We start from the raw sequence: 56,645 nt of genomic DNA on the forward strand, positions 1-56,645 counted from the left end.
CGACGTCGCCGAGAACGTCGTGGCGAGTGCGCGGGAGAGATCGACGACGGATCCGTCGTACGCCCGGCCCCACTGCTCACCCGCGGCGTCGCTTCCCGCCATCGCGGCCCACGCGCGCGACGCACCGTGGTGGACGTTCACCGCACTCGCCATGATCTCGTCCGCGCGATACACCGACCGAGCCGCCTCGGCGTAGACCTCGGGTGACACGTCGAGAACGACCGGGGGCGCCATCAGTCGCGCCCGAACATGCGGCTGTTCGACTGGAGGGCCGCGGTGTACGACGAGTGTGCGCGGCGCGCAGCGTCTCTCATGGTCTCGACACCGACCGCCATCTCGCGAGCCCCAGCCGACCATGCGCTCTGCGCGGCGCGATGAGCCTCTGCCGCCGTGCCCTCCCACGGCAGGGCGGACACCCGCACCGACACGTCGTCGAGCGCGACCCGCGTGGCCTCGGCCAACCGCGTCAGCCTCACGACCACGGCATCCAGTTCGGCCAGGTCCACTCGGTAGCCCGTCACACCGCACCCGCGATCGCGGCCGCGGCCGTGTCGTCCTGTCCCGCATAGGCAATGGCTGCGATCTCGAGTCGACCCGCTGAGTCCTCGAGCGCCGCGACCACCGATCGGGCGCCGTGATGAACGGTGCCCCACCCGTCGACGAACGCTGTCGCCGCCAGGCCCTGCCACGAGGCGGACACCGCGGCGACGACCGAGGCGGCCTCCGCGACCTCCCGCTCGAGATCCAGCGACACCCTGCCCAACGCCCTGGCCGCGTCCACCATGGTCGCCGCGTCGACAGCCGTGTGTTCCATGCCGTGCTCCCCCCGCCCGGCGCCGGCGACCGGTCGTCGGCGGCGTGTGCAGGCATGGACGGGCAGGACTCACGTTCGGTTCCCGCGGAACCGGTCAGCAGTGTCCGGACACACGAATGCGGCGCCTGCCCCGTGCAGACGCCGCATCCGGATGGTGGTCACTGTGCTCCGTGGTGACGGTGCACGGTGATCAGATCAACGCTGCCCCCTCGTTCGAACGAACAGTCCGCAGCATTGACCCGGATATCTCTCGGTGATCAGCGGTCGAGCTTGTGCTTCACCGTCTCGGCCAGATCCTGACCGAAGCTCTGCGCGACCGACAGTCGCTTCTGGGCGACCCGGCGCGGGGCGTTGCGCCGACGGCGCACCACGACGACGGCCACGATCGCACCGACGACGGCGGCGATGACGGGGGCGCTCACTGCGGAGGCCTTCTTCACGTCGGACGAGTTCGCGTCGAAGCTGCGCACCTGCTGGGCGACGTTGTCCGCGGCGTGCTTGGCACGATCGGCGACCTCGCCGGCCTTGTCCTGCGCCTTGGCAGCGACCTCGTTAGCCTTGTCGGCTGCCTTCTCCGCGACGCCCCCGGCCTTGTCGGCCACCTCGTTCGCCTTGCCGGCAGCCTTGTCCGCGACCTCGTCGGCCTTGTCGGAAGCCTTGTTCGCCGCGTTCTCCGCCTTGTCTGCGACGTCCCCGGCCTTGTCCTTCACTGCACCTGCGGCATCGTCGACAGCCTGACCGGCCTTGTCGGCGGCCTGCTTGCCGTCCGCCTTGGTCTGCTGGGCTGCACCCTCGGTACGCAGCGAATCGTCGCCCGTGACCTCTCCGGCCTTCTTCTTCGCGGCGCCTGCGGCCTCGTCGACCTTGTTCTGAGCCTTCTCGATGAAGTCGGCCATGATGCACTCCTTTCGACGCTGCCCCTACCGGGCGCGCTCGTGTTCGTATGAAGGTGAGTCGTACAGAGAACGGAGAAGCGCGCGCCGACGACACATGATCTGGGTCACAGCCCGTGTCGACCTGACGGGACGACCGGACCGGTGACCGCATTAAGGTCGGCGCATGGGATCCAACCGACCGGGCAACCGCGGGCAGAAGCGCGCCGCCAAGACCGCGGCGCGGCGACGCCGACAGACCTCGGGGCCGACGGCGTCCACGACAGAACGGGTGCTCGCTCGATTCGTGACGTGGATGGCCGCTCAGGAGGGCGCGGGAGACGTCGAGCCGACGCGTCGCGTCGTCGAGTCGCTCCTCGGTGAACTCACCCGGGTCCACGACGGATTCACCCCCACGGCCTGGACCCCGGACGACGCCCACCTCGTTCTCGACGCCGCCGAATCCGTCCTCGCGCAGAACACCGAGGCGAGCGAGGACGCCGCGCTCCACCTCGTGTTCAGCGCCCTGTCCTATCTGACGTTCCTCGACGACGAGGACATCTGGAGCGGCAGCGACGCCGACTACGAGCACTGCATGGAGGACCTCACCGATTTCGTCGACGGCGTCCCCGACACGCTGACGCCCGAGGACATCACCCTGCCCGAGGTGACTGCGGACGCGGAGTCGGCGGCACTGGCCGAGCTCGCGATCGTCCGCGACGTCGACGCCCTGCTCGCCTGGTCGAGCACCGGTCGGCCGATCGACGCGAAGGAGGTGGCCGCCGCGCTGGGGCTCACCGTGCCCGCGTCGACGTTCCAGATGCCCGCCGACGTGCCCGAACTCGCCCACGCCTGGACCACCGCCGTGTCGTCCGGCGTCGTGGAGATCTCGGACGCCGGCGCCGCTCCCGGACCACTCGCGGCGTACGTCCGGGCGCGCGAGGCGGACGCTCTGCGCACCGTCGTCGCGGCGCACGTCACGGCGCAGTTGTCCGCCGACGACGAGATCGACGTCTCCGCCTCGGTCGCCGACAGCTTCGTCGCCCAGGCGGTGCTGGCCGCCATGACGCCGGACCCGCCCGAGGGCAACCTGGACGAGAACTACGACGACCTCGAGGGCGAGGACAAGCGGACGGCGGAGTTGGTTACCGCGAAGCTCCGAGCGTTCATCGACCAGGGACTGCTCGTCGGCGGCGAGGTGTTGCTGGTGCCACCCGAGCTCCGGCACGCGGTACTCGACGGCGTGGGACGCGCGGACATCTTCGGCACCGTTGCCGCAGAGACCTCCGCCGAGGACTGACACCGCGGCGTAGCGTGCGCGGCGTGGCCCTGATTCATCGCGCGACCATCGTTCCCACCAAGATCGACCTGCTGCGGCAGTGGGTTCCGCTGCAGCCGTGGGCGGCAGGCATCGACGCCGGCACTCTCGAGGTCGTCGACGCCTACCGCTTCGACGATCCCGACGGCGAGGTGGGACTTGAGTCGCACCTGCTCCGCGCCGCCGACGGGACGATCCTGCACGTGCCTCTCACGTACCGATCGGCACCGCTACCCGGCGCCGAGACGACGCTGATCACCACCATGGAGCACAGCGTGCTCGGGACCCGCCACGTTCACGACGCGGCGCACGATCCGGTGTATCTGGCGACGCTGCTGCGGACCGTTCTCACGGGCGGAACTCAGGCGGCGTTCGAGTACGCCGAGCCCGGGCCCGAGCGCGAAGTCACCGCACTCGTCCACGGAACCGGACAGGCCGGCGCCGACGTTCCCGACGTCCACGCGCCGTCGGTCGACACCCGCGGCACCGACACCGTCGTCGACGTCGGCACCGCCGTGCTCACCCTGCATCGCGTCCCGCTGGACGACCCGGCCGATCGCGACGCCCTGGTCGGCACGTGGGCCGGACGGGCTCACCCTGCCGTTCTCGCGACGGCCGTCCTGCATGGAACAGCGCACGGCGGGTAGGCCACTGCCGACGAGCGGGGCCGCCCGGTCGGGAGAGGACCGCACATGCCGTACGAGGATCACGACCTGGAGCTCGACCTGCGCTGGTGGGCCGCGGCGAACTATCTGACCGTCGCGCAGATCTACCTGCAGGACAACACGTTGCTCCGGGAACCGCTACGGACGGAGCACATCAAGCCCCGGCTTCTCGGGCACTGGGGCACGAGCCCCGGCCTGTCGATGATCTACACGATTCTCAACCGGCACATCCGACGCACCGACACCGACTGGCTCTACGTCACCGGTCCCGGCCACGGCGGTCCCGCACTCGTCGCGTCGACATATCTGGAGGGCACGTACAGCGAGATCTATCCGAAGGTCTCCCGCGACGCAGAGGGACTGCGAGTGCTGTGCCGCCAGTTCTCCTCGCCCGGCGGCATTCCGAGCCATGTCAGCGTGCCCACACCCGGCAGCATCCACGAGGGCGGCGAACTGGGCTACGCACTCGTGCACGCCGCGGGTGCCGCCTTCGACCGCCCGGACCTCACCGTCGCCTGCGTCATCGGAGACGGTGAGGCGGAGACCGGGCCGCTGTCGGCGTCGTGGAAGCTTCCGGCCTTCCTGAACCCGCGCCGCGACGGCGCGGTGCTCCCGATCCTGCACCTCAACGGTGCGAAGATCGCGGGGCCGACGGTCCTCGGCCGGACCTCCGACGAGGATGTCGCACACCATCTCTCGGGGCAGGGCTGGGCGCCCGTCGTCGTCGAGGGCGACGATCCGCACCTGGTGTTCCGCGATCTGGAGCAGGCGATCAGGAACGCACACGAGACGATCCGCGAGGCACAGCGCGCCGCCCGCTCCGGGTCCGGTGATCGCGTGCGCTGGCCGGCGATCGTGCTGCGCACACCCAAGGGATGGACCGGTCCGCACGAGGTGGAGGGGGTTCTCGTGGAGGGAACGAACAGGGCGCACCAAGTTCCGCTGTCCGGAGTGCGCGACAATCCCGCGCACCTCCGACTCCTGCAGGACTGGTTGTCGTCCTATCGGCCCGAGACACTGTTCGACGAGAACGGCACCCTGGTCGAGGAGCTGGCCGACCTCGCTCCGTCGGGTGACAAGCGCATGGGATCGACGCCCTACGCCAACGGCGGACGACTCCTCACACCGTTGACCATTCCGACCCTCGACACGTACGCCCTGGACATACCCGCACCCGGCACCACGTTCCACGGGACGACGAAGGTGCTCGGCGAGCTGCTCCGAGACATCTACTCGCGCAACACCACCGAGGACGGCGGCGGATCCTTCCGGCTCTTCTGTCCCGACGAGACGGCCAGTAACCGTCTCGACGCCGTGTTCGACGTGACCGACCGCTGCTGGCAACTGCCCACCACCGAGTGGGACACGGCGCTGTCTGCGGACGGACGGGTGATGGAGGTGCTCAGCGAGCACCTGTGCCAAGGATGGCTCGAGGGGTACCTGCTCGCGGGCGGGCACGGACTGTTCGCGAGCTACGAGGCGTTCGCGATGGTCAGCGTCTCGATGATGATCCAGCACGTCAAGTGGCTCCAGCACGCCCGCGACCTGCGGTGGCGCGAACCCGTCGCGTCGCTCAACATCCTGTTGACCAGCACGTGCTGGCGCAACGACCACAACGGCTTCAGCCACCAGGGCCCCGGCATGATCGACGCCGCCATCCCGCTGTCCCCCGAGGTGGTGCGCGTGTGGCTGCCCCCGGACGCCAACACACTGCTGTCCATCTCCGACCACTGCCTGCGCAGCCGGGACCACGTGAACCTGATCGTCGTGGACAAGCAGGAGCACCTGCAGTACCTCACGCTAGACGAGGCACACGAACACTGCGCCCGGGGAGCGTCGATCTGGGAGTGGGCGGGCACCGAGGCGAGCACCGCCGACCGGCCCGAGGTCCCGGACAGTCCCGACATCGTGCTCGCGAGCGCCGGTGACGTTCCGACACAGGAGATCCTCGCCGCAGCCGAACTGCTCCGCGATTGGGTTCCGTATCTTCGGGTGCGGGTGGTGAACGTCGTCGATCTGATGGCGTTGATGCCGGTGCGCGACCACCCGCACGGCATGCCCGAGGAGACGTTCGTGGACCTCTTCACGGCGGACACCGACGTCGTCTTCGGCTTCCACGGCTACTCGCGCGCGGTGCACGAACTCCTGCACGGACGCGCCGGTGCCTCCCGATTCCACGTGCACGGCTTCCGCGAGCAGGGAACGACCACCACGCCGTTCGACATGGTGGTCGTCAACGAGATGAGCCGATACCACCTCGTCCTCGACGCGCTGCGACGTGCGCGACGCGTGCCCGAACACGGTGCCGATCTGGCCGATCACTGTCGGAACCAGTTGGAACGTCACCGGTCCTACGTCGTCGAGCATCTCGAGGACATGCCCGAGGTGAAGGACTGGACGTGGGGGTCGGCAGAGCGTCACTGACCCGCGGCGGGGGCGTGTCGACGCCCCCGCCACCGTCATCCCGCCGACCGGGTCATCCGGCCGGCTGGGTGTCGGGAATGCCGCTCTCCGGTGGGGTCGCCTCCTCACCGGTGTACTCCTCGACGGCCGAGTCGCCGATGTCCGTGACCAGCACCGGGGTCAGGTTCTCCGGCTTGCCGTTCGTGATCTTGTAGACGCTGGCACCGGAGATACCGAGATGACTGTCCTCGGAGTAGCGGAACGGGGCGAGCTGAGGGCCGGGCAGGTCCTTGCCCTGCGACTGCAGCGCCGCCACGATCGACTCCCTGGTCGGGTTCTCGCCCGCGGCCTGCAGCGCCTGCACGAAGGCGTAGGCGTGGCTCATGCCGTAGATGCGGTAGTTGGTCAGCTCCTCACCGGTTCCGTTGGCGGCCCACACCTTCTGCCACAACTGCGTCCACGGGTTGTCCGGCGAGTCGATGCCGGGGATGTACTCGAGGGAGATCATGTTCTCGAGCGACGAGGCGCCGTCGGTCACCGCGCCCTGGGAGAAGCGTCCGAGCAGCGACCCGACGAGGTCCACGTCGGAACCGATGGAGCTGTAGAACCATTCGGGCGTGTAGTTCAGTCGGCGGGAGACCAGTTGGCTCAGTGCGGTGTACGACGGGACGTTGAAGCCCAGGATCAGATCGGCACCCGCCGCCTGGAGGGACGCGATCTGCGGGGCGACGTCGGTGTTGCCGGACGTGTAGCGGGCGACGCCGACGATCTGATCCTCGAGGTACTGGCGCACCGCGGCCTCGCTGTCGCGGCCGAGGTCGTCGTCCTGCAGGAACAGGCCCACCTTGGCGTCCGGCCGGTTCTTCTGCACCCAGTCGCCGATGATCTTGCCCTCGACCTGGTAGTCGGGCTGCCACCCGAAGGTGTTGGGGTACTTGGCCGAATCGTTGCCCCACATGATCGCGCCCGAGGACACGAACAGATCGGGGACGCCCTCCTCGTTGAGGAAGTCGATGACCGCGCTGTGTGTCGCGGTGCCCAGACCGCCGACCATCGCGAACACCTCGTCCTGCAGGACCAGCTCGTTGACCACCTGCGTGGTGGTGGTCGGGTCGTACGCGTCGTCACGCACGAGGTACTCGATCTGCCGACCGTTCACCCCGCCGGCGGCGTTGACGTAGTCGAAGTAGGCCTTGGCGCCCGTGGGGATCTCGCTGTACCCGGGAGCGGCGACTCCCGTCAGGGGATAGTGCGCACCGATCTTCACCGAGGTGTCGGTGATCCCGACGGTCGAGCCCTCCGTGGACTCCTCCGCCTCCTCACGGCCACCCGCACCGCACGAGGCCACCAGTACGACGGCCGCAGCGAGAGCGGTGCCCCGCTGCGCCCATGTTCGGATCCTGTTCATCGAACTCCTTCTCTCTTCAAACGACGCTGTACGAGACGACCGCGGACCGTGCCGACCAGTCCGAGTGGCGCGAAGAGGATCACGACCACGGTGAAGATGCCGGTGACCAGAGGCGCGAGTTCCGCGGCCTGCAGGCTGCTCAATCCGGCGTCGAGGCCGAGGTTGGTCACCACCGGCGGGATGTAGGTGAGGAGCGCGGCACCGATGAGAGCGCCTGTCAGCGAACCGAGTCCGCCGATGACCACAGCGGAGAGCAGGGTCAGGGACAACACCAGCGTGAACCCGCTCGGCGCGGCGATGCGGGAGGCCATCGCCATGATCGCCCCGGCAGCACCGGCACACGCGGCACTGACCACGAAGGCCAGCACCCGTGCCCGCCCGAGGTCGATCCCCGCGATCTCGGCCGACACCTCGTCGTCACGCACGGCGCGCCAACGCCGTCCGACGCGACTCGACGACACGTTGGCCAGCAGGAAGAACACCAGCACGAGCAGGAACCACCCGACGTAGGCCACGAACTTCGTGGACGTCAGCTCGTTTCCGGTGACGAAGAAGGCGATGTCGTCGAGCGCGGACGGCACGTCGGGACTGGGCACGATGAGACCCTGCTCGCCCCCGAGATACTCCGAGAAGTACAGCGCGAGACCAGGGACGGCGACGGCGAGCGCCAACGTCGCGCCGGCCAGGTAGGGCCCGTGCAATCGCGCCGCGGCGACCCCGACGACGACCCCCACCAGACCGGCCACGACGGTGGCCGCGATCAGGACCAGGGGCACCGACCAGCCGGACTCGTTCGCCCGCAACATCAGTGCCGCGGTGTACGCGCCGACCGCCATGAATGCGCCGTGCCCGAGGGAGAGCTGACCGTTGAGTCCGGTGAGCACGGTCAGTCCGGCCGCGGCGATCGCGAGATACGCCACCGACGTCAGCTGGCTCTGCCGGAACGTGCTGACGCTCTCCAGCACGAGAATCACCACGACGAGGGCCAACAGAGCGCCGAGCAGGTGCCGCCGCACCAGAGTCGACACCACGCGGGCGACGCGCGAGCGTGCGGGTGAGGGGGTGGGCCTGTCGGTCGTCGTCACGGTCATGTCAGACCCTCCTCGCTGCCGCGGCAGCGAACAATCCGTTGGGACGCAACAACAACACCGCGATGAGGATGACCAGCGCCGCGAAGGACACGAGGTCCTGCCCGATGTAGCCACTGACCGCACTGAGCCCGACGCCCATCAGCAGTCCGCCCACCACGGCGCCCACCGGGCTGTCGAGACCGCCGAGCACGGCGGCCACAAATCCGAACACCACGACGGAGTCCATGTAGCCGGGGTGCACCAGCGACCCGCCGGCGATGAGCAGACCCGCGACCGACCCGACCACCGCGGCCAACGCCCATCCCAGCGTGAGCATGCGGCCCACGCGCACTCCCAGCAGGCGCGACACCTCCTGGCTGAAAGCACTGGCGCGCATCGTGAGTCCGAGATCGGTGAACCGGAACAGCGCGACCAGCGCGGCGAGCACCACCAGCACCGCGACTACCTTGTAGATGTCGTTGCCCGTCAGCGCCACGTCCACGGACCCGATGCGCCGACCGTCGAGACCGAACGGAGCGGGAAAGGACCGGAACTGGTTGCCGAACACCAGTGCCGCCACCGCGTGGATCACGATGAAGAGACCGAGAGTGAGGATCACCGGATTGATGTGCGACGCGCTGTCGACGTACCGGATGATCAGTCGCTCGATCAGCGCGCCGAGCACGAGGCCGGAGACGAGCGCGGCGGCGAAGCCGACCCAGTAGGAGTAGCCGGCATCGACCACGACGAGCGCCACGTAGGTGGTGATCATCGCCATCGGCGCCTGCGCGAAGTTCACGATGCGCGTCGAGCGCCAGATCAGCACGAGTGCCAGAGCGAATGCGGCATAGACCATCCCGTTGGTCACTCCGTTGATGACGATGGTGAGCAGTTGTTGCACTCTGTCGTCCTTTCGTGAGGGTGGTCAGAAGCCGAGGTAGGCGTGGCGGAGTTCCTCGTCGCCGACGAGGTCGGCCGCCGGACCCTCCCGCGCCACCGTCCCCAGGGACAGCACGACGGCGTGTTCGGCGATGGACAGCGCGCTGCGGGCGTTCTGCTCGACCAGCACGACGGTGAGGCCGTCCGAGTCGACCGAGTCACGCAGCGTCTGGAAGATCTGCGCCACCACGCGGGGAGCGAGCCCGAGCGACGGTTCGTCGAGCAGCAGGATCGTGGGGGTCGCCATGAGGGCGCGCCCGATCACCAGCATCTGTCGCTCACCGCCCGACAGCGTGTGCGCGGTCGACGCCCGACGGTCCGCGAGAGCCGGGAACATGGACAGCACGCGGTCGATCCCCACCGCGGCCGCGGACCTGTTGCGGCCCAACGCCCCCAGCCGCAGGTTCTCCTCCACGGTGAGTTCGACGATGACCCCGCGGCCCTCGGGCACGTGCGACAGTCCACGCCGTGACATCGACTCCGGGCTCGCTCCGACGAGGTCGACCTCGCCCATCCGGATGTGGCCGGCCACCGGCGGGTGCAGCGCCGAGATCGTCCGGAGCAGGGTCGTCTTGCCGGCACCGTTGGCCCCGAGCACCGCGGTGACCGCGCCGCGGGGCACCCGCAGCGACACGGAGTCGAGCGCGGTGACGGCGCCGTACCGCACCGTCAGATCGGACACGGTCAGGGCGTCGCGGGTCGCCTCGTCCCGCACGACGTCACGCATCACGGTCCACCTCGTCCCCCAGGTAGGCGGCGAGCACAGCGGGATCCTCGCGCACCGTGTCGGGTGTCCCGCGCGCGATGACCTTCCCGAAGTCCAGGACCACCAACCGATCACAGACACTCATGACCAGATCCATGTGGTGCTCGACCAGGAGGATCGACATCCTCGAGGTGAGTCCGCGGACCAGCTCACCCAGCTCGTCCATCTCTGCGTTCGACAGACCCGACGCCGGCTCGTCGAGAAGCAGCAACGTCGGCTCCCCCACCAGCGCCCGCGCGAGCGCGACGCGTTTGCGCACCGCGTACGGCAGGCTGGGCGGGTACCGGTCGGCGTACTCGTCGATGCGGAGTTCGGACAACGTGGCCAGAGCCCGGTCGCGGATCGCGGCGGTGTCGGCCCCGCTCCGAGCGAGTCCGAGCAGCCCGGCGACGATCGAGGTCCGGGCGAGATGGTCCGCACCGACCATGACGTTCTCCACCACGGTCATCCGGTCGAACAGCCCGAGGCCCTGCAGTGTGCGGCTCATACCGAGCGCCGCCAGCGCGGTCGGCTTCAGCCGGCGTACCACCCGGCCGTTCCGGGTCACGGTGCCCGACTGCGGCGCGACGAGGCCGCACGCCACGTTGAACAGTGTCGTCTTGCCCGCCCCGTTGGGTCCGATGACTCCGACGACCTCGCCTCGTCGGACATCGAGTCCCACGTCCGACAGGGCGACGATGCCGCCGAACGACACGGTGACGGACGACAGCTCGAACACGGACTCGGTCATGGTCTCGATCGTTGACACAGTGGCCCACCTCACATCTCGGTGGCACTCACTATGGTCACTCCGCACAGTCGGCGATATGGTCTCCGCGCACGAAAAGGGTCATGCCGCGGGCACCAATTTCGGTCAAACCGCTCGAACCGTCGGGCGCTGTGCGCAAAAATGCGCGCATGGCGTCGCCGTCGATCGGCCGTGGATCGGGGCTGCATCCTGTCCGCGGACGGCTGTCGGCGGAGGAACGAGCCGCGATCCAACGCGCGTGGGCGACGCTGATCCCGGAGGCGGACGCCATCGCCGACTCCATCACGTTGGCCCTGTTCGAGCAGGACCCCGACTATCTCCAGGCCGGCTCCGACATCACGGCCGTGGTCCGTCGCAGCACGCGGGAACACATCCGTCTGGGGCTGCGCAAGCTCAGCGGCACGCAGCACGGTAGCGAGGACAACACCGAGGTGTGGCGGCGCACGGGTCGCGAACGCGCGCGCCAGGGCATCCCCATGGAACTCGTGCTCAAGGCGTACACCCTCGGTAGTCGAACGTTGTGGGAGGAACTCGTCAACGCTCGCGGCGCGAATCCCGGGCTGCTCGAGCCGCGACTGCTTCTCGTCGCCGGCCAACGGTTGTGGCACGCACTCGATGCGCAGAACACGATTCTCGTCGACTCGTACCGGCGTGAGACCGCACGGATGCAGCAGCGCGACGTCACGAAGATCCTCGCCGTTCTCGACGGCTTGCGCGACGGGCGCGGAGCCGATCCCTCGTTCGTCGTCGATGCGCGGAACACACTGGGGCTCACCGCACAGCATCGGATCGCGTGCGTGGTGGGCCCGCTGTCCGAGCGAGGTGACCCACCCCTGACCTCACCGGAGGACGCCGTCGACGGCGTGACATCACTGTCGCACTGGCACATTCGCGACGGGGTTCAGTTCGGCGTCGTGTGCCCGGCCAAGGCGGACCTCGGCCCGGTGGCGGAGGCTCTCGCCGCACGCGCGGTCGGACCGGTGGGCATCGCCGCGTCGACGGACGGACTCGTGACCTTCGCCGCCGCGTACCGAGCTGCCGCGCGCACGGCGGCCACCATCGGCGCCGGCGACACTCCCGCCGCGGTGGCCACGGACCGACTGCCCCACATCGTCATGTCTGCCGACGACGAGATCTCGGATCTGGTCGTGTCCCACGCACTCGGGTCGCTGAACGGACACCCGCCCGCGCAGCGGGAGGTACTGCTCCGAACTCTGGCGCACGTCCTCGCCACCGACGGTTCACCCACCAACGCCGCCAAACTGCTGTACTGCCACCGGAACACGGTGATCTATCGGCTTCATCAGGTCGAGGAACTGACCGGCCGATCCATCACCGCGCCGGACGACCGGCTCCTCCTCACCCTTGCCCTGGTCCGCTCCGGGCACTGGGCGGACGCGGTGGCCGGCGTCGGCGCCGCCACGACTGTCACACCAGAGAGCTCGACCGCAACGTCAGCACGGTGATCTCGCTCGGTGCGAAGACACGGAACGGTGGACCCCAGAACCCCGTGCCCCGGCTCGTGTAGAGCTGCGTGCGGGCGCCGTGTCGGCTGAGGCCGTGGACGACCGGTTGATCGAGTCGGACGAGCAATCCGAACGGCCAGATCTGCCCGCCGTGTGTGTGCCCGGAGACCTGCAGATCCACTCCCGCCGCCACTGCCGCGTCGATCTGCTTCGGCTGATGCGCCAGCAGGAAGATCGGCAGCGACGGTTCCGCGTCCGCCAGCGCGGCGGTCAGATCCGCGCCGTGACCCACCTCGCCCGACCCGCGCGCGGTCCTGTCGTCCACCCCGGCGACGACGAGCCTGTCACCACCGCGCATGACGGTGATGTGCCTGTTGTGCAACGAGTCCCAACCCAGTGACATCATGTGGTCGAGCCACTCCTGGGCCTCGCCGAAGTACTCGTGGTTGCCCGTGACGTAGACGCGTGCCGACTTCGCGTGCACTCGTTCCAGGGGCGCCACCTGCTCGCGTCGACGCTCCACCGACCCGTCGGCGAGATCACCAACGTGACAGACGATGTCGGCGTCCTGGCGATTGATCTCCGCCACGACGTCGGAGGACCAGACGGACCGTTCGATCGGACCGTAGTGCGTGTCCGTCACCAGGACGACGCGGAGCCCGTCGAGTCCGGCGCCGAGTCGATCGAGCGTCACCGTCACGTGCTTCGTGCGCGGCAGCCGCATCGCCTCGCGTCGTCCCCACACCGCCAACGCGACGATGACGGCCAGCACGGCGCCGGCGACGATGCGCGATCGCAGCGGATCGTCGACCCCGACGACGCCGAGCCCGAGCCGTACGACGAGCCCGATGATCGACCACACGAACGCGATCCACACCAGTCCGAGCAGGGTGTCCCCGATGCGCGCCCACCGGTCGGAGTGTGCCCGCCCGTGCCCCTTCGCCATGCCGACCACGAGTGCGGCGGCAGCACCGACCGTGACCACCGTCGCGATGATCCTCGCGGCGATCGGCCAGTCCGCGCCGGTGAACGCGAGAGTCCACAGCGGCGTCCCGAACAGGATCGCGAGAACGACTGTCACGACGGCGAGCCGGCCCACGGGCGGCCCGCCGGACGGAGTGCTCTCGCGAACCTCGCCCGGCACTGAGTGGTCCGACATGGTGCACGTTCCTTCGGTGTCGGGAGCGTCGGCGATCTCTCGAGGAGCATCGCCGCGCGTGGGAGAGACGCGTCAACCGTACGCGGAACCGTGCGGCCGGTCCGCGCGTCGAATGTCACGGGGATCGTGGCACCGCGGTCGGGGAGGACACGAACATGGGGTTCGACATCACGGGGGTGATCGGTGCCGCGGGCGAGACGATCTCGGACGCGGCGTCGGAGGTGGCCGACTTCGCGACGGGACACGACAGCGACGCGGCGGAGTCCGCGGCACGACTGACGGCGGAGTTCCACGCCGACGACGCCGTCCGGGTCGCCCGCGAGGCCGTCGACAGGTCCAGGGTGGGCGACACGGCGAGTGGCGCGAGCGTCGTGGTCCCGGAGGCGTTCGACGGCATGTCGCACCCCGAGATGTTCGCGTACACCACCGAACTCACGCCGGAGCTGCTCGATTCCGGTGCCGCGATGTGGCGCGAGGCCCACACCCGGGCGACCGCACTGGTGTGGACCCTGTGGAACGACCTCGGCGCCGTGCTCGGGACCGACTGGCAGGGCGCCGCGGCCGACTCCGCGCTCGCCGCGATCACGACGTACCGCACCGAGTCGCTGCGCACCCTCGACCTCATGGACATCGTCGCGGGCAAGCTCGAGCAGTCCCGCGACGGGTTCGCGCTCACCCGCGCCACCATGCCCGCCCCACAGTCGTTCACACCGTCGGACTGGGCGCGCACCGCGATGACGGCCGCGTTCCTCGGACCCGTCGGCGCCGCCGGGTCGATCACCGCGATGATGGCCGAGGAGGAGGAGCGGCGCGCCGAGGCCGTGGCGGTCATGAACGGCACCTACGTCCCCACCGCCGTCCGAGCCGATCACGGCGTGCCGGTGCTCACGCCGCCGGGAGATCCGGCGAGCGGGTCCGCGTCGGGTTCCTCGTCCTCGGCGGCCGGTGGCATGCGCGGAGGTGTCGACGCCGCATCGCTCGGTTCGACGGCACTCTCGTCGCTCGCGGCGACTCCCGCACCGACCACGGCGGCGTCGGTCGGCGACTCGACGCCCGTCGCAGGGCCACAGCCTGCGGCCGCCGCCCAGAACTCCGCGGGAGCAGGCACGAGCAGCACCCCGAACGGCGCAGCTCCGCCGTCGGGTGTCGCACCCGTGAGCACGGCACCGGTCGGCCCGTCGGGATCCCGGCCTGCCCTGACTTCACCCGCGGGCTTCGGGCGCGGCTCGACCCCCGCCGGGTACGGGACGGCAGGGCAGCGGTCATCGGCGGGATCCGGTGGGTCGGGCGCGCGGACACTCGGTCCGGGATCCTCGTCCGGGCGCGGCCCCTCGGGCGGTACCACCGGCCCCGTCCTGCAGAGCGCGACCTCAGCCGGCGCGGGCGGTTCCGGCGCGGGCACCCGCGCGGCGGCCTACGGACCGGGCGCAATGATGCCGGGGAGCCGCGCCGGTGGAGACCAGGACGGCGACCACACCACGGCGGGGTACCTCGTCACGGCGGACAACGGCGACCGCCTGGTCGGGGAGCTCCCACTCGTCGCTCCCCCGGTGATCGGGTGATCGTTCGAGCGGCTCCCACGGGGGTCGCCTCGTGGCACCTCACGTCACTCGAGTTCGCCGTACTTCTCGACCGGATCGGCCGCGATCGAGTGCCGTTCCCCTTCTCCTGGACCACGCGCGCCCGCACAGCCGCGGATCTGCGTGCGGAACGCGAGGCCGCCCGCCGCCGCCTCGGTGACCGATCGCTGCTGGCCGCCGCGTCCCTGCTCGGCGGACCCGGACTCCAGGTCACCGCCTGCGGGGTGGAGTCGAGCGATCGACGCGTGCGCATCCGAGCCGCAACCTCGTACTCCGCGATCCCGCTCCATTCCGACCGGCCTCCGGCCTTCCCGCTCCATTCCGACCGGCCTCCGGCCTTCCCGCTCCATTCCGACCGGCCTCCGGCCTTCCCGCTCCATTCCGACCGGCCTCCGGCCTTCCCGCTCGCCGTCGTGGTGGTCCAGGACCCGGGACCGACCTCCGACACCGGCGGCACGGTCCACGTCCACGCCGTACCACCGGAGCGCATGACCCACACCCTCACGGCGGCGCTGCCCCACCGCCGCGCGGGACGGGTGACGCCGTCGTCCGTGTCCCGCGACGACGTGGTCCGCGCTCCGTCGTCCCACCTGCACGATTCGCGTGGCGACACCGACCGCGATCGCGTGATCCACATCCTCGACGGGCCACGGGAGGGGCTCGGTGAGATCGTCGTGGGACACGGCGGCGACGGCCCGCTCGAGGCGATCGCCGGCAGACGGTGGATCGACGCGCTCGGTGACGGGCGCTACCTGGTGCACGCGACCGACGTGGTGGCGGTGCTGCCCGCCACGGCCCAGACCATCGCGGCGGCGCTCGACGACGAGATCCGACGGGCCGGTGCGGTACCACCGGTGACGGGTACACGCAGCTAGGGTTGGGCCATTGAACGCTGCGGCGCTGACGCGTGCGCGGCCGATCGAGAGGACTGGGCAGATGAGCGATCGCTACCCGCGCGACTCCGACAACCGCGACGTCGGCAACTACGGCTACGACGACCGCACTCGGGCCTACGGTCGGCAGGAGCCCTACGCCGAGCCCGGTGGTCAGCGCTACGCGCCGCAGAAGCCCGCATCGTCCGGACTGAAGTTCGACGTCGGCCCGTTCATCGGCGGAGTCGTCGCCACCGCCATCACCACGTTCATCGCAGGATGGGTGGCCACGGCTATCGTCCAGGCCGTCTACAACCGAACCGGAACCAGCGTGTTCTGGATGTACGGACTGGAGGATCCCTGGATCGCCGGTGTGTACGGCGCCCTCGCCGCGATCCTCGCCGGAGCGTTCATGCTCCTGCTGTTCCAGGCGGTGCCGTCACCGAACACGTTCTTCAGCTGGATCGCCGGACTGGTGGTCGTCGCGATCATCGTGCTGCCGTTCCTCGCCGCGGGAGCGATCACCGCTGCGTTCGGCTCCGCGATCGTCAACGGCCTGATGGGGTTCGTCATCGTGGCCCTGCTGTCCACCACCGCGGCCAAGACGTATCACGGTCGTCCCTGACAGCCCCCGTCGTACGTGACGCTCAGGGAATCCAGTACCCCTGAGCTTTGACCGACCTGCGCGGAACGCGGTAGTCGGACTTCAGGATCGACGCGATCGAGCGCGTCGTGACCGTGTCGCACGCGACCCATGCGGCGTGGCGGGACGCGTCGAACGCTGCGGCCGAGACGGCCTCCACCATCGAGGCACCGCCGTCACGCCGTCGTACTCGATGTACCTGCGTGGCGCTCGTCGCCGCGAGCGGGAGCGCGTCGTCGCCGTCGTGCACGGTCTCGAGCCACAGGGTGACGGGAAGATCGTCGGGCAGAGCGGCCAGCAACGAGTTCACCGCGGGAAGTGCCGCGCTGTCTCCCGCGATGAGGTACCCGGCGGGAAGCGGGTCCGGTACCGCGTACTTCGAGCCCTGGAAGGTCGCCTCGAGGGTGTCGCCGGGGGCGGCGCGTCGTGCCCAGTGCGCGGCCGGACCGTCGTGCAGCGCGAACTCGAGGTCGAAGCGGTCGTTCTCGGGGTCCGGGTTCACGACCGTGTAGGCACGGTGGTGCAGCGAGGCACTGCCGTCGTCGGTGGGAAACCACAGGCGCAACCACATCGTGGGATGCACGGGCTTGCGCGTGAACAGTCCACCCGCGGAGACCGTCAACCGACGGTAGTGCGGGGTGACGTCCTCCGCCGCGAGAACGGTGAGCAGTACGTCCGAGCCGCCCATCAGCTTGAGGACCGTGCCCTGCCAGCCCTTGGTCTGCTCGCTGGTCGCTGCGTCGGTCATGCAGCTGAGGGTAGCCTAACCCTGACCGACGTGGGGGTGTGCCAACTCCTCGAGGTACTCCGCGATGCCGTCGTCGTCGTTGCTCGCGACCACCCGATCGACGAGAGCCTGCACCTCGGGGATGGCATTGGACGGACAGATCGCGGTGCCGGCCCACGCGAGCATCTCCAGATCGTTGCGTGCGTCGCCGGCGGCCGCGACCTCCCGCCGTGCGATTCCGCGGCGCTCGCACAGCGCCGCCAGAGCGGTCGCCTTGGACACTCCGCGCGCGGCGATCTCCACGTAGGGCGCGCCGGAATGGGTGACCGAGACATCGTCGACACCGCCGGCGAGCAACGCGCGGTAGAGATCGACGCTCGGCACGGTGGCGTGGCGGGCGACGATCTTCACCATGTCCTCCCGCAACCACGGGAAGGCCGGAGGCCGTTCGCTGTCGGACGGGAAATCACCACCCACGACAGTGTCCATGGTGGACGGGTCGCGGTGATGGTCGGAGAACACGCACAACGCGGCGTATCCCGTCTCCGCGACGAACGAGGTGGGTCCGACCGCGGCGACCACGGTTCCCGGTACGAGGGCGCGCACCCGGTCGACCGCGGCCTGACCGACGGCGACGTCCATCCCCACCGTCTGGGTGATCACGGGTGTCCCGTCGGCGAGATCGATGAGGACGGCGCCGTTGGCGTACACCGCAATTCCGCGGAAACCGCTCTGCTCGGCGAACTCGTGCACGGAGTGCCGAGCCCGGGCGGTGGCCCACACCACGTCGATCCCCGCGTCTCGCGCTGCCGCCATGGCGTCAGCGGTGCGCGCAGAGATGGTCCGGTCGGAGCGCAGCAGCGTCCCGTCGAGATCGGTGGCGAAGAGTCGAACGGTCACCGGGTCAGCCTCTCACCCGGTGACCGTTCCGACCGGGAGTCAGCTCAGCGCGTCGGCGATGGGCGTCTCGCCCTGGTCGAACTCGATCATGCGGCCGGCGGTGGACGGGGTGTCGAGCACGGTGGCGATCACCGCGGCCACGTCGTCGCGACTGACCGAGGCGCCCGTCGCTCCCTGCTCCTTGGTGGTGATGGAGCCGGTGCCGGCGTCGTCGGTGAGGCCGGACGGCGCGACGATGGTCCAGGACAGGTCGCTGTTCTTCAGGTGCTGATCGGCCTCGGCCTTCGCCTCGGCGTACGCGTAGAAGGAGTCGTCCGGGGAGACACCGTGATCCGGTCCGGCACCGAAGTACGACACCAGCACGAACCGCGGGACGCCCGATGCGGACGCCGCGTCGATGCAGCGGATGGCGGCGTCGCGGTCCACGGCGTACGTGCGGTCGGCATCGCCACCCCCGGCGCCGGCAGCGAAGACGACGGCGTCGTGGCCGGTCACGGTTCCGGCGATCTCCTGGGTGGTCTGCGCCTCGACGTCCGCGACGACGGCGGTGGCGCCGGTCTTCTCGATGTCGGCGGTCTGATCGGGATTGCGGATCAGCGAGGTGACCTGGTGCCCACTCTCGGTCAGAATCTTCGCGAGCTTCAGGGCGATCTTGCCGTGGCCGCCGACGACTGCGATGCGTGACATGAGTTCCGGGTGTCCCTTCTTCGAGCACGGGCGGCCGTACGACCGTCCACGGAGGGGGGTTCCCTGCTGTCGGCGCCCGACAAACATCGGACGCCGATCAGGGATACGGTCTGCCCGCCGCGGCGGGACCACGCACCTTCCCGACGAGCCCGGCGACCGCCAGGATGGTGACCACGTAGGGCAGCATCAACATGAACTCGCTGGGTACCGGCGAGCCGATGATGCCCAGCACGTTCTGCAGGTTGGACGCGAATCCGAACAGCAGGGCCGCCAACGTCGCACGGACGGGATCCCAGCGTCCGAAGATCACGGCGGCGAGGGCGATGTAGCCGGCACCCGCGGTCATCTCCTTGCCGAACGCACCGACCGACCCCAGGGTGAAGTACGCGCCGCCCATGCCGGCGATGGCGCCCGCGAGGCAGACGTTCCAGAAGCGGGTGCGTGCGACGTCGATACCCACGGAGTCCGCGGCGCGCGGATGCTCACCGACCGCGCGCAACCGCAGGCCCCACCGCGTGCGGAAGAGGCCGACGAACACGGCCGCCACAGCGATGTACATGACGTACTCGATGACCGTCTGCCGGAACAGCACCGGACCGATGATCGGGATCTGGGAGAGCAGCGGAATCTCGATGCGGGGGAAGCGCGGCGGCGTGTTCAGTGTCGCGGCGCTGGGGACCAGCACCTTGGAGTACAGGAAGCTGGTGAGCCCGACGACGAGCACGTTGAGCACCACGCCGACGATGACCTGGTTGACGAAGTACCGGATGGAGAACACCGCGAGGACGCTGCCCACCAAGGCTCCTGCCACGAGGGCCGCGGCGAGACCGACGTACGGCGACCCGGTGAGCGTCGCGACCACCGCGCTGACGAACGCGCCGCCGAGGAGCTGGCCCTCGATGGCGATGTTGATGATGCCGACGCGCTCGGAGACGACGCCGCCGAGCGCACCGAAGATCAGCGGCGTGCTGAGGGCGACGGTTCCGAGGAGCAGCCCCGGCACGGGAATGGTCTCGCCCACCGCGGACCACGTGAGGAACAGCAGGACGAACGCGACGGCGAACACCGCGGTGACCGCCACCGGTGTGCGCTGCCCCGCCCGGGTGCGAATCGCACTGACCAGCGTGAGGGCGGCGAGCAGGATCACGAGCGCGATGCACGTGGCGCGCGCGGGCAGCCCCACGTCCGGCAACCTGACGAAGTCGCTGTCACTGGCCAGGGAGAACGTGCTGGTGCCGCTGTCGCCCCGCAGTCCGAAGGCCAGCAGCGCGACGACGGTGACGACACCCAGGACGACGGGAAGCTTCCAGGAGGCGGCGGGACGGGACCCGGCGTCGGGAGGAGCCGTGGCGAGTGTGCTCATCAGCTCACCCCTTTCGCTCGAGGTTCGGGTAGTCGGAACACCGCTCGCACCAGGGGCGGCGCGGCGATGAACAGGACGATGACCGACTGGACGACGAGCACGATGTCGATGGGGATCGACTCCGCGGCCTGCATCGCGAAGCCGCCCGCCTTGAAGGCTCCGAACAGGATGCCGGCGGCGAACACACCCCACGGACGCGAGCGCCCCAGCAGTGCCACCGTGATGGCGTCGAATCCGATGCCGGCGTCGATGTCAGCGGAGAAACCCGTGGTGACGGTACCGAGCACCTGTGCGACACCGGCGAGCCCGACCAGAGCACCCGACAGGACCATCGCGTAGATGTACACGCGCTCGACCTTGATGCCGGCCACGCGGGCCGCGGAGGCGTTCTCCCCCACGACGCGGAACCGGAAGCCGACGCTCGACCTCTCGAGCAACCACCACACAGCTGCGGTCACGGCGATGACGAGGACGAAGCCCCAGTGCAGCGAGTACTTCGATCCGAACAGCGACGGCAGGATCGCGTCGTCCATCATCGCGGGCGTCTTGGGGTTGTTGGAGCCGGGTGCCTGCAGCGCGCCGGGAGTGCGCAGCAGGTACGAGATCAGGTAGAACGCGACGTAGTTGAGCATGATCGTCACGATCACCTCGTGCGTGCCGGTCCGCGCTCGCAGCAGTCCGGCGATGCCGCCCCACAGCGCGCCGCCGACGACACCAGCCAGGATCGCGACGATGAGGTGCACGTAGGGCGGCAGGTCGAAGGTGAACCCGACGTAGCCGGCACACGCGGCGGCGATCAGCATCTGGCCGCGGCCGCCGATGTTGAACATGCCGACCCGGAACGCCAGCGCGACACCGAGACCCGCGGCGATCAGCGGGGTGGCGAAGGTGAGGGTCTCGGTGAGCGGACGGATACCGTCCGCGAACCGAGGCCGTCGGAAGTTGTAGACACTGCCCTGGAAGAGCGCCGAGTAGGCGCCCCAGACCGAGTCCCAGATCGCGGAGAGCATGTCCGTGGGGCGTGAGAAGAAGTAGCCCGCCGTCTCACGCACCTGCGGATCGGTGACGGCGATGAGAATCGCGCCGACGACGAACGCCATCAGGACCGACAGCAGGGACAGCAGCACACTGCCACTGGCGATCTTGCGCAGCACCGACTCGGACGTGGACGGCGGCGTCGCGGTGTCCGTCGCGGTCACGCGGCTCCCTCGGTGTTCGCGTCGGTGGAGTGGCCTCCGGCCATGAGCAGTCCCAACTCTTCTCGTGAGGCGTCGCCGGACACGATGCCGACGATGGTGCCTCGGTACATCACCGCGATGCGGTCGGCCAGCGCCGACACCTCGTCCAGTTCGGACGAGATCACGATGACGGGGGTGCCCGCGTCCCGCGTCGCGACGATGCGCTTGTGCACGAATTCGATGGATCCCACGTCGATTCCGCGCGTGGGTTGCGACGCGATGAGCAGGCGCAGATCGCGCCCGAGTTCCCGTGCGAGCACGACCTTCTGCTGGTTACCGCCCGAGAGTCTGCCGACGGCCGTGTCGATGCTCGGCGTGCGGATGTCGAACTCCGACACCTTCTCCGACGCGAACGACCGGAGGAAGGACCGCACGATGCTGCCACGAGCGGAGAACGGCCCGCCGTGCGACCGGTCGAGCATGAGATTCTCGGCGATGGTGAACTCGCCGACGAGTCCGTCCTCGGTGCGGTCCTCGGGAACGAAACCCACACCGGCGTCGAGCACGGATTTCACGTCGCGACCGACCAGCGAGGCACCGTCGAGCGTGATCTGACCGGTCATCGCCGGATGCAGACCCAGCAGTGCTTCGGCGAGCTCCGTCTGACCGTTGCCCTGCACGCCCGCGATCGCCAGGATCTCGCCGGCGCGCACCTCGAAGGACACGTCGTTCACCACCGGGCCGGCAGCACCCGGAACCGTCAGGTTCGACACGACCAGCGCGGCATCCCCCAGCTGCGCCGGGTCCTTGGCGACGCGCAACTGCACGTCGCGACCGACCATGAGGGACGCCAGTTCGCCGTCGGTGGCGGTCGGCTCGGCCTGGCCGACGACCTTTCCGAGGCGGACGACGGTGATGCGATCGGCGACCACGCGCACCTCACGCAGCTTGTGCGTGATGAAGACGATGGCCGTTCCCGCCTCGGCGAGCTGACGCATGATCGTCATCAGCTCGTCGGTCTCCTGCGGGGTGAGGACCGCCGTCGGCTCGTCGAAGACCAGGATGTCGGCCTCGCGGGAGAGCGCCTTGATGATCTCGACGCGCTGCTGCACGCCGACCGGGAGATCGCCCACTGTCGCGTCCGGATCCACGTCGAATCCGAAGCGGGCCGACACCTCCCGTACCAGCGCACGAGCCGCGTCGAGATCGAGGCGACCGCCGAACGTCGTCTTCTCGTTGCCCAGGATGATGTTCTCGGCGACGGTGAACACCGGGATCAACATGAAGTGCTGGTGCACCATGCCGATCCCGGCGGTCATCGCCTCGCCGGGGCCGGCGAAGGTGCGCCGCTCCCCGTCGATGAGGATCTCGCCCTCCTCCGCCCGGTACAGGCCGCTGAGGACGTTCATCAGCGTCGACTTCCCGGCACCGTTCTCACCGAGCAGGCAGTGGATCTCCCCCGCCTCGACGGTCAGATCGATGTGGTCGTTGGCGACCAGGGAACCGAAACGCTTGGTGATGCCCCGGAGTTCGAGCTTCGGCAGGTCGTGCCCGGGGCTGCTGTCGAGCGTGGACGCGGTGTCGTTCGACGCCATCGTCAGTTGGGCGACGAGGGCGACGTGACCGTGATCGATCCGTCGATGATGCCCGCGCGGATCGTGTCGAGTTCACCCTGCAGAGCCGGATCGACCTGCGACTCGAAATCGTGGAACGGCGCGATGCCGACACCGTCGTTCTCGAGCGTGCCGACGTACGGGGTGTTGTCGAAGGAGCCGTCGCCGACCGCCTTGACCACTTCCTCGGTACTGGTGGCGAGGCCCTTGGTCACCGACGTGAGCACCAGGTCGGACACCGACGGGTCGGAGACGTACACGTCGGCGTCGGCGCCGATCAGCGCGATCGGACGGTTCGCGTCACGGATGGCCTGGGCAGCGGACTGGTAGATCGGACCACCGACCGGGAAGATGACGTCGGCGTTCTGGTCGATGAGGCCCTGCGCGGTGTTCTTCGCGACCTCGTTCGCCTCGAATCCACCTGTGAAGGAGCCGTTCTGGGCGTCGACGTCCCAACCGATGACGCGCACGTCGCGGTTCTTCTGCTCGTTGAAGTACTTCACACCGTCGGCGAAGCCGTCCATGAAGATGGTGACGGTGGGGAACTGCGATCCGCCGAAGGTACCGACAGTGTTGGTCTTGCTGTAGCTCGCTGCGGCGTAGCCGGCGAGGAACGCGGACTGCGCCGTGTCGTAGGTCAGCGGCTTGACGTTGTCCAGTTCGATGGACGAGTCGTCGACGATGGCGAAGTTGACGTCGGTGTTCTGCTCCGCGGCTTCCTTGGTGGCGTCCGCGAGCGCGAAACCGACCGTGACCACCAGTCCGCAGCCCTGATCGACGAGGTTGTTCAGGTTGGGCGTGTAGTCCGTCGGGGAGTTCGACTGCACCGTGATCGGCTCGACGTTCAGTTCGCCGGCCGCGGTCTGCAGGCCCTCGTAGCTCAGCTGGTTGAAGGACTTGTCGTCGAAGCCGCCGGAGTCGGAGACCATGCACGGGGTGAAGTCACCCGAGTCGGATCCGCCGCTCGCGCTGTCTTCCGGCGCTGACCCACAGGCGGTGACCAGGGTGAACGCGCTCGCGACTGCGACGGTGGAGAGTGTTGCTCTGGAAAGGGTGTTCGGCACGGGTGTGCTCCGTTTCGCTCGTGGCTGTGATGGAACATTAACCCGAGCGTCGGACGAGCGCCGAGCGTCCGCCCGAAAACCTGTGTGCGACCCACCCCCGGACATGCCACTGGGGCCGGACACCTGTCGGTGTCCGGCCCCAGTGTGAAATTTCGGTGGGTTACTCCGAAATCAGATCGCGCGAACGCCGCTCGCCTGAGGACCCTTGGCGCCCGAGGTGACCTCGAACTCGACGCGCTGGTTCTCTTCGAGGCTCTTGAAGCCGGTGCCCTGGATCTCGGAGAAGTGGACGAACACGTCAGGTCCATCTTCCTGAGCGATGAAGCCGAAGCCCTTTTCGGCGTTGAACCACTTGACGGTGCCCTGAGTCATGGTGTTGCTCCCTACAGCTGATACTTCGAGTTTCACACCGTGTGAAACCCGGGCCGGCACTGAACGTGACGAACTCCGAGTTTCCTCAGAAAGACGCACACGCTCGCAACTACAAGTTCCCAGCGAGCGTGCATGAACACGAACACACAAAAACTACGACCTGTCAGCTGCGATAAGGCTACAACACACCGGGGACCATGCGCCACCGGTACCGCGTGAGGTGACGCGAAGCACCGAGCGGGTATACCCGTCTCATGACCGACCCGACGACCTCCGTGGCCGACGCGCTCGTCGCGCTGCGTGACCGCGCGCCCCTCGTCCACGCCGTGACCAATTACGTCACAGCGGGTTTCACCGCGAACGTGCTCCTCGCCGCCGGTGCCAGTGCGGCCATGGTGGACAACGAGGACGAGGCGGCGCTGTTCGCCGGGGTGGCCGACGCGGTGCTGATCAACCTCGGCACGCCCCAGCCGCAGCTGCGTGAGGTGTACCTGGCCACCGCGGCGGCCGCCGCGGCTGCGGGCACCCCGTGGGTGCTGGACCCCATCGCTGCCGGTGGACTGCCGTGGCGCGGTGCACTCGCCCGCGACCTTCTCGAGCACCGACCCGCAGCCGTGCGGGGAAACGCTTCCGAGATCATCGGTCTCCACCGCCTGACCGGACTCGACACCGACGAGCGGAACGGGTCCGGACGCGGCGTGGACAGCTCGGACGATCCGGCGGACGCCGCCGACGCCGCACGTGGCCTGCTCGCCTACTCGACAGCGGTGTCCGCGAGTGGGGCGATCGACCACATCGCCCACGAGGGCGGACTCGCGACGGTGCACGGCGGCAGCGTCCTCATGACGAAGGTGACCGGAACCGGGTGTTCGCTCGGAGCTCTCGTCGCCGCGTACTGCGCCGCGGTCGACGACCACGGAGTCGCGACGATCGCGGCCCACACGCACGCGACGGTCGCCGCCGACATCGCGGCCGAGACCGCCACCGCGCCCGGCTCGTTCGCGGTCGCCTACCTGGACGCACTGCACGCCGTCACTCCCGACGACATCCTCCGGCGCGCGCACGTCGAGTGGCTGCCACGGTGACGTCACCGATCACCGACTACCTGGAGGCCGTGCTGCGCGACTGCCGGGACTCGGACGGCGGCGAGGTCCTCACGGGCAACCGCATCCTCTCGGAGGCCGACCCCGACGTGTTCTCGGTCGCCGTCGTCACCGTCGAGGGCACGGTCTACTGCGCCGGCGACGTGGACTCGTCCTTCTCGATCCAGTCCATCTCCAAGGCACTCACCTACGCCCTCGCGCTGGCCGACCGTGGGCTCGACGCCGTGCACCGCAAGATCGACGTCGAGCCGTCGGGCGACGCGTTCAACGAGATCTCGCTCGAACGCGACACCGGCCGCCCGCGCAACGCGCTCATCAATGCCGGTGCCATCGCGGCACACTCGTTGGTCGAGGGGCGTGACGTCGAGCATCGCGTCGACCGGATCCTCGCGCTGCACTCCGCGTTCGTCGGCCGCGACCTCTCGATCGACGACGACGTGTTCGACGCCGAGATGGAGTCGAGCGACCGGAACCTGGCGCTCGCCCACATGCTCGCCTCGGTGAAGGTCCTCGAGTGCGATGCACACGAGGTCGTCACCGGGTACGCCAGGCAGTGCAGCATCGACGTCACCACACCCGATCTCGCGATGCTCGCCGCGACGATGGCGAACGGCGGTGTCCATCCCGAGAGCGGCGAGCGGGTGGCGACGTCCGCCGTCGTGCGACAGGTGCTCTCGACCATGACCACGTGCGGGATGTACGACGGCACGGGCGACTGGATCGCGAACGTCGGCATTCCCGCGAAGAGCGGTGTGTCCGGCGCGATCATCGGGGTGCTGCCCGGTCAGCTCGGGATCGCCGTCCACTCCCCACGACTCGACGACCGGGGCAACAGCGTGCGCGGGGTCGAGGTGTTCGAGCGACTGTCGCGGGACATGGATCTGCACATGATGGACATCGCCCCGTCCGGTCACTCCGCGGTGCGCCGGGCCCGTGAGGAGGACGGCCGCACGGTGTACGAGCTGCAGGGCGACATCCGGTTCGCCGGCGCGGAGAACATCATGAGCCGCGTCCTGGCCGACCTTCCGGACGAGCCGACACGCATTGGCTTCGAGCTCGAGCCCGCCCGAGCGGTCAACGGAGCTGCGGTACGGCTGCTCGGTGAGCTGATCGAGCGACTGCGCGGCGACGGCCACGACGTCGAGGTGGACGACCCCAACGGGCTCATGTAGCGGAGAGTTCTCTCCGTGAGCTGAAGGTGCGGGGGTCGCCGGTGAGCGGATCGGTGAAGCTCAACCGGCGCGCGAGCAACTGCAGGGGTGTCGAGAAGTCGTCGGGCGCCACGGACGTGAACGTCGGGTAGTACGGGTCGCCGTGGATCGGGATGCCGAGCGAGGAGAGATGCAGGCGCAGCTGATGCGTCTTGCCCGTGCGAGGGAAGAGCCGGTAGCGCGCCGCGTCGCCCACCCTCTCGATGATCTCCACCCGTGTCTCGCTGTTCGGCTCACCCGGTTCCTCGTGCGCGGTCATGACGCCGTGTTCCTTGACGATCCGGCTCTCGACACTGCGCGGGAAGGTGAGGCCGGAGTCGAATCCGGCGACGGCCTCGTACTCCTTGTCCACGCTCCCGTCGACGAAGAGGTCCTGATACGCCCGGCGGAATCGGACTGCTCTGGTGAACATCAGGACTCCCGCGGTGGCGCGGTCGAGCCGATGGGCCGGCGTGATGTCCGGTTCGTCGAAGAGCCGCCGCAGCCGCACCGTCGCGGTCTCGGTGATGTGACGCCCGCGCGGGATGGTCGCGAGGAAGTGGGGCTTGTCGACGACGACGATCGCGTCGTCGACGTGCAGGATCTCCATCTCGAAGGGAACCGGCACCTCGGGCTCCGGGATCCGGTGGAAGTGCACGACGGCACCGGCGCGATAGGCCGTGTCCTCGCTGTACGGGCGGCCGCGCTCGTCGACCACCTCCCCCGCCGCCATCGTCGCCCGCCACGCGTCGCCGGGCAGCACGCTCTCCAGATATTCGAGCGTGGTCGCCGGATGCTCGCCGTGGGGCAACCGATGCCGCAGCGGTGCGAGGCCGTCCCGGAACGGCAACGGCACGGTCACGTGGGGACGCACTCGGTACAGACCAGAGCCAACCCACGACCGTGGCCGTCGTCCGTGTCGAGGTACCGCGAGGTGGGAACACCGCAGCGTGAACAGGTTCCGATGACGGCCGGGTGGTCGGAGAACGAGACGGTGCCGCGCTGATCGAACACGTACAGCGACCCGGACCAGAGCCCGTCGTCCCCGTACCGCTCGCCGTACCGCACGATGCCGCCGTCCAGCTGGTAGACCTCCTCGAAGCCGCGCGAGCGCATCAAGGAGGACAACACCTCACATCGCACGCCCCCGGTGCAGTAGGTGACGACGGGCTTCGACTTCAGATGGTCGAACACCCCGGAATCCAACTGCGCCAGGAACTCTCGCGTGTTCTCGACGTCCGGAACCACAGCGCCGTCGAAACGTCCGATCGCGGCCTCGAAGGCATTGCGGCCGTCGAGGAAGACGACGTCGTCCCCCCGCTCGGCCACCAGGTCGTGCACCTCCTCGGGTGCGAGGTGCCGGCCACCTCCCACGACGCCGTCCGCGGTCACGTGGAGTTCGTCCGGTACTCCGAAGGTCACGATCTCTGGACGCACCCGGACGCTGAGCTTGGGGAAGTCGTCGCCGCGGCCGTCCGACCACTTCACGTCCGCGGCCGCGAACGGCGCGTACTCACGAGTGCCGCGGACGTACTTCTTGACCGCGCGGACGTCGCCGCCCACCGTCGCGTTGATGCCGTGCGGGGAGACGATGATCCGGCCGGTGAGCCCGTGTGCGGACGCCAGGGTGTGCTGCCACAGCCGGACCGCCTCGGGGTCCGGAAGCGGCGTGAACACGTAGAACAGCACGATCTTGGGCGTCGACACGGAGGAACAGTCTAGATTCCCCGAGCCGGGGGTACGTCAGGGCAGTCAGGGAGCCAGGCGCGGAGCCGGAGCCACCGTCTGCGTGCCCGACCCGACGCGGAAACCCGCACCGAAGTAGGCCGTCGACGCGGGATCCTCCTTGGCGGTGACGTACCAGTGATCCATCTGCGCGCCCGACGGCGTCACCTCGAAGACACCGAACCCGTGCGTGTCGAGGTCGACGTACTTGACGTGGTGGTTCAAGGCCTTGAACGCCTCCTCCGCCACCCGTCCTACCGTGTGCTCCGGGACCTTCAGGAAGTCGTCGATATTCGCCGAGGTGACCGACGTGACCACCAGCTCGGTCGCCACCGTTCCCGCCGCCGGGTACGCCGCGGCGTCGACCGGGATGTCGCACGCCCACGAGGAGTGGATGTCGCCGGTGATGAACACGGTGTTGTCGACTCCCGCGGTACGGATCGCGTCGAGCAGCCTACGACGGTCGGCCGTGTACCCGTCCCACGGATCGGCGTTGTAGGACACGCCGGCGGCCGGCAGCCCCAGCAGCTGGGTGACACCTCGCGCCGCCTCGGGGTCCAGCGGCGGAATCAGAGTCGGCGTGATCATCACCGGGTTGCCGATGATGCGCCACTGCGTGGGCGACGACGTCAGACCTGCCGTCAGCCACGCCATCTGGTCGGCGCCGGTGATGGTGCGATCCGGCGAGTCCACCACCGGGCCCTGGAACGGCAGCACTTGCTTCGAACGGTAGGTGCGGAGATCGAGCATCGACAGCTCCATCAGCGTCCCGAACCGCAGTCGGCGGTACAGGTGCCGGTTGTTCGCGGTTCCCGCAGCGCGCACGGGCATCCACTCGTAGTAGGCCTGAACCGAGTTGGCCTTGCGCGAGGCCCAGTCCCCCTCGGTGTCCGGCTGATGGTTCTCGGCGCCCGTGGCGTAGGCGTCGTTCGCCGACTCGTGGTCGTCCCACGTGCAGATCCACGGAACACCTCGGTGAGCGGCCTGGAGATCCGGATCGGACTTGTACTGGGCGTGCCGGATTCGGTAGTCGGCGAGGGAGACGATCTCGTGCACTGGATCGTGCACTCGCACGACGCCGTTCTTGCCCTCGAACCCGCCCGTCTCGTACTCGTAGATGTAGTCGCCCAGATGGATGATCGCATCGAGATCCTGGCGGGCGGCGAGATGGCGATACGCGGAGAAGTACCCCGACTCCCAATTGGCGCACGACACGACGCCGAATCGCAGGCGCGCGACGTCGGCCTCGGCGGCAGGGGCAGTACGGGTGGTGGCCACCGTCGACGACTCGCCCGCCGCCGTGAACCGGTAGTGATAGGTCGTCGCCGGGCTCAGACCGGTGACGTCGACCTTCACCGTGTGGTCGGTGTCTGCAGAGGTGACGACGCTGCCCGAGCGCACCACGTCGGTCAGCGCGGCGTCGCGCGCCAGCTCCCACGTGACGGTGGTGGCCGGTCCACGGCCGGACCCCGGCGTCGCGTCGGGGGTCGGCGTGACGCGGGTCCACAGCAGGATCGCATCCTCGAGTGGGTCGCCCGAGGCGACGCCGTGTCGGAAGACGGACGACGACTGCGCCGCCGCGGTCCGCGCGGTGAGGGTCGCCGCGGCGCCCACCCCTGCGGCGAGGGAGGTGGTCCGGAGGAAGCCGCGGCGGTTCAGAGAAGTCTCGTGCACGCCCGTGAGTCCATGCCATGGGGGCCGATCGGTCAAGTGAACGTTCGAGCGGCGCCCTCTCAGGAACAGGACCCCCCGGTCGAATCGTTGCCCCACACATGAAGGCAATCGTCTACACCGAGACCGGTGCACCCTCCGTCCTGACCGCAGTCGACCGCGACATCGTGGAGCCCGGCGTCGGCGAGGTGCGGGTGCGCCTCGTCGTCGCGGGGGTCAATCCCACCGACTGGAAGTCGCGGACGGGCGCGGGTCCGGGGCAGAAGCCCGCGTTCGACGAGGTGGTTCCGGGCCAGGACGGGGCCGGTGTCGTCGACGCGGTCGGCCCGGAGGTCGAGGGCATCGCCACCGGTGACCGGGTGTGGCTGCTGCTCGCCCAGCACGAGCGCCCCACCGGAACCGCCCAGGAGTTCACCGTCGTCCCGGCGGATCGCGTGGTCCGGCTGCCCGAGAACGCCGACTTCGACCTCGGCGCCTCGCTCGGCGTCCCGGCGGTGACCGCCCATCGCGCGCTCACCGTGTCCGAGGACGGACCGTCCCGTCTCCATCCGGGCGCACTGGACGGCAAGACCGTCCTGGTCGCCGGCGGTGCAGGTGCGGTCGGCCACGCCGCGATCCAACTGGCCCGCTGGGCCGGCGCCACCGTCATCACGACGGTGAGCGGCCCGGAGAAGGCAGGTCTGGCCACCGCAGCCCGTGCGCACCACATCGTCAACTACAAGTCCGGCGACGCTGTGGCTCGCATCCGCGAACTGGCTCCGCACGGTGTGGACATCATCGTCGAGGTGGCTCCCGCCCAGAACGCGGAGCTCGATGCCGCCGTCGCCGCACCCCGCGCGTCGGTCGCGATCTACGCGAACAACGGCGGCGACGCGGTCTCCATCGACATCCGCCCGAGCATGGTCGGCAACATTCGCTACCAGTTCGTGCTGCTGTACACCGTGGGAACCGCCGCTCTCGAGGCCGCGAAGCACGACGTGACCGAGGCTGTTCGGGCCGGTGCACTCCCGGTCGGTGAGTCGCACGGGCTGCCGCTGCACCGCTTCTCTCTCGGTGCCACGGCCGACGCTCATGCCGCCGTCGAGTCCGGGGTGACCGGAAAGGTGCTCATCGACATCAGCGCCCCGTGATCCTTTCGTGTCAACGGTCGAGAGGCCATTGACAAATGGTGTGATCGCGGTCACCATTCCCGGATGATGGTGCGCCGCCTGGCCGGTCTCGCGTTCTTTCTGGCCGTGGTGGCCTTCGTCGGCTTCACCACCGCGGTGTACGCCCGGACATTCGAGTCCGTGGTGACGGTGGAACTGCGCACCGATTCGGTGGGAAACGCGCTGCCACCCGACGCCGACGTCAAGGTGCGGGGAGTCATCGTCGGCCAAGTGCGATCGTCGACCACGGAGAACGGTGTCGTGATCTCCCGCATCGCGCTCGAGGAGGACTCGGCACCGATGATTCCGGCGTCCGTGACGGCGCGCCTGTTGCCCAAGACGCTGTTCGGCGAGCGCTACGTCGCACTTCAGATTCCGCGAGGAGGAACGGGCACTCCCATCGCGGAGGGCGACGTCATCGAGCAGGACACGAGCGGCAACGCCATCGAGGTCGGCCAATTACTGGACAGCCTGCTGCCCTTGCTCGACGCCATTCCCCCGGACAAGCTGGCCACCACTCTGGGCGCGCTGTCGCAGGCCCTCGACGGGCGGGGCGAGGCACTGGGTCGCACACTCGACCGACTCGACGAGATCGTCACCGGCCTCAGCCGTGAGCTGCCGGCGCTGCAGCAGGATCTCGTCGACTTCGCCGCCCTGACGGAGACCTACTCCACCGCGGCTCCCGATCTGCTCGACGCACTCGACAATCTCACCGTCACGGGCAACACGCTCGTCGAGCGACGTCCCGCCGTCGACACGCTTCTGACGTCGGCGACCGCATCGTCCGGCAGCACCGCGGACCTGCTCGCGGCGAACGCCGAGTCGATCATCACCATCGCCGACGGCAGCAGAGAGACGTTGGAGTTGCTCGCCGAGTTCTCCCCCACGTTCGGGTGCATGCTGCCCAAGTTCGCGGGCCTGATCGGGGAGGCGAGACGCATTCTGGGAGTGGGTGATCCGTACCCCGGTGCGCGCGCCACCATCAATTTCGTCAACCCGCGCGGCGGCTACCTCCCCAACCAGGACGAACCGCGCCTCTTCGACGACAGGCCGGCCGCCTGCTATCAGGACGTCACCGCACCCGGACGGTTCTTCCCGCAGTACCCGGGCAGTGGACTCAACGACGGGTCGTACCAGGTGCCCTCACGCAATCCCGGCCCACAGGACATCGAGTACGCGTCGCTCCCACAGCAGTCACCCGTTCCAGCCGACGCGTCGTACGCCGGATCGGACGCCGAGCGAGACACGCTGGCCGTCATCTACGGACAGGGCAGCGGCGTCGAGCCCACCGCGGTCCCGTCCTGGACGACGCTGATCGGCGCACCCGCACTCCGCGGCGCCGAGGTGGCGATCCGCTGACGGCAGCAGGTCAATTCCGTTCGATGACCGGCTCCGAGGACCACGGGAACTCGATCCACAGATCGGTCTCCCGCCACGAGAAGTCCGGCGTGATGATGGTGCGGGGCTTGGTGTAGACGACGGCGGACTTCACCTCTGCCGCATGCTCTTTCAGTAAGCCCACGACCAGCGCGAGAGTGCGCCCGGAGTCGGCGACGTCGTCCACGACGAGCAGCTTCTTCCCCACGAGTGCGTCGGTGTCGAGCAACGGCGCGAGCACCACCGGATCCGGCAGTGTCTCCTCGACGTCGGTGTAGAACTCGACATTGAGCGTGCCGGCGGCCTTCACACCCATCGCGTAAGCCAGAGCCCCGGCCGGGATGAGTCCGCCGCGTGCGATCGCGATGACGATGTCCGGCCGGAAGCCACTGTCCACGACGGTGCGTGTGAGCTCACGCGACGCCGTGCCGAACAGGTCCCACGTCAGTGTCTCGCGCATGGGGACTCACGTTACCCGCGCCGGTGCTTCCGGATCGGACGAGCGATCACGGCCACTCGATGGTCTCCGCGGCGGCGATGTCGTCGACGACCATGGTCACCACGGCCTCGATCGGTGATCCGATGCGGGCGAGGAGCACGTCCGTGACCGCCGCCGACGCACGGATAGCAGGCGCCGCGGCCATTCTCGCCACGACCACCTGGCCGTCGTCTCGACGGTCGTCGGGGTCCTGATTCTCGTCCTCGGCGCTCGACCCGCTCGTCCGACGCTCCGGTTCCGGATGGACCCCCAGGGTGCCGAGCACCACGGCCACGACGTCGGACGGATCCGACCCGGTGTCCTTTGCGGCCGCCTCGCGGACGACGGCGCCCACGTCGTCACCGTCGAGGCCGTCGGGATGAGCAGCCTCGAGGAGCATCCGCAGGATCGCGGCGTAGACGTCCTCGACGCGAACACCGTTCTGCGAGGCCAGTTCCGACACAGCATCGTCGACCGCGTCGGCATCGGGCTCTCGCAGCGCCGCGGAGAGTCGGACGATGCCGTCGGCGACATCGCGTGCGGACGCCGGCCAACGCAGCGGCCAGGTGGTGGTGGTCATCGTTCGGGTCCTCTCGTGCCGAGTGCCGTCACGATGTCACGGCCGTCCGACACGGGGCTCTCTCACCGCCGCTCGACGACTCCACGGATGAAGGCCGCCTGGCCGATGTGCTGTAGATCGTCGGACACGACACTGACGAGGCGGACGGCCAGCGTGACCGGCGGATCCCAGTTCTCGTCGATCACCCGGTCGAGGTCTTCTGCCGTGAGGGTGTCGAGGTACTCGACGGTGCGCGCATGAACGGCATCGACGTATCCGGCGAGGATCTCAGCGTCGACGTCGACCTTGCCCACGTCCTCCGTCGACTGCCCGTACCCGATGGCGTCGTCGTCGAACGGAAGTGCGAAGCGGGCGTTCCATCCGTCCGCGGTGTAGACCTGCTCGCTGCCCGCCACACCCGCGACGTGATCGTCCTGCACCCGCGCGAGATGCCACACCAGCCAGGCGATGGTGTTGGCCTCCGGATCGATGCGGTAGGTCAGCGCCTCCCGATCCAGGCCGTCGAGCGTCGTGTGCACGGTCTCCTTGATGCGGTCGTACGCGTCGATGAGCACGCCTCTGTGGTCCACGGGTGGTCTCCTCAGTGTCGAGTCGGTCGAGGTTCCCATGGTGGCACCGGTCCATCCCGGTCAGCGCATCAGCATCTCAAACCTCTCGAAAACAATTTATCGGACTTTTTTGCCACGGACGTTAACGAAATGGTTCACCCGGCCGAAACAATGGCAGACACCATCGCATCTGGCCCTGACGGGCCGCAGTTCACGCCACGATCGTGGCTGAACCAAACGCCCTCACCGGCCAATCGAAAGCGATTCTGATGAACAAGGCAACAAAGGGCGCGCTGGCCGCTGTGGCGGCAATCGTTCTGCTCCTGGGCGGCATGGGCAGCTTCGCGCTCTGGAACAGCGAAGCAACGACGAATGGCGGGACGGTCACCGCCGGCGACCTCAAGATCACCGCCAACGCCGCCGCAGGGCTGTGGGAGCAGACGACCTCGGACGTCAAACCCGCAGGACCGATCCCGAACATCGCCACCTACCTCGTGGTTCCGGGTGATGTGGTCACCTACACGAAGACGTACGACATCGAGGCCAGCGGTAACAACCTTCTCGCCGACCTCAGCGTAGATCTCAACACCATCACGGGAACCGGCAACCTCAAGGAGAACATGGTCATCACCGTTTCCGGCACCTCCGGTGCGACCGCGTTGCCCAGCACCGGCTCGGCCGTCCGTATCGCCTCCAGCGATCAGACCGTCACTGTCAAGGTCACCTTCAGTTTCCCGAGCTCGGTGTCGGGTCTGACGGCTCAGAACGGAACAGTCAATCTGTCCGCGTTCGCCGTGAAGCTGCAGCAATCCCGCACCCCCTGATCCCTGATCGTCGCGGTGAAACACATCAGATATGTCGTGGCCGCAGCCGCGTCCGTCGCTGTGGTGGTCCTCGGATCCACCCAGACGACGGGCGCGCTGTGGCGTAACGATGCCGTCACCAACGGCGGAACGATTCGCGCCGGCACACTCGACATCAAGGTCGGTGCGTCCGGAGCGGAAGTGGACGCCTACGAGTTGGCCGCTCTGGGTGGAACGAATTTGGGCCCGGATGCCTTCTCTCAGGCACCGCTGACGGTCAGGAACGCGGGGAACATCGCCATGAGGTATCGACTCCAGAGCGCCGCAGCCACTGCTCCGCTCGCGTCGTCGATGACTGTCGTCGCATCCAAGGTCGCTTCTGTTGCGTCATGTCCGGCTGCAGCTGCACCCAGCGGAACCGTCGAGACGCTCTACACGGGACCACTGTCGACCGCGCAGGGTCCTGCGTCACCCGCCTTCCGCACACTCGCGGCAGGTGCATCAGAGGTCTTGTGCCTCCGCGTGGCACTCACCGCGACTCCGCCTTCGAGGGCGTCGTCGAAGGTGACCTTCACCTTCCTCGCGGAGCAGGGATGAGCCGTCACCGCTCGGCCCGCGACCTGGGTCTGCGGTGGTGGGTCGGCCGAATCCTCTCGTACACAGCACTGTTCGGCGCTCTGGCAATTCTCGCCGCGACGGTGGTCGTGCCACGAATCGCGGGAGCGGTGCCGTACACGATTCTCACGAGCTCCATGGAGCCGACCTACCCACCCGGCACCCTCATCGTCGTGCGCGAGGTACGACCCACCGACCTCGGAATCGGCGTGCCCGTGACCTATCAGCTCGAGTCCGGCCGTCCCGAAGTGGTCACGCACCGGATCGTCTCCGTTCTCGAGTCTGCGGACGGGGGCACCCGATACATCACCCGAGGCGACAACAACAACGCCGACGATGCACCCATCGAGTTCGGTCAGATCAGGGGAGCAGTGTGGTATTCCGTGCCGTTTCTCGGCCATGTGAATACATGGATCAACGGTGAGCAGCGCCGAATCTCCGTGCTGGTGATCTCGGGCTTTTTGTTCCTCTATGCCGTGGTGATGTTCGGCGGCGCTTTCCGCGGCCGCCGCGCCGAGAAGGAGTCGTCCTCATGACGCACCCACCGGTCCGACCTCCGGGCCGCATGTCCAGCGCGCGACTTCGCGCTCTCCTGTCCCTCGGGATAGTGATGGGCCTCGGGAGCGTCGGCACCATGGCGGCGTGGTCCGACACGGCGACGGCGACTTCCGGCCTGTTCACCACCGGTTACGTCGATCTCAAGCTCGACGGCGTCGATGATCAGCCCGCGAAATTCACACAAGACGTGAAAGCGACGGACATGATTCCCGGCACGACCGTCACCACGCCTCTCATCGTGTCGAACGCCGGAACGGTGCCGTACCTGTACTCGGCCAAGGTACGGGCGAGTACACCGGGAATCGCGAATGTTCTCAGAGTGGCCATCGCTAGTGGCTCCTGCCCGGGGACCGAAATAGGCTCCACGACAACATTGTCGAATACATCGGACTCCACCCTCTTCCCCGCCAGGGGACCTGTAGCGGCGTCCGGATCGGATCCGCTCTGCGTGGCGGTGTCCATCCCCGCCTCCGCCATTCTTCCGCTCAACCCGGTCTCCGGAACCGTGACCCTCACGTTCGACGCGATGTCCGCATGAGCGGCCACCACCGACAGCCGGAAAAACGAGAGCACAGCGTCATTCGGGAGCTGGCGCTCACCGTCGGCGCTGCGCTGGGTGTCCTCTGCATGACGGCAGCCGTCGCAGCCGCGCTGTTCTCGATCACCCCGCTGGTGTTCCAGTCCGGATCCATGTCCCCCGCGATCGACACCGGTGCGCTCGCCTTGGCTCGCACCGTGCCCGCCACCGACGTTCGTGCCGGCGACATCGTGACCGTGGAGCGTGAGGACGGTTCACGTCTTACGCACCGGGTCGACGATATTCAAGGTTCCACCTCGGACTCGGTCACGATGATCCTCAAGGGCGACGCCAACGATTTCCCCGACTCGAATCCCTACACGGTGACCGAGGTCGATCGAGTATTCGCTCACGTCGGAACACTTGGGTGGGCTGTGGCCTGGCTGTCGAGCCCGACAGCGATAGTCGCCGGCGGCCTGCTCGTAGGGCTCCTCGTCCTCATCGCGTGGAAACCAAGTGCCACGGCGCCGGCGCAGACCGCATCTCCGTCGTCAGGATCGGCGACAGTCATGGTCAGCGTCTTCACTGTCGCTCTGTTGGCACTGTCGGTCACCGGCGCGCCTGCCGCCCACGCAGCACTCGCCCCGGACTCGGGAACTGCTGTGTCCGGCACACTGACCACGAGGGCGGGGGTTGCCGCACCTGGATCGTTGGCCTGCGCCAACAAGCAGGGCGGGGCTCTCAACCTGATCTCCATGGTCACTCTGAGCTGGGCGCCCTCAGGAACCGGCGCCACCTATACGTATGTCCTGCGGAAGTCGGGGAGCGCCGACATAGCGAAGTCGGCGTCACCGACGACGACGGCGAGCGGGCGCGTGTCGTTCGACCTCGACAATGGGGCCCTGATCAACCTCGCTCCACTCACCGGGGTCTACACCGTCTTCGTCACCGCGACGATAGGCGGCGTCACGTCGGCGCCCAGCAATTCGCTTACTGTCACCATGAACCCGGGCTTGGCGGGCATCGCCGCGAGCGCCCGCTGCGGGGGCACTGCCGCTCAGTCCGCGCGAGTCGCAGCGCCTCCGGCCACGTCGACAGAATCGATCAATCCGTCGGCCACACCGACATCCACCGCACCGACCGTGACCACCTCAGCGGCGACGACCACAACCCCGTCGGTCACGTCCGCGGCTCCGACGACGACGTCCACCGCCACGACCACCACGACCGCCACACCCACGACGACCAGTGCGCCAGCGGCGCCCGTCGATCTCGTCGGACCGCGTACATCACCGTCAGGCGCGTTCACCGCACGTGTCCTGGAGGACACGTCCGGCGCGGTCCTGACCGTCAGCGATTCGACGGGATCGACCCTCCATCGGGGTCAGGCACCGCCCTCGTCCGGCGGCTATCTCGTGGTATGGGCCGACGACGACTCGTTGTGGTTCCGGGACTCCGCTGGACTGCGAAGGCTGGCGGCCGACAACAGCTGGTCTGCCATGACAGTGCCGGACGATGACGCCTCCGTCCCAGCCGAGGTCCGATCCGTACTCGGGTGAGTCGAATCGGGAACTGCGTGGACGTGCTCGCTATTGATAGCTCCGGGGAACGAAGTGTTTCAGTTTCTGAACTTCCGGGAAACCGTGTGCCGACCTGATCCGTCGGCTCGAAGGACTCCCATGACCCATGACACGGCCACACCTCGGCAGCACACCGAGCCCGCATCGTCAGGCTCGGTTCTCCTGGTCGTCGTCAGCGCGATCGTCGCCCTGGTCGGAGGATTCCTCGGTTCGGGCGCTGTGGTCGGCACTCCCATCGCCGAGGCGGCGGATGGTGCCCTCAGCGCGACCGCCACCCTCGTTGCGCCGGCGGGGCCCGCGTTCTCCATCTGGTCGGTCATCTACCTCGGACTGATCGCCTACGCCGTCTGGCAGGCACTGCCCGCCCAGCGCCGGTCCGAGCGGCAACGAGCACTCCGCGTACCCATCGCCGTGACGATGCTACTCAATGCCGCGTGGATCACCGTGGTGCAGTTCGGGCAGGTACTGCTGAGCGTCGTCGTGATCGTCGCGCTGCTCGCGAGCCTGGCGTTCGTGTTCGCGCGGCTGATCGCGGCTCCGCGGACCACCGCCGTCGACACGGTGATCACCGACGGGACGATGGGCCTCTACCTCGGGTGGGTGGCGATCGCGACGGTCGCGAACGTCAGCGCATGGCTCGCGTCGACGGGCGTCGAGTCGGCGGCCACCCTGTGGGCCGTTCTCGTTCTCGTCGTCGCGGCGCTCGTCGGACTGTTCCTGGCCACCGTCTCCGCCGGACGGATCGCGCCCGCACTGTCTCTCGCGTGGGGACTCGGGTGGGTCGCGCAGGGGCGCCTGTCCGGCGAGGTCCTGAACACCACCGTCGGGTGGACCGCCGCGACGGCGGCAGTCGTCGTTCTCGTGGGCACGGTCGCCGTGCGAGTGCGCTCCCGCTGACGTTCCGTGTTCCCGCGGCCGCTGCAACCACCACGGGAACACACAACGCCCGCGGGAACCGAGGCGTCACCCCTGTCGATACCGACAGTGCATCGCTGCAGTGCAATTTTGACTTGGACTTGTATGACACGGCGCCTTAGCGTCGTGTGTACAACCACGCACTGCGAGAAGGGCTGATGCACTGATGACTGCAACGGTGACGACGACCGCTCCTCTGACCGGGGAACTGATCATCGCCGGGTCCACCGTCCCCGGCACCGGCACGACCGTCCACGGCATCGATCCGTCCACCGGCGCGGATCTAGAGCCCGCCTACCGGCACGGCACGATGGCCGACGTCGACGCGGCCTGCGCGGCGGCGGACGAGGCCTTCGACGCCTACCGCTCCACCACGTCCGAGGCGCGCGCCGACTTCCTCGACGCCATCGCCGACAACATCGAGGCGCTGGGCGAGACGCTCATCGAGCGCGCGGTGGCCGAGTCCGGCCTGCCCGTCGGTCGGATCACCGGTGAGGTCGGCCGCACCAGCGGACAGCTCCGCCTGTTCGCCTCGGTGCTCCGCGAGGGCAGCTGGAACGGTGCCCGCATCGACCCCGCACAGCCGGATCGCGTACCCCTTCCCCGCGCCGACATCCGCCAGCGCAAGGTCTCACTCGGACCGGTGGTCGTGTTCGGCGCCAGCAACTTCCCGCTCGCCTTCTCCGTCGGCGGCGGCGACACCGCATCGGCACTCGCCGCCGGATGCCCCGTCATCGTCAAGGCCCACGACGCCCACCCGGGTACGTCCGAGTACGTCGGCCGCGCGATCACCGAGGCCGCCGCGTCGACCGGCATGCCGGCGGGAGTGTTCTCGCTCGTCTACGGCGACGGCCGCACCATCGGCACCGCTCTGGTCACCGACCCGCGCGTCAAGGCCGTCGGCTTCACCGGATCCCGTTCCGGCGGCACCGCTCTGGTACGCGCCGCAGCCGGTCGACCGGAACCGATCCCGGTGTACGCCGAGATGAGCTCCATCAACCCGGTGTTCCTGTTCCCGCACGCCCTCGAGACGCGGGCCGCAGATCTGGGCCGAGCCTTCGTCGCCTCCCTGACGCTCGGCTCCGGACAGTTCTGCACCAATCCCGGCCTCGTCATCGCGCAGGACGGACCGGAACTCGACGCCTTCGTCGCGGCCGCTGCGGACGCCGTCGCGGCCAGCACCCCGACCACCATGCTGACGCCGAACATCGCCGACAGCTACGGCAAGGGTGTCGACGCGCTGAGCGCCGCCGCAGACGAGGTCGCCCGCGGCACCGTCACCGACGCACCCAACGCCGGCCGCGCGGCACTCTTCAGCACCGACGCCGCGACGTTCCTGGACCGAGACGTGTTGCAGGCCGAAGTGTTCGGCGCATCCGCGCTCGTCGTCCGCTGCACCTCGGCCGAGCAGGTCGCCGCCGTGGCCCGCGCTCTCGAAGGTCAGCTCACCGCGACGATCCACGCCGACGCCGCCGATCACGCCGACGCCGGACGCCTGCTCCGCGTCCTCGAGCTGAAGGCCGGACGCATCCTCTTCGACGGGTGGCCCACGGGCGTCGAGGTGGGCCACGCGATGGTCCACGGCGGCCCTTACCCGGCGACGTCCGACTCACGCTCGACATCGGTCGGCTCGCTCGCCATCGAGCGGTTCCTGCGCCCTGTCGCGTACCAGGACGTTCCCGCCGCGTTGCTCCCCAGCGCCATCGCCGACGGCAACCCCGACGGCATCTGGCGGCGTGTCGACGGCCAACTCTCCCGCGACTGACCCCGCCACTCACCTTCCTGCACCACCCCGGCCGGCCTCCGGCCTTCCCGCACCACCCCGGCCGGCCTCCGGCCTTCCCGCACCACCCCCCTCGTACACCAGGAGATCTCATGCTCGACGGCGTCCTCTTCTTCCCTGTCACCCCCTTCACCGACTCCGGCGAGGTGGACCACGCACTTCTCGCCGAGCACATCGCGAAGGGTGTCGACGCGGGCCCCGGCGGTGTCTTCATCGCCTGCGGCACCGGTGAGTTCCACGCTCTCGAGGCCGTCGAGTTCGGCGAGATCGTCGCCACCGCGGTGCGTACCGTCGCCGGCCGCGTCCCGGTCTACGCGGGCGCGGGTGGTTCGGTGGCCCAGGCGAAGATCTTCGCCCGATCCGCTCGTGACAACGGTGCCGACGGCATCCTGCTGCTCCCGCCCTACCTGGTGACCATGCCGCAGGCCGGCCTGGTCGAGTACACCCGCGAGGTCACCTCCGTCACCGACCTGCCGGTGATCGTCTACAACCGCGGCAACGCGCGCTACGACGAGGCGTCCGCCGTCGAGGTCGCCCACTTCCCCACCGTCGTCGGATTCAAGGACGGTACAGGCGATCTGGATCGCGTCTCGCGTATCGTGCGTGCGGTCGAGGACTCCCTGGCGCCCACCGGCAAGGCGTTCCAGTTCTTCAACGGACTGCCCACGGCCGAGGTCTCGCAGCAGGCCTACCGCGCCATCGGCGTCACGCTCTACTCGTCGGCCACGTTCGCCTTCGCCCCGGAGCTGGCCCTGGCGTTCTACACCTCGCTCGAGAACGACGACGTCACGCTCACCGACGCCCTGCTGCGCGAGTTCTTCCACCCACTCGTGCGTCTGCGCGACTCGGTACCCGGCTACGCCGTCTCCCTGATCAAGGCGGGCGTCACGCTCGAAGGTGTTGCCGCCGGCCCCGTTCGGGCACCGCTGATCGACGCCGCCCCCGCGGACGTGGAGGCGCTCACCGCGATCATCGCGGCCGGCCGCGCCGTGCTCGCCGACTCCCTCGCAGCCGACTCGGTCACCAAGGAGGCCGTGCACTCGTGAGCGCCCGGATCACCTCCGTCACCGTCACCCCCGTCGCCTTCGCCGACCCGCCGCTGCTCAACACCGTCGGAGTCCATCAGCCGTTCGCTCTGCGCGCGATCGTGCAGATCCGGACCGACGACGGCGCCGTGGGTCTGGGCGAGACCTACGCCGACACCGCGCATCTCGTTCGCCTGAACGCTGCTGCCGAGGCCATGGTCGGGGTGGACGTCTTCGCACTCCACACGCTGCGCGCCGTCGTGGACGAGTGCCTGGGTGGCCTGACGGTGACGGGTGGTGACGGGGTGGCCGGCATGATCACGACGGCCAGCACCACCGATCGGGTGTTCTCGCCGTTCGAGGTGGCGTGCCTCGACATCCAGGGCAAGATCCTCGGGCGGCCCGTCTCCGATCTTCTCGGTGGCCTGGTGCGCACGGCCGTACCGTTCAGTGCCTATCTCTTCTACAAGTGGGCCGGGCACCCCGGCTCCGCGGACGACGAGTGGGGTGCCGCGCTCGATCCCGAGGGCATCGTCGCGCAGGCCCGACGGATGATCGACCGGTACGGCTTCGGCGCGATCAAGCTCAAGGGCGGGGTGTTCCCACCCGAGCAGGAGATCGCCGCGATGCACGCGCTGCGCGAGGCGTTTCCCGATCTCCCACTGCGGCTGGATCCCAACGCGGCGTGGACCGTCGACACGTCCCTCGAGGTCGCGTCGGCCCTGACCGGTGTCGTCGAGTATCTCGAGGACCCCACACCGGGCCTGGACGGAATGTCGGAGGTGGCCCGCAAGGCCGCCATGCCGCTGGCGACCAACATGTGTGTCGTGGCGTTCGATCAGCTCGAGCCGTCGGTCCGACGCGACTCGGTCGGGGTCGTGCTGTCCGATCACCACTACTGGGGTGGACTGCAACGCTCACGGCTGCTCGCCGGCATCTGCGACACCTTCGGACTCGGCCTGTCGATGCACTCGAACTCCCATCTCGGCATCTCGCTCGCCGCGATGGTGCACCTCGCCGGCGCCACGCCGAATCTCACGTACGCCTGCGACACACACTGGCCGTGGAAGACCGAGGACGTCGTGGTCCCGGGCGTTCTGCGCATCGAGAACGGCGCCGTCGCGGTACCCACGGGACCGGGGCTGGGCGTCGAACTCGACGAGGACGCGCTGGCGAGGCTGCACCAGCAGTACCTCGACTGCGGGATCAGGGACCGTGACGACACCGGCTACCGGCAGAGTCTCGAACCCGACTTCGTCAACTCCTCGCCGCGATGGTGACCGGCCGTTCACACGGTCGGCTATCTTGAGCCGATGTTCTCGCTCTCGCGCCTGACGTGCTTCATCGCCGTCGCGGAAGAGCTGCACTTCGGCCGAGCCGCAGAGCGGCTCCACATGACCCAGCCCCCGCTCAGCAGGCAGATCCAGCAGCTCGAGAGTGAACTGGGCGTGCAGCTGATCGATCGGACGTCACGCTCGGTGACCCTCACGGCCGCCGGCGTGGCGTTCCTGCCCGACGCCCGCCGGATAGTCCGCTTGGCCGAGAGCGCCGCACTGACCGTCAAGCGTGTCCCCGCCGGTGATCTGGGCACCGTCGTCATCGGCTTCACCGCGGCGTCCGCGCACGCCGTCCTGCCTCGGCTGCTCTCGGACGTGCGCGCGGCTCTGCCGGACGTCGAACTGGTGCTGCGGGAGATGGTGTCGTCGATTCAGATCGACGCCCTGGCGAGCGGAGAACTTGATCTCGGTCTGGTCCGTCCCACCGTCACGCGACCGGGAATTCTGACGCGGCCCATCCACCGCGAGGCACTCGTCGCTGCGCTTCCCGAGGGGCACGAACTCCTCGACGTGGAGCGTCTGAGCGTGACGCACTTCGACGATCAACCCGTGATCATGTACTCGCCGGTGGATGCCCGCTACTTCCACGAGCTCCTCATCAGCACCTTCACCGTCGCCGGGGTCACGCCTCGATACGTGCAGTACGTGACGCAGGTGCACACCATGTTGATGCTCGTGAGCTCCGGCCTGGGCTGCGCACTGGTGCCGGCCTCGGCACGCACGATGCACACCGAGGGTGTCGTGTTCCGCGAGATCCGTTCCAGCACCGAGGAACCCGTGCGACTGAACGCCGCGTGGCGTCACGACGCCGCCAACCCCGCCCTGCACCGTGTGCTGACGGACGTGAAGGCCGTGACCTCACTGCAGTGAGATCACGGCCGGCGGCTGCTGCGTCCGCGAACTAGTGCGCGACCTCGACCGGCGGCTTGACGGCCACGACCGGGCAGTGTGCGTCGAGCAGGACACGCTGAGACAGGCTGCCGAGCAACAGCTTTCCGACGGGTGAGCGGCGACGCACGCCGATGACGAGGAGCTCGACGTCCGGCTCGTAGGACATGTCGACGAGGTTGTCGGCGTGCGAGCGGCCGGGTACCGGCTCCGCCACCCGTGCCGCCACGCCGTCGGCGCCGGAGTCGCTGCGGGCAGCCATGATCAGCTCGTCGACCGCACTGCGATCACCGTCGACCACGACGGTGACGTCGGTACCGCGCATCTGGGCCTCGCGGAACGCGAACGGCAGTGCGTTGCGATCCTCGACGGTGTCCGCGTATCCCACGACGACGCTCATCGGGTCTCCTTCTGATCGGGCTGGAAGACCGGCGTCACGAGCGTGCCGTCGGCGAGGAACGAGTTCAGGTTCTCGAGGGTGAGTGCTTCCATCGCGGCGCGAGTCTGCACCGTGGCACTTCCGACGTGGGGAAGCAGCACCACGGTGTCGAGGGCGCGAAGCGCGTCCGGCACCTCGGGTTCGTGGGCGAAGACGTCGAGCCCGGCGCCGGCCAACCGTCCGCTCTGCAGCGCCTCGACGAGGGCGTCCTCGTCCACGACGCTGCCGCGAGCCACGTTGATCAGAAAGCCGTCCGGCCCCAGTGCGTCCAGCGTCTCCCTGTCGACGAGCTGCTGCGTCTCCGGTCCGCCGGCTGCGGCCACGACCAGAACGTCCACTGCCGCAGCGAGTTCCCGCGGAGACGAGTGGTACCGGTACGGACTCGACTCGACGACGTTGCGGTTGTGGTAGTCGATGGTGCAGCCGAAGGCCTCGAGGCGGTGCGCGATGGCGCCGCCGATGCGCCCGAGACCGAGAATGCCGACCCGAGATCCGCTGACCTGCCGCGCCAACGGCGGCATGGGCTTGGTGGTCCACTCGCCCGCGCGCACGTAGCGGTCGGCGGCGGAGAGGCCGCGGAGGGTGTCGATGAGCAGCCCGAGGGCGGTGTCGGCGACGGCGTCGGTGAGGACGTCCGGCGTGTTGCTGACACCGATCCCGCGGCGGCGGGCCTCCTCGGCATCGGTGCCGTCGTACCCGACTCCGAAGTGGACGATCGCGCGCAGCGCGGGCAGGCGGTCCATGAGGTCCGCCTTGACGCCGACACGGCCGGACGTCACGACGGCGACGATCTCGTCGGCGTGCCGGCCGAGCACTTCGTCGCGATCGTCGTCCGGCAGCACCAGCGCGCCGCCGGCCTCGAGTGTCTCCATGAGCGAAGGCTTGAGTCCGCCGACCCGGAGAACGCGCGAAAATCGCTGCGCCTCATCGGGACTCGATGCCGATCCGTTCGAGCTCGGCGTTCCACCGTCGGTCATGCCGCCTCCTTCACCGTGCGACGGCCACCGGGAGCGACGGCCATCGTCTGCGGTGATCGTATGTCGGCCGACGAATACCGGTCCAACACGCAATTAGCATGGATCCATACTCTTCCGGTATTGATATCGTGTCTTCTCGTGACGCAGCAGGTCAGAGCCTCGGCAGTGTGATGCGGACCGCTCGACGCCGTCACGGCGAGCCCGAAATCGGCCCCGAACTGCGATTTCCCGGCCGACCGTCTGTTGACGGTCACTCCCCCCACTCCTACCGTGTGTCTACCGTCACAGGCGGTCCATCGGCTCCACTCGGCGTGCGTCGTCAGCCCCGACACCTCGCACCCGGTGAAGCCCCCTCAGCTTGGAGGAATCCATGAGATCCACCCGCGCCACATCCCTGGTGTCGGTGATCGCCGCGTCCGCACTCCTCACCGGATGCACCGTCGCGAACTCGGACAGCGGAGACGCCGCGAGTCCCGACACCGTCCGGATCGTGCTGCCGCAGGAACCACCGACCCTGGAGCCGTGCGATGTCTCGCTGACGGCCATCGGCGTGGTCACGCGGTCCAACATCACCGAACCCATGATCGAGCGTGACCCCACCACGGGTGACCTCGAACCGAAGCTCGCCACGTCGTGGGAGCGCACGTCGGACACCGAGTGGACGATCCGCCTGCGCGACGACGTCACCTTCAGCGACGGCACACCGTTCGACGCCGAGGACGCCGCTGTGTCGGTCGATCGCGCCGTGAACTCCGATCTGGCCTGCAACGTCGAGGGATACGTCTTCGGCGACGACGACCTCACCGTCCGCGCCGTGGATCCGACGACGTTGACCGTCGCCTCGCCGACTCCCGATCCGATTCTGCCGCTTCGGCTCTCGTTCATCGAGATGGTCAAGAGCGAGGTCGGTAGCGCCGAGCGGACCCGCGAGCCGATCGGTACCGGCCCGTACCGCATCGACTCGTGGGACTACGGCCAGCGACTCTCCCTGGTGCGCAACGACACCTACTGGGGCGACGCACCGGAATTCACGCGGGCCGTCTACCAGTGGCGTACCGAGGGCAGCGTCCGCGCCGCCATGGTCACCAACGGCGAGGCGGACATCGCGACCGGCCTCGGCCCCGAGGACGGAGCCGGCGACCTCGGTGTCGCCTTCCCGAACAACGAGACCACCGCCTTGCGGATGCAGGCCACCACACCGCCACTCGACGATCAGCGCGTGCGCGAGGCGATCAACTACGCCATCAACCGCGCGGGCATCGTCAAGGCTCTGTTCCGCGGAATGGGAGCGCCCGCTGCGCAACTCATCGCGGACGGCGTCGTCGGCTACAACGACGAGCTCACCCCGTGGCCGTACGACATGGAGAAGGGCAAGGCCCTCATCGACGAGGCTCGCGCCGACGGTGTTCCCGTCGACACCGAGATCCGCCTCATCGGCCGCACCGGGCAGTTCCCGAAGATCAACGAGACCGTCGAGGTCATCCAGAACGCGCTGGCCGGCATCGGCCTGAACGTGAAGATCGAGATGAAGGACACGGCGGCCACCGCCGAGTTCCAGGAACGGCCGTTCCCGAACGTCGGGCCCTACCTGCTGGTGATCCAGCACGGCAATCAGGCCGGCGACGCCGCGTTCACGATGGATCAGTACATGCGCAGCGACGGCTTCCAGAGCTCCTACGGCACAACCGACTTCGACGAGGGAATCGACGAGGCCGAATCGCTGACCGACGAGGAGCGACAGACCGCGTTCGCCGATCTCTTCGCCCGTGAACCCGAGGAGATCACGCAGATGGCGTACATCGCGCACATGAACGGTGTGTTGGCCAAGGACCCGCGCATCGACTACACCCCCGATTCCGCCACCGTCGACGAGATGCGACTGGCCGAGATGACCCGGAGTTCCGATGCGACCGACTGATCACGACCGCGACCAGCAGCCCACCTCGATCGAGAGGCCGACCAGCCCCTCCTCCGGAAGGGAGTGACCGCCATGTTCGCCTTTCTGCGACGCCGCGTCTACACCAGCCTCGTCCCACTTCTGGTCGTCCTCATCGGCGTCTTCTTCCTCGCTCGTCTGACCGGTGATCCGACCAGCCTCTACCTTCCCGAGTCGGCGACACCCGCCCAGCGCGAGGCGTTCGCCGCCCAGAACGGCTTCGACCAGTCCGTGTGGACACAGATGGCCGACTACTTCGGCGGCGTGCTGCACCTCGACTTCGGTGAGTCGCTCCGGACGGGCGAAGCCGCGTCCACCATGGCGTTGCGCGCCTTCCCCGCCACCCTGCAGCTCGCGTTCGTCACGATGCTCCTCGCCGTGATCGGTTCGATCGTCATCGGCTGCTGGGCCGCCTACCGTCCCAACTCTCTCGCCGACCGGTTCTCGAGCCTGCTGTCCATGACGGCCGCGAGCATCCCCGACTTCTGGTTCGCCATCACCGGCGTCTGGATCTTCGCCGTGGTGCTCGGTGTCCTGCCGACCTCCGGCACCGGGGGCGCCGTCGCATGGGTGCTCCCCATCGCGACACTGCTCATCCGTCCGCTCGGCGTGCTCACCCAGGTGGTCCGCGGTGCGATGGTCTCCGCCCTGTCCGCCCCGTACGTCCGCCTCGCTCGCAGCAAGGGTGCCGGCGACCTGCGCGTCGTCACCCACCATGCGCTGCGCAACGCCGCGGCACCCGCGCTGACCGTCGCCGGCGACCTCACCGTCGGCCTGGTGAACGGCGCCGTCGTGGTCGAAGCCATCTTCGGGTGGCCCGGCATCGGCAAGTTGATGATCGACGCGATCCTGCAGCGCGACTTCGCCGTCCTCCAAGCAGCCGTCCTCCTGACGGCCGTGAGCATCTTCGTTCTGAACATCGTGATCGACGCGTGCTACGCGCTGCTCGACGCACGGGTTCGCGACAAGGCCAAGGTCTGAGAGGTACACCCATGACACTCGAAGCAAGCAAGGACAGCTCGGGCGTTCCGGTTCCCCCGGTGCTGCCGCCCACCCCGGACGCCGCGTCCGCGGCGCCCTCGCGCACGACCTCCATGCCGCTGTGGCGTCTGCTGCTGCGGGACCGCGTCGCCACCATCGCGGCGAGCATCCTGGTGCTCGTCTTCCTCACCGCGATCTTCGGTCCCATGCTGGTCGGCGACGCCGCCACCCGTCAGGACCTCGATCGATCCAACCTGGCACCGTTCTCCCTCGACACCGGCTTCATGAACATCCTCGGCACCGATCCGCTCGGCCGCAGCATGCTCGCCCGCCTGATCCTCGCCAGCCGGACCACGCTGTCGGTCGCGATCCCCGCAGTCATCCTGTCCGGCATCATCGGCTCGATCATCGGCATGTGGGCCGGTTACCACCGCGGCTGGCGCGAGACCGCCGCCATGCGCGTCGCCGACGTCATCATGAGCTTCCCGTCGTTGCTGATGGCCGTCGTCGTGCTGTACGTCTTCTCCCCCAGCGCCGCGAACATCGTGCTGATCCTGACCATCACCCGCATCCCGATCTACCTCCGCACGGCCCGCGCCGAGAGCGCGGAACTCCGATCGCGAGTCTTCGTCGACGCGGCCCGCACGTTCGGCGCCGGCAGCGGCGCGGTGATCCGTCGCCACGTGGTGCCGATTCTGCTGCCCACGTTGCTGACCGTCGCCACGCTCGACTTCTGCTTCGTGATGCTGGCCGAGTCGTCGCTCAGCTTCCTCGGCATCGGGATCCAGCCACCCGACATCAGCTGGGGCCTCATGGTGTCCCAGGGCCGCACCTACCTGCAGAGCGCCTGGTGGCTGTCGTTCTTCCCCGGACTCGCGATCGTCATCACCACCGTGTCCGCGACCGTGCTGGCCGCGTGGGCCCGCATCGCCACCGACCCGGCGCAGCGCTGGCGCCTCACCCTCCCGCGTTCGAAGAGAAAGGCACGTCGATGAGTGCTCCCGCTCTCGCCCGCACCGCGCTCGAGGTCGACGGTCTGACCGTCGAGATCCGCACCCCGTCGGGCACCGTGCGTGCCGTCGACGGAGTGTCGTTCAGCGCGAAGCGCGGCCGCACACTCGCACTGCTGGGCGAATCCGGCTGCGGCAAGTCCATGACGGCCCAGGCCCTCGTCGGGTTGCTCGAGCCGATCGCCGACATCGTCGACGGCACCGTCATGCTCGGCGACACCGATCTGGTGACGGCGAACTCCAGGACTCGACGCCGCATCGCCGCCACCGAGCTCGCCATCGTCTTCCAGGACGCGCTGACGGCACTGAACCCCGTCTACACCGTGGGCACACAGTTGGCGGAACCGTTCCGCATCCACCGCGGCATGTCGGCGAAAGCTGCACGTGTCGAGGCGATCTCGCTGATGGAGCGGGTGGGCATCCCGGAGCCCGAGTCGCGCGCCGACTCCTACCCGCACCAGTTCTCGGGCGGTATGCGTCAGCGCCTGCTCATCGCGATGGCCGTCGCCCTGGGGCCCACCGTGCTGCTGGCGGACGAGCCCACCACCGCTCTCGACGTCACCGTGCAAGCGCAGATCATGTCGTTGCTGCGCGACCTGCGCACCGAGCACGACATGGCCGTCATCCTCATCACACACGACCTCGCGCTGGTCGCGGAGGAAGCCGACGACGTCGCCGTCATGTACGCCGGCACCGTCGTCGAGACGGGACCCGTCGCCGAGGTGTTCGGCTCGCCGCAGCATCCGTACACGAAGGGACTGCTCGACTCGGTCCCCGTCGCCACCGTGCGCGGCGAGCACCTGAAGTCCATCGGCGGCACCCCGCCGGATCTGCACTCCATCCCGCCGGGATGCGTGTACCAGGCCCGATGCCCCATCGCGCGCGCCGTCTGCGTCGCGCAGCGCCCCGAGCTCCGCAGTGTCGCCGGCACCGGCCGTGCGACCGCATGCCATTTCCCCGAGGAGGTGTCCGGTGTCCGTTACGACGACAGTGGCGAGTGAGGCCGCGGCCACGCAGGCTGCACCGTTGCTCCAGGTCCGTGGAGTCTCCAAGACGTTCGACGTCGCCGCCGGCAGCGGCGGCCACAAGAAACTGCGGGCTCTCGACGGCATCGACCTCGAGCTGCGACGCGGCGAGACCCTCGGCCTCGTCGGTGAGTCCGGTTGCGGCAAGTCCACACTCGCGCGCACCCTGATGATGCTCGAACGACCCGACACGGGCACCGTGTCGTGGGACGGCGTCGATCCGTTCGGCCTGAAGGGCAAGGAACTGCTCGCGTGGCGTCGTCGGATCCAGATGGTCTTCCAGGACCCGTACGGATCGCTCAACTCGAGGATGTCGGCGGCGGAGATCATCTCGGAGCCGTGGCACACGCATCGCACGATGTACAAGACCAAGCGCGACCGCGCCGCCCGCGTCCGGGAGCTGCTGCACCTCGTCGGTCTGCGTCCCAGCGACGAGCACCGCTACCCGCAGGAGTTCTCAGGTGGTCAGCGCCAGCGTCTCGGCATCGCGCGGGCCCTGGCACTCGACCCGAGTGTCGTGGTGTGCGACGAGCCCGTCTCGGCTCTCGACCTGTCGGTCCAGGCGCAGGTGCTGAACCTGCTCTCGGATCTGCAGAAGGAGCTCGGCATCAGCTACGTCTTCATCTCGCACGACCTGTCGGTGGTGCGCCACGTCGCCGACCGGGTTGCCGTGATGTACCTCGGCCGGATCATCGAGACCGGACCGACCGACGACGTCTTCGACCACCCCACGCACCCGTACACCGAGGCACTGATGTCGGCAGCCCCGACGCTGGATCCCTCGACCCGGCGTTCGCGCATCCTCCTGGAGGGCGAGGTACCGTCGCCTCTGAACCCGCCGTCGGGCTGCCGTTTCCGCACACGCTGCGCGCACGCGACGGACGTCTGCGCCACGGGTATCCCCCCGTCGGTCGGGCGTCTCGGGAACCTGCACATCGCCGAGTGCCACCACCCGAGATCGGACGCCGTGGCCGTATGACCGTGCTCGCGTGACCGGCCTCGAATGGCTGGTCGTGGGCGTCGCGATCTTCACGGCGTCGTGTCTCCAGTCGTCCATCGGGTTCGGGATGGGGATGGTCGCGGCGCCCGTCCTGGCCATCATCGATCCGCGGATGGTGCCCGGCACGATCATCCTGCTCGCCACCGCGCTCACCGCGCTGGTGGTGGTGCGGGAGCGCACGAGCATCGACGTGCGCGGGGCCGGCTGGGCACTGGTGGGACGGGTGCCCGGCGTGATCGCCGGCGCCGCGCTGCTCGTCGTGCTGCCCGAGCGGGGAGTCTCCATCATGCTCGGCGCAGTGGTGCTGTTCGGCGTCGTGGCCACGGCGATCGGCTGGTCGCCGACACCGCGACGCGGATCGCTCATGACCGCGGGCGCCGCGTCCGGACTGCTCGGCACGGCCACCTCCATCGGCGGGCCACCCATGGCGCTGATCTGGAGCGGCAGCAGCGGCGCCGCGTTGCGCAGCACCATGAGCGGCTTCTTCCTGATCGGCTCCCTGATGTCGCTCGCCGCGCTGGGGGTCACCGGCTCCCTCGACGCGCACTCCCTGGCGACCGGCGCCCTGCTCCTGCCCGTCGTCGCACTCGGGTACGTGGCCTCGCGCTGGGTGAACCGCGTACTCGACCGTCGTCGGCTGCGATGGGTGTCCATCGTCGTCTCGGCGGGTGGTGCGCTCGTGCTGCTGGTCGATGCGGTGGTGTGAGGTGTGCGGTTGCGGTGGGTGCAGCGCTGGCGCTTCCGGGAGCGCACACACCCTCTGGTGAGCGCACACCCGCTACAGCCGACTGGACGGGGTGTGCGCTTCATGGCAGATGTGCGCACTCGGCGCCGGCGCACTCGATCGATACTCACCCTGCATCGTTGCATCCACAAATGGTGTTGGACGGGAATGAATCACCCGCCCTAGGCTCGTCGACGTGAGCACCGTCACCGAGGTCCGAACCTCCCATGCCACGCCCGTCGTCACCGCGATGCGCGTCGTTCCCGTCGCCGGCCACGACAGCATGCTGCTGAATCTCAGCGGCGCCCATGCACCGTTCTTCACCCGGAACCTGGTCGTGCTGACCGACTCCGACGGGCGCACCGGTGTGGGCGAGGTGCCGGGTGGCGAGCCCATCCGCCGCTGCCTGGAGGACGCCCGCGTCCTCGTCGAGAACGCCTCGGTCGGCAACTACCACGCCGTGCTCAACGCGATGCGCCGCGCGTTCGCGGACCGCGACTCCGGCGGACGCGGCGCCCAGACCTTCGATCTGCGGATCGCCGTGCACGCCGTGACGGCCGTCGAGAGCGCACTGCTCGATCTGCTCGGCCAGCACCTGGGTGTGAGCGTCGCGGCCCTGCTCGGCGACGGCCGCCAGCGCGACCGAGTGCAGGCGCTCGGGTATCTCTTCTTCCTCGGCGACCGGAACAAGACGGATCTCGCGTACCGCGCACCCTCGGACGAGGGCAGTTCCGCCGACGCCTGGTCCCGTCTGCGCCACGAGGAGGCACTGACTCCCGACGCCGTGGTCGCACTCGCGGAAGCGGCGCACGCCAGGTACGGCTTCCAGGACTTCAAGCTCAAGGGCGGCGTACTCCCCGCAGCGCAGGAGGCCGACGCGGTCCGTGCGCTCGCGGAACGATTCCCCTCTGCGCGGATCACCCTGGACCCCAACGGCGGCTGGCTCCTGAAGGACGCGATCGAGACGTGCCGTGGTCTGCGGGACGTCCTCGCCTACGCGGAGGATCCCGTCGGGCCCGAGGGCGGCTTCTCCGGCCGCGAGGTGATGGCGGAGTTCAAGCGCGCCACCGGCCTGCCCACCGCCACCAACATGATCGCCACCGACTGGCGCGAGATGGGACACACCATTCGATCCGGCGCCGTCGACATCCCGCTCGCGGATCCCCATTTCTGGACGATGAACGGATCGGTCCGCGTCGCGCAACTCTGCGATGCCTGGGGTCTGACGTGGGGATCGCACTCCAACAACCACTTCGACGTCTCGCTCGCCATGTTCACGCACGTCGCAGCTGCCGCTCCCGGTGAGATCACCGCCATCGACACGCACTGGATCTGGCAGGACGGGCAGCGCATCACGACGAATCCGTTCCCCATCGTGGACGGGTACCTCACCGTCCCCGACGTGCCGGGTCTCGGAGTGACCCTCGACATGGAGCGCGTCGAGGCCGCACACGAGCTGTACCAGCGCGAGGGCCTCGGGGCCCGCGACGATGCGGTCGGCATGCAGTACCTGGTGCCGGACTGGACGTTCGACAGCAAGCGGCCGGCTCTGCAGCGCGCATGAAAGTCGTTGTCGCCGATCGCAATTTGATTCCCTACCGCGAGACATTGGAGAACGGGACGCCCGACGGCACCGAGCTGTCCTGGCACGAACGCTTCGACGAGGACGCACTGATCGCCGATCTTGCCGATGCCGACATCCACGTGGGCGGCAAGGTCACCGACGCCATGGCGCGAGCCGGCACGCGGCTGCGACTCGTGCAGGTCGTCGGCGCGGGCGTCGACAACGTGGCGCGCGCAGCACTTCCGTCGACGACCGTGGTCGCGAACACGTTTCATCACGAGGACTCGATCGCCGAGTACGTCCTCGCCGCCGCGATTCTGCTCCGACGCGGATTCCTCGATCAGGACCGCGCTCTGCGACAGGGCGTGTGGGCAACCTCCGTCTACGACCATGCGCTACCCCAACCCGACGCCACTGCCGGCGCGCGGGTGGGCTTCGTCGGCTTCGGCCACATCGGGCAGCGCTCGTGGTCGCTGCTGCGCACCCTCGGATGCATCGGCGCTACCGTGACTGGACGCGGCGCCGTCGATGCGGTCGCCCATGGCCTGGACTGGGCCGGCTCGACCGACGAACTCGACAGGCTGGCCGACGAGTCCGACATCATGGTCGTCTCGGCTCCCCTGACGACAGCGACGAGCGGCATGATCGGCCCCGCGCAGCTGCGAGCCCTCGGACCGCGGGGCGTTCTGATCAACGTCGGACGTGGCCCACTGGTGCAGGAACGTCCTCTCTACGAGGCACTCTCGCGTGGTGACCTGGGTGCTGCCGCGATCGACGTCTGGTACGACTACCCCGGTCCCGACGGGCACGGCGAACCGAGTGCGCACCCGTTCGGGGCACTGCCCAACGTGCTCATGACACCGCACTCGTCGGGCATCACCCGTCGCACCTTCGACGGCCGGTGTCGCGACGTCCTCGAGAACATCCGACGCATTGCCGACGCAGTCGATGTGAAGAATCCCGTTACCTGACAGTTCGTCCCGTGTGTCCCCTTGCTCCGGTTACTCTGATTCGGCCGGGGGGCACGGGGCACCTCGACGACATTCTCGGGGGCCGCACATGACCGTTCGCACCACACTTCTCACCGTTGCCACCGCCGCACTGACGGCGATGGGCACCGTTGCCGTAGCGACCCCGGCGGTGGCTGCGCCCGGGCTCACGGACGTGCTGTTCGTGGCCAACAACTGGTACGGGACCGCGGACTACCTCACCCCCGACGGCAACCTGACCAGACTGGGTCGGTTGAACGTCGTGCCGGACAAGGAACAGCGCCTCGCGGAGATCTACCGGAATCCAGTGCGCGCCGCGTTCTACTTCGGAATCCGGCAGTTGGTGGGCGAGGGTCACGACCAGTACGCCGACGACATGTACACCTCGAAGGACGGCAGGAAGCTGATCGTCTCGCGGCCCAGCTTCGCCGACGTCGTCTCCCTCGACATCGCAACCGGTGCGATCGATTGGCGGTTCGCCGTCGACGGTCAGCGCGCCGATCACATGGCGATCTCGGACGACGGCACACAGGTCGCTGTCTCGGCGTCGACGGCCAACACGGTGCACATCCTGGACACGACGAACGGCCGCGAGATCGGCAGATTCCCCACCGGCACCTCCCCGCACGAGAACGTGTACACGAAAGACGGCCGCTACATCATCAACGCGAGCATCGGCCGCGTCGAGTCACCCCTCGACGCGCCCGCTCTCGGCGTGACCAAGTTCCCGCGCTGGATCGCCTTCTACGACAGGACCACCGGGGCCGTCACGCGCCAGATCGACATCGGGCGCAAGCTGGCCGAGGCCGGGCACCCCGACATGAGTTCGTCCGTCCGCCCGATGACGCTCTCGCCGGACGAGCGTTTCCTCTACCTGCAGGTCTCTTTCTTCCACGGCATCGTGGAGTACGACCTGCAGCAGGACCGGGTGACCCGGGTGGCGGATCTGCCCATCACCGCTGCGGCGGCGACACTTCCGCGCGAGTCGTACCTGCTCGACTCGGCCCATCACGGCATTGCGATGAACACCGCCGGCACCAAGATGTGCGTCGCGGGAACGATGTCGGACTACGCCACCGTGGTCTCGCGGGACACCCTGACGGCGGGGCCTCTGGTGACGTCCGGTGAGAAGCCCTACTGGTCCACGCGCAGTGCCGACGGTCAGTACTGCTTCGTGTCGTGGGCCGGTAGCGACAAGGTTTCTGCGATCTCGTTCGACACCGGTCTGGAAGTGGGCAGCGCTGCGGTCGGCGACCATCCGCAGCGGATGCGCACCGGCGTCGTCACTGCTGCGATCACCGGCTGACCACCACATTCCCGAACAGGACGAAGGCCGGTCACCACGCGGGCGACCGGCCTTCGTCGAGGCGGTGCTAGGAGACGCCGAGCATCTCGTGATCCTTCAGCGACGACGTGATCACCCGGAGGTGATCGTCGACCCCGCCGAGCGTGTGCTCGATGGCCGTGAGACGCGAGAAATAATGTCCCACAGGGTATTCGTCCGTCACACCGATTCCGCCGTGCAGCTGGAT

At 68.6% G+C, this 56,645-nt stretch carries 57 protein-coding genes (2 of these 57 running past the window's edge); 30 read left to right on the forward strand and 27 right to left on the reverse strand.

The genetic code is table 11. The annotated features are described in order from the left end of the window. The 4 genes from HQ314_RS06850 to HQ314_RS21260 form a co-directional block, all read right to left on the reverse strand. Window positions 1-234: the beginning of a hypothetical protein gene (locus HQ314_RS06850; RefSeq protein WP_222649685.1), read on the reverse strand. Its footprint begins 1,041 nt before the window's first position; the window shows 234 of its 1,275 coding nt (coding positions 1-234); its start codon is at window positions 232-234; the stop codon falls past the left edge of the window. Further along, the gene (locus HQ314_RS06855; RefSeq protein ID WP_307091549.1) at window positions 234-521 is read right to left on the reverse strand and encodes a WXG100 family type VII secretion target; all 288 of its coding nucleotides are present in this window, start codon (window positions 519-521) and stop codon (window positions 234-236) included. The genes HQ314_RS06850 and HQ314_RS06855 overlap by 1 nt, the downstream gene beginning before the upstream one ends. Next, window positions 518-814: a WXG100 family type VII secretion target gene (locus tag HQ314_RS06860; protein ID WP_056442041.1), complete on the reverse strand. Its 297-nt coding sequence runs from the start codon at window positions 812-814 to the stop codon at window positions 518-520. The genes HQ314_RS06855 and HQ314_RS06860 overlap by 4 nt, the downstream gene beginning before the upstream one ends. Window positions 815-1,071: 257 nt before the next feature. Next, window positions 1,072-1,710: a hypothetical protein gene (locus HQ314_RS21260; protein WP_261781490.1), complete on the reverse strand. Its 639-nt coding sequence runs from the start codon at window positions 1,708-1,710 to the stop codon at window positions 1,072-1,074. A gap of 163 nt (window positions 1,711-1,873) precedes the next feature. Here HQ314_RS21260 and HQ314_RS06870 point away from each other — a divergent pair, with 163 nt between their 5' ends. Genes HQ314_RS06870 through HQ314_RS06880 form a run of 3 tightly spaced genes read left to right on the forward strand, consistent with a single transcriptional unit; the run spans window position 1,874 to window position 6,093 of the window. Then, the gene (locus tag HQ314_RS06870) at window positions 1,874-2,986 is read left to right on the forward strand and encodes a hypothetical protein (RefSeq protein ID WP_222649686.1); all 1,113 of its coding nucleotides are present in this window, start codon (window positions 1,874-1,876) and stop codon (window positions 2,984-2,986) included. Between the two features lie 23 nt (window positions 2,987-3,009). Further along, window positions 3,010-3,651: a hypothetical protein gene (locus HQ314_RS06875; protein ID WP_222649687.1), complete on the forward strand. Its 642-nt coding sequence runs from the start codon at window positions 3,010-3,012 to the stop codon at window positions 3,649-3,651. 45 nt (window positions 3,652-3,696) lie between these two features. Next, complete coding sequence (locus HQ314_RS06880) at window positions 3,697-6,093, forward strand: phosphoketolase (RefSeq protein WP_222649688.1); 2,397 nt, start codon at window positions 3,697-3,699, stop codon at window positions 6,091-6,093. Window positions 6,094-6,145: 52 nt separating this feature from the next. On the opposite strand, the gene HQ314_RS06885 is transcribed toward HQ314_RS06880, so the two are convergent. Genes HQ314_RS06885 through HQ314_RS06905 form a run of 5 tightly spaced genes read right to left on the reverse strand, consistent with a single transcriptional unit; the run spans window position 6,146 to window position 10,985 of the window. Beyond that, window positions 6,146-7,480, reverse strand: coding sequence for an ABC transporter substrate-binding protein (locus HQ314_RS06885; protein ID WP_222649689.1), 1,335 nt, complete (start codon window positions 7,478-7,480; stop codon window positions 6,146-6,148). Further along, window positions 7,477-8,571, reverse strand: coding sequence for a branched-chain amino acid ABC transporter permease (locus tag HQ314_RS06890; RefSeq protein WP_222649690.1), 1,095 nt, complete (start codon window positions 8,569-8,571; stop codon window positions 7,477-7,479). The genes HQ314_RS06885 and HQ314_RS06890 overlap by 4 nt, the downstream gene beginning before the upstream one ends. A gap of 1 nt (window position 8,572) precedes the next feature. Beyond that, on the reverse strand, window positions 8,573-9,451 hold the full coding sequence (locus HQ314_RS06895; protein ID WP_027504741.1) for a branched-chain amino acid ABC transporter permease: 879 nt from the start codon (window positions 9,449-9,451) through the stop codon (window positions 8,573-8,575). A 24-nt stretch (window positions 9,452-9,475) separates the two neighbouring features. Continuing rightward, on the reverse strand, window positions 9,476-10,216 hold the full coding sequence (locus HQ314_RS06900) for an ABC transporter ATP-binding protein (RefSeq protein WP_222650047.1): 741 nt from the start codon (window positions 10,214-10,216) through the stop codon (window positions 9,476-9,478). Then, a complete protein-coding gene (locus HQ314_RS06905; RefSeq protein ID WP_261775734.1) occupies window positions 10,209-10,985 on the reverse strand; it encodes an ABC transporter ATP-binding protein in 777 nt (258 codons plus the stop codon). Before HQ314_RS06905 ends, HQ314_RS06900 begins: the two co-directional genes overlap by 8 nt. 167 nt (window positions 10,986-11,152) lie before the next feature. Between HQ314_RS06905 and HQ314_RS06910 the strand changes: the two genes are divergently transcribed. Continuing rightward, entirely contained in the window at window positions 11,153-12,469 is a 1,317-nt protein-coding gene (locus HQ314_RS06910) for a CdaR family transcriptional regulator (RefSeq protein ID WP_222649691.1), read from the forward strand. Here the strand turns inward: HQ314_RS06910 and HQ314_RS06915 are convergent. Then, window positions 12,432-13,628 (reverse strand): metallophosphoesterase, encoded by a 1,197-nt coding sequence (locus HQ314_RS06915; protein WP_222649692.1) that lies wholly within the window; start codon window positions 13,626-13,628, stop codon window positions 12,432-12,434. The two genes, HQ314_RS06910 and HQ314_RS06915, sit on opposite strands and share 38 nt — an antisense overlap. Window positions 13,629-13,783: 155 nt before the next feature. Between HQ314_RS06915 and HQ314_RS06920 the strand changes: the two genes are divergently transcribed. The 3 genes from HQ314_RS06920 (at window position 13,784) to HQ314_RS06930 (ending at window position 16,705) form a co-directional block, all read left to right on the forward strand. Continuing rightward, the gene (locus tag HQ314_RS06920; protein WP_027504737.1) at window positions 13,784-15,190 is read left to right on the forward strand and encodes a hypothetical protein; all 1,407 of its coding nucleotides are present in this window, start codon (window positions 13,784-13,786) and stop codon (window positions 15,188-15,190) included. Beyond that, window positions 15,187-16,083: an ESX secretion-associated protein EspG gene (locus HQ314_RS06925; protein WP_222649693.1), complete on the forward strand. Its 897-nt coding sequence runs from the start codon at window positions 15,187-15,189 to the stop codon at window positions 16,081-16,083. The genes HQ314_RS06920 and HQ314_RS06925 overlap by 4 nt, the downstream gene beginning before the upstream one ends. A gap of 61 nt (window positions 16,084-16,144) precedes the next feature. Continuing rightward, window positions 16,145-16,705, forward strand: coding sequence for a hypothetical protein (locus HQ314_RS06930; protein ID WP_051613116.1), 561 nt, complete (start codon window positions 16,145-16,147; stop codon window positions 16,703-16,705). Window positions 16,706-16,727: 22 nt separating this feature from the next. On the opposite strand, the gene HQ314_RS06935 is transcribed toward HQ314_RS06930, so the two are convergent. The 8 genes from HQ314_RS06935 to HQ314_RS06970 all read right to left on the reverse strand — a co-directional run bounded on the left by HQ314_RS06935 (window position 16,728) and on the right by HQ314_RS06970 (window position 24,627). Continuing rightward, entirely contained in the window at window positions 16,728-17,471 is a 744-nt protein-coding gene (locus tag HQ314_RS06935) for a siderophore-interacting protein (protein WP_222632959.1), read from the reverse strand. A 15-nt stretch (window positions 17,472-17,486) separates the two neighbouring features. Next, a complete protein-coding gene (locus tag HQ314_RS06940) occupies window positions 17,487-18,350 on the reverse strand; it encodes an HAD-IIB family hydrolase (protein ID WP_222649694.1) in 864 nt (287 codons plus the stop codon). 39 nt (window positions 18,351-18,389) lie between these two features. After that, window positions 18,390-19,037, reverse strand: coding sequence for an SDR family oxidoreductase (locus HQ314_RS06945; protein WP_027504733.1), 648 nt, complete (start codon window positions 19,035-19,037; stop codon window positions 18,390-18,392). Between the two features lie 97 nt (window positions 19,038-19,134). Then, window positions 19,135-20,400, reverse strand: a complete 1,266-nt coding sequence (locus HQ314_RS06950) for an ABC transporter permease (protein WP_222649695.1) — start codon at window positions 20,398-20,400, stop codon at window positions 19,135-19,137. Continuing rightward, complete coding sequence (locus HQ314_RS06955) at window positions 20,400-21,599, reverse strand: ABC transporter permease (RefSeq protein ID WP_308119292.1); 1,200 nt, start codon at window positions 21,597-21,599, stop codon at window positions 20,400-20,402. The genes HQ314_RS06950 and HQ314_RS06955 overlap by 1 nt, the downstream gene beginning before the upstream one ends. Next, window positions 21,596-23,173: an ABC transporter ATP-binding protein gene (locus tag HQ314_RS06960; protein ID WP_222649696.1), complete on the reverse strand. Its 1,578-nt coding sequence runs from the start codon at window positions 23,171-23,173 to the stop codon at window positions 21,596-21,598. The genes HQ314_RS06955 and HQ314_RS06960 overlap by 4 nt, the downstream gene beginning before the upstream one ends. 2 nt (window positions 23,174-23,175) lie before the next feature. Continuing rightward, a complete protein-coding gene (locus HQ314_RS06965) occupies window positions 23,176-24,255 on the reverse strand; it encodes a BMP family protein (protein WP_037184768.1) in 1,080 nt (359 codons plus the stop codon). Between the two features lie 171 nt (window positions 24,256-24,426). Then, entirely contained in the window at window positions 24,427-24,627 is a 201-nt protein-coding gene (locus HQ314_RS06970) for a cold-shock protein (RefSeq protein WP_027504730.1), read from the reverse strand. 254 nt (window positions 24,628-24,881) lie between these two features. Between HQ314_RS06970 and thiM the strand changes: the two genes are divergently transcribed. Further along, window positions 24,882-25,712 (forward strand): hydroxyethylthiazole kinase, encoded by an 831-nt coding sequence (gene thiM / locus HQ314_RS06975; RefSeq protein ID WP_027504729.1) that lies wholly within the window; start codon window positions 24,882-24,884, stop codon window positions 25,710-25,712. Next, window positions 25,709-26,902 (forward strand): glutaminase A, encoded by a 1,194-nt coding sequence (gene glsA / locus HQ314_RS06980; protein ID WP_222649697.1) that lies wholly within the window; start codon window positions 25,709-25,711, stop codon window positions 26,900-26,902. The genes thiM and glsA overlap by 4 nt, the downstream gene beginning before the upstream one ends. Here the strand turns inward: glsA and HQ314_RS06985 are convergent. From HQ314_RS06985 to HQ314_RS06995, 3 genes are read right to left on the reverse strand one after another with little or no spacing between them, the layout of a single operon-like run. Beyond that, complete coding sequence (locus tag HQ314_RS06985; RefSeq protein ID WP_222649698.1) at window positions 26,895-27,782, reverse strand: pseudouridine synthase; 888 nt, start codon at window positions 27,780-27,782, stop codon at window positions 26,895-26,897. The genes glsA and HQ314_RS06985 overlap by 8 nt on opposite strands. Beyond that, window positions 27,779-28,627, reverse strand: coding sequence for a rhodanese-related sulfurtransferase (locus tag HQ314_RS06990; protein ID WP_222649699.1), 849 nt, complete (start codon window positions 28,625-28,627; stop codon window positions 27,779-27,781). Before HQ314_RS06990 ends, HQ314_RS06985 begins: the two co-directional genes overlap by 4 nt. Window positions 28,628-28,672: 45 nt before the next feature. Further along, window positions 28,673-30,319, reverse strand: a complete 1,647-nt coding sequence (locus HQ314_RS06995; RefSeq protein WP_222649700.1) for an alkaline phosphatase — start codon at window positions 30,317-30,319, stop codon at window positions 28,673-28,675. Window positions 30,320-30,417: 98 nt separating this feature from the next. Here HQ314_RS06995 and HQ314_RS07000 point away from each other — a divergent pair, with 98 nt between their 5' ends. After that, window positions 30,418-31,446 (forward strand): NADPH:quinone reductase, encoded by a 1,029-nt coding sequence (locus HQ314_RS07000; protein ID WP_056441992.1) that lies wholly within the window; start codon window positions 30,418-30,420, stop codon window positions 31,444-31,446. A 66-nt stretch (window positions 31,447-31,512) separates the two neighbouring features. Then, window positions 31,513-32,823 (forward strand): MCE family protein, encoded by a 1,311-nt coding sequence (locus HQ314_RS07005; RefSeq protein ID WP_056442420.1) that lies wholly within the window; start codon window positions 31,513-31,515, stop codon window positions 32,821-32,823. Between the two features lie 10 nt (window positions 32,824-32,833). Here the strand turns inward: HQ314_RS07005 and HQ314_RS07010 are convergent, their stop codons facing one another. From HQ314_RS07010 to HQ314_RS07020, 3 genes are all read right to left on the reverse strand, one after another. Then, the gene (locus HQ314_RS07010) at window positions 32,834-33,301 is read right to left on the reverse strand and encodes a phosphoribosyltransferase (RefSeq protein WP_222632966.1); all 468 of its coding nucleotides are present in this window, start codon (window positions 33,299-33,301) and stop codon (window positions 32,834-32,836) included. A gap of 46 nt (window positions 33,302-33,347) precedes the next feature. Then, the gene (locus HQ314_RS07015; RefSeq protein ID WP_222649701.1) at window positions 33,348-33,899 is read right to left on the reverse strand and encodes a hypothetical protein; all 552 of its coding nucleotides are present in this window, start codon (window positions 33,897-33,899) and stop codon (window positions 33,348-33,350) included. Window positions 33,900-33,961: 62 nt separating this feature from the next. Beyond that, window positions 33,962-34,468, reverse strand: coding sequence for a DUF664 domain-containing protein (locus HQ314_RS07020; protein ID WP_222639451.1), 507 nt, complete (start codon window positions 34,466-34,468; stop codon window positions 33,962-33,964). Window positions 34,469-34,671: 203 nt separating this feature from the next. Here HQ314_RS07020 and HQ314_RS07025 point away from each other — a divergent pair, with 203 nt between their 5' ends. The 10 genes from HQ314_RS07025 to HQ314_RS07070 all read left to right on the forward strand — a co-directional run bounded on the left by HQ314_RS07025 (window position 34,672) and on the right by HQ314_RS07070 (window position 44,450). Next, window positions 34,672-35,271 carry an alternate-type signal peptide domain-containing protein gene (locus tag HQ314_RS07025; protein ID WP_222649703.1) on the forward strand — a complete coding sequence of 200 codons (600 nt, stop codon included), beginning with the start codon at window positions 34,672-34,674 and terminating at the stop codon, window positions 35,269-35,271. A 15-nt stretch (window positions 35,272-35,286) separates the two neighbouring features. Then, the gene (locus tag HQ314_RS07030) at window positions 35,287-35,847 is read left to right on the forward strand and encodes a hypothetical protein (protein ID WP_308119293.1); all 561 of its coding nucleotides are present in this window, start codon (window positions 35,287-35,289) and stop codon (window positions 35,845-35,847) included. Next, window positions 35,844-36,401: a signal peptidase I gene (locus tag HQ314_RS07035; RefSeq protein ID WP_222649704.1), complete on the forward strand. Its 558-nt coding sequence runs from the start codon at window positions 35,844-35,846 to the stop codon at window positions 36,399-36,401. Before HQ314_RS07030 ends, HQ314_RS07035 begins: the two co-directional genes overlap by 4 nt. Further along, on the forward strand, window positions 36,398-36,961 hold the full coding sequence (locus tag HQ314_RS07040; RefSeq protein ID WP_222649705.1) for a SipW-dependent-type signal peptide-containing protein: 564 nt from the start codon (window positions 36,398-36,400) through the stop codon (window positions 36,959-36,961). The genes HQ314_RS07035 and HQ314_RS07040 overlap by 4 nt, the downstream gene beginning before the upstream one ends. Beyond that, on the forward strand, window positions 36,958-38,499 hold the full coding sequence (locus HQ314_RS07045; RefSeq protein WP_222645545.1) for a signal peptidase I: 1,542 nt from the start codon (window positions 36,958-36,960) through the stop codon (window positions 38,497-38,499). Before HQ314_RS07040 ends, HQ314_RS07045 begins: the two co-directional genes overlap by 4 nt. A gap of 120 nt (window positions 38,500-38,619) precedes the next feature. Next, the gene (locus HQ314_RS07050; RefSeq protein WP_222649706.1) at window positions 38,620-39,417 is read left to right on the forward strand and encodes a TspO/MBR family protein; all 798 of its coding nucleotides are present in this window, start codon (window positions 38,620-38,622) and stop codon (window positions 39,415-39,417) included. 184 nt (window positions 39,418-39,601) lie between these two features. Next, window positions 39,602-41,200: an aldehyde dehydrogenase (NADP(+)) gene (locus HQ314_RS07055; protein WP_222649707.1), complete on the forward strand. Its 1,599-nt coding sequence runs from the start codon at window positions 39,602-39,604 to the stop codon at window positions 41,198-41,200. Window positions 41,201-41,310: 110 nt separating this feature from the next. Then, entirely contained in the window at window positions 41,311-42,264 is a 954-nt protein-coding gene (locus HQ314_RS07060) for a 5-dehydro-4-deoxyglucarate dehydratase (protein WP_222631604.1), read from the forward strand. Continuing rightward, window positions 42,261-43,523, forward strand: a complete 1,263-nt coding sequence (locus HQ314_RS07065; RefSeq protein WP_056441958.1) for a glucarate dehydratase family protein — start codon at window positions 42,261-42,263, stop codon at window positions 43,521-43,523. The genes HQ314_RS07060 and HQ314_RS07065 overlap by 4 nt, the downstream gene beginning before the upstream one ends. A gap of 33 nt (window positions 43,524-43,556) precedes the next feature. Beyond that, complete coding sequence (locus HQ314_RS07070; RefSeq protein WP_027504713.1) at window positions 43,557-44,450, forward strand: LysR substrate-binding domain-containing protein; 894 nt, start codon at window positions 43,557-43,559, stop codon at window positions 44,448-44,450. Window positions 44,451-44,481: 31 nt separating this feature from the next. Here HQ314_RS07070 and HQ314_RS07075 read toward each other — a convergent pair whose 3' ends face one another. Both HQ314_RS07075 and HQ314_RS07080 read right to left on the reverse strand, forming a co-directional pair. Continuing rightward, window positions 44,482-44,868, reverse strand: a complete 387-nt coding sequence (locus tag HQ314_RS07075) for a universal stress protein (RefSeq protein ID WP_222649708.1) — start codon at window positions 44,866-44,868, stop codon at window positions 44,482-44,484. Further along, window positions 44,865-45,884, reverse strand: a complete 1,020-nt coding sequence (locus HQ314_RS07080; RefSeq protein WP_222649709.1) for a 2-hydroxyacid dehydrogenase — start codon at window positions 45,882-45,884, stop codon at window positions 44,865-44,867. Before HQ314_RS07080 ends, HQ314_RS07075 begins: the two co-directional genes overlap by 4 nt. Window positions 45,885-46,254: 370 nt before the next feature. On the opposite strand from HQ314_RS07080, the gene HQ314_RS07085 reads away from it, so the two are divergent. The 9 genes from HQ314_RS07085 to HQ314_RS07125 all read left to right on the forward strand — a co-directional run bounded on the left by HQ314_RS07085 (window position 46,255) and on the right by HQ314_RS07125 (window position 56,419). Further along, window positions 46,255-47,802, forward strand: coding sequence for an ABC transporter substrate-binding protein (locus HQ314_RS07085; protein WP_222631613.1), 1,548 nt, complete (start codon window positions 46,255-46,257; stop codon window positions 47,800-47,802). A gap of 72 nt (window positions 47,803-47,874) precedes the next feature. Further along, window positions 47,875-48,801: an ABC transporter permease gene (locus HQ314_RS07090; RefSeq protein WP_027504709.1), complete on the forward strand. Its 927-nt coding sequence runs from the start codon at window positions 47,875-47,877 to the stop codon at window positions 48,799-48,801. 11 nt (window positions 48,802-48,812) lie between these two features. Next, entirely contained in the window at window positions 48,813-49,796 is a 984-nt protein-coding gene (locus HQ314_RS07095) for an ABC transporter permease (RefSeq protein WP_231476222.1), read from the forward strand. Further along, window positions 49,793-50,812: an ABC transporter ATP-binding protein gene (locus tag HQ314_RS07100; RefSeq protein ID WP_222649710.1), complete on the forward strand. Its 1,020-nt coding sequence runs from the start codon at window positions 49,793-49,795 to the stop codon at window positions 50,810-50,812. Before HQ314_RS07095 ends, HQ314_RS07100 begins: the two co-directional genes overlap by 4 nt. Next, complete coding sequence (locus HQ314_RS07105; RefSeq protein ID WP_231476221.1) at window positions 50,784-51,815, forward strand: ABC transporter ATP-binding protein; 1,032 nt, start codon at window positions 50,784-50,786, stop codon at window positions 51,813-51,815. Before HQ314_RS07100 ends, HQ314_RS07105 begins: the two co-directional genes overlap by 29 nt. A 10-nt stretch (window positions 51,816-51,825) precedes the next feature. Continuing rightward, window positions 51,826-52,542 (forward strand): sulfite exporter TauE/SafE family protein, encoded by a 717-nt coding sequence (locus HQ314_RS07110; protein WP_222631617.1) that lies wholly within the window; start codon window positions 51,826-51,828, stop codon window positions 52,540-52,542. A 268-nt stretch (window positions 52,543-52,810) separates the two neighbouring features. Then, window positions 52,811-54,124 (forward strand): enolase C-terminal domain-like protein, encoded by a 1,314-nt coding sequence (locus HQ314_RS07115; RefSeq protein ID WP_222650050.1) that lies wholly within the window; start codon window positions 52,811-52,813, stop codon window positions 54,122-54,124. Further along, entirely contained in the window at window positions 54,121-55,095 is a 975-nt protein-coding gene (locus HQ314_RS07120; RefSeq protein ID WP_222649711.1) for a 2-hydroxyacid dehydrogenase, read from the forward strand. Before HQ314_RS07115 ends, HQ314_RS07120 begins: the two co-directional genes overlap by 4 nt. Window positions 55,096-55,183: 88 nt before the next feature. Then, a complete protein-coding gene (locus HQ314_RS07125; protein ID WP_261781491.1) occupies window positions 55,184-56,419 on the forward strand; it encodes a YncE family protein in 1,236 nt (411 codons plus the stop codon). A gap of 67 nt (window positions 56,420-56,486) precedes the next feature. Here the strand turns inward: HQ314_RS07125 and HQ314_RS07130 are convergent, their stop codons facing one another. Then, a protein-coding gene (locus tag HQ314_RS07130) for an acyl-CoA dehydrogenase family protein (protein WP_222649712.1) crosses the window boundary here: on the reverse strand, window positions 56,487-56,645 show its 3' end. The gene runs 1,002 nt beyond the window's last position; only the last 159 of its 1,161 coding nucleotides appear in the window; its start codon lies off the right edge, out of view — the gene reads right to left on this strand; it ends in the stop codon at window positions 56,487-56,489.

The organism is Rhodococcus sp. BP-332 (assembly GCF_019836065.1).
Classification (GTDB): Bacteria; Actinomycetota; Actinomycetes; order Mycobacteriales; family Mycobacteriaceae; genus Rhodococcoides.

What these genes read in the sequence shown, in the direction of transcription:
- HQ314_RS07120 (WP_222649711.1), top strand. Translation starts at nt 54,121, where the DNA reads ATGAAAGTCGTTGTCGCCGATCGCAATTTGATTCCCTACCGCGAGACA.
- HQ314_RS07125 (WP_261781491.1), top strand. Translation starts at nt 55,184, where the DNA reads ATGACCGTTCGCACCACACTTCTCACCGTTGCCACCGCCGCACTGACG.
- HQ314_RS06910 (WP_222649691.1), top strand. Translation starts at nt 11,153, where the DNA reads ATGGCGTCGCCGTCGATCGGCCGTGGATCGGGGCTGCATCCTGTCCGC.
- HQ314_RS06945 (WP_027504733.1), bottom strand. Translation starts at nt 19,037, where the DNA reads ATGTCACGCATCGCAGTCGTCGGCGGCCACGGCAAGATCGCCCTGAAG.
- HQ314_RS07090 (WP_027504709.1), top strand. Translation starts at nt 47,875, where the DNA reads ATGTTCGCCTTTCTGCGACGCCGCGTCTACACCAGCCTCGTCCCACTT.
- HQ314_RS07100 (WP_222649710.1), top strand. Translation starts at nt 49,793, where the DNA reads ATGAGTGCTCCCGCTCTCGCCCGCACCGCGCTCGAGGTCGACGGTCTG.
- HQ314_RS06920 (WP_027504737.1), top strand. Translation starts at nt 13,784, where the DNA reads ATGGGGTTCGACATCACGGGGGTGATCGGTGCCGCGGGCGAGACGATC.
- HQ314_RS06970 (WP_027504730.1), bottom strand. Translation starts at nt 24,627, where the DNA reads ATGACTCAGGGCACCGTCAAGTGGTTCAACGCCGAAAAGGGCTTCGGC.
- HQ314_RS07080 (WP_222649709.1), bottom strand. Translation starts at nt 45,884, where the DNA reads ATGACCGACGGTGGAACGCCGAGCTCGAACGGATCGGCATCGAGTCCC.
- HQ314_RS07010 (WP_222632966.1), bottom strand. Translation starts at nt 33,301, where the DNA reads ATGCGCGAGACACTGACGTGGGACCTGTTCGGCACGGCGTCGCGTGAG.
- HQ314_RS06935 (WP_222632959.1), bottom strand. Translation starts at nt 17,471, where the DNA reads ATGACCGACGCAGCGACCAGCGAGCAGACCAAGGGCTGGCAGGGCACG.
- HQ314_RS07035 (WP_222649704.1), top strand. Translation starts at nt 35,844, where the DNA reads ATGAGCCGTCACCGCTCGGCCCGCGACCTGGGTCTGCGGTGGTGGGTC.
- HQ314_RS06900 (WP_222650047.1), bottom strand. Translation starts at nt 10,216, where the DNA reads ATGCGTGACGTCGTGCGGGACGAGGCGACCCGCGACGCCCTGACCGTG.
- HQ314_RS07055 (WP_222649707.1), top strand. Translation starts at nt 39,602, where the DNA reads ATGACTGCAACGGTGACGACGACCGCTCCTCTGACCGGGGAACTGATC.
- HQ314_RS07050 (WP_222649706.1), top strand. Translation starts at nt 38,620, where the DNA reads ATGACCCATGACACGGCCACACCTCGGCAGCACACCGAGCCCGCATCG.
- HQ314_RS07060 (WP_222631604.1), top strand. Translation starts at nt 41,311, where the DNA reads ATGCTCGACGGCGTCCTCTTCTTCCCTGTCACCCCCTTCACCGACTCC.
- HQ314_RS06930 (WP_051613116.1), top strand. Translation starts at nt 16,145, where the DNA reads ATGAGCGATCGCTACCCGCGCGACTCCGACAACCGCGACGTCGGCAAC.
- HQ314_RS06950 (WP_222649695.1), bottom strand. Translation starts at nt 20,400, where the DNA reads ATGAGCACACTCGCCACGGCTCCTCCCGACGCCGGGTCCCGTCCCGCC.
- HQ314_RS06880 (WP_222649688.1), top strand. Translation starts at nt 3,697, where the DNA reads ATGCCGTACGAGGATCACGACCTGGAGCTCGACCTGCGCTGGTGGGCC.
- HQ314_RS06860 (WP_056442041.1), bottom strand. Translation starts at nt 814, where the DNA reads ATGGAACACACGGCTGTCGACGCGGCGACCATGGTGGACGCGGCCAGG.
- HQ314_RS07075 (WP_222649708.1), bottom strand. Translation starts at nt 44,868, where the DNA reads ATGAGCGTCGTCGTGGGATACGCGGACACCGTCGAGGATCGCAACGCA.
- HQ314_RS21260 (WP_261781490.1), bottom strand. Translation starts at nt 1,710, where the DNA reads ATGGCCGACTTCATCGAGAAGGCTCAGAACAAGGTCGACGAGGCCGCA.
- HQ314_RS07005 (WP_056442420.1), top strand. Translation starts at nt 31,513, where the DNA reads ATGGTGCGCCGCCTGGCCGGTCTCGCGTTCTTTCTGGCCGTGGTGGCC.
- HQ314_RS07015 (WP_222649701.1), bottom strand. Translation starts at nt 33,899, where the DNA reads ATGACCACCACCACCTGGCCGCTGCGTTGGCCGGCGTCCGCACGCGAT.
- HQ314_RS07000 (WP_056441992.1), top strand. Translation starts at nt 30,418, where the DNA reads ATGAAGGCAATCGTCTACACCGAGACCGGTGCACCCTCCGTCCTGACC.
- HQ314_RS07045 (WP_222645545.1), top strand. Translation starts at nt 36,958, where the DNA reads ATGAGCGGCCACCACCGACAGCCGGAAAAACGAGAGCACAGCGTCATT.
- HQ314_RS07040 (WP_222649705.1), top strand. Translation starts at nt 36,398, where the DNA reads ATGACGCACCCACCGGTCCGACCTCCGGGCCGCATGTCCAGCGCGCGA.
- HQ314_RS06905 (WP_261775734.1), bottom strand. Translation starts at nt 10,985, where the DNA reads ATGACCGAGTCCGTGTTCGAGCTGTCGTCCGTCACCGTGTCGTTCGGC.
- HQ314_RS06960 (WP_222649696.1), bottom strand. Translation starts at nt 23,173, where the DNA reads ATGGCGTCGAACGACACCGCGTCCACGCTCGACAGCAGCCCCGGGCAC.
- thiM (WP_027504729.1), top strand. Translation starts at nt 24,882, where the DNA reads ATGACCGACCCGACGACCTCCGTGGCCGACGCGCTCGTCGCGCTGCGT.
- HQ314_RS07070 (WP_027504713.1), top strand. Translation starts at nt 43,557, where the DNA reads ATGTTCTCGCTCTCGCGCCTGACGTGCTTCATCGCCGTCGCGGAAGAG.
- HQ314_RS06915 (WP_222649692.1), bottom strand. Translation starts at nt 13,628, where the DNA reads ATGTCGGACCACTCAGTGCCGGGCGAGGTTCGCGAGAGCACTCCGTCC.
- HQ314_RS06870 (WP_222649686.1), top strand. Translation starts at nt 1,874, where the DNA reads ATGGGATCCAACCGACCGGGCAACCGCGGGCAGAAGCGCGCCGCCAAG.
- HQ314_RS07085 (WP_222631613.1), top strand. Translation starts at nt 46,255, where the DNA reads ATGAGATCCACCCGCGCCACATCCCTGGTGTCGGTGATCGCCGCGTCC.
- HQ314_RS07095 (WP_231476222.1), top strand. Translation starts at nt 48,813, where the DNA reads ATGACACTCGAAGCAAGCAAGGACAGCTCGGGCGTTCCGGTTCCCCCG.
- HQ314_RS07115 (WP_222650050.1), top strand. Translation starts at nt 52,811, where the DNA reads ATGCGCGTCGTTCCCGTCGCCGGCCACGACAGCATGCTGCTGAATCTC.
- HQ314_RS06890 (WP_222649690.1), bottom strand. Translation starts at nt 8,571, where the DNA reads ATGACCGTGACGACGACCGACAGGCCCACCCCCTCACCCGCACGCTCG.
- HQ314_RS06885 (WP_222649689.1), bottom strand. Translation starts at nt 7,480, where the DNA reads ATGAACAGGATCCGAACATGGGCGCAGCGGGGCACCGCTCTCGCTGCG.